General features: G+C 63.5%; 61 protein-coding genes and 1 tRNA gene (2 of these 62 running past the window's edge). 35 read left to right on the top strand and 27 right to left on the bottom strand.

The window, feature by feature from the left end:
* The 5 genes from NKJ75_RS20415 to NKJ75_RS20395 all read right to left on the bottom strand — a co-directional run.
* On the bottom strand, window positions 1-332 hold the start of the coding sequence (locus NKJ75_RS20415) for an amidohydrolase (protein WP_352500102.1). Its footprint begins 1,048 nt before the window's first position; 332 of the gene's 1,380 nt are visible here — the first part of the coding sequence; it begins with the start codon at window positions 330-332; its stop codon lies off the left edge, out of view.
* 1 nt (window position 333) lies between these two features.
* Window positions 334-993 carry a glutathione S-transferase family protein gene (locus tag NKJ75_RS20410; RefSeq protein ID WP_352500101.1) on the bottom strand — a complete coding sequence of 220 codons (660 nt, stop codon included), beginning with the start codon at window positions 991-993 and terminating at the stop codon, window positions 334-336.
* Window positions 990-1,835, bottom strand: coding sequence for an aromatic ring-hydroxylating dioxygenase subunit alpha (locus NKJ75_RS20405; RefSeq protein ID WP_352500100.1), 846 nt, complete (start codon window positions 1,833-1,835; stop codon window positions 990-992). Before NKJ75_RS20405 ends, NKJ75_RS20410 begins: the two co-directional genes overlap by 4 nt.
* Window positions 1,832-2,485: a Rieske 2Fe-2S domain-containing protein gene (locus NKJ75_RS20400; RefSeq protein WP_023744949.1), complete on the bottom strand. Its 654-nt coding sequence runs from the start codon at window positions 2,483-2,485 to the stop codon at window positions 1,832-1,834. The genes NKJ75_RS20405 and NKJ75_RS20400 overlap by 4 nt, the downstream gene beginning before the upstream one ends.
* Before the next feature lie 157 nt (window positions 2,486-2,642).
* Complete coding sequence (locus NKJ75_RS20395; RefSeq protein ID WP_023689148.1) at window positions 2,643-2,909, bottom strand: acylphosphatase; 267 nt, start codon at window positions 2,907-2,909, stop codon at window positions 2,643-2,645.
* Between the two features lie 331 nt (window positions 2,910-3,240).
* Here NKJ75_RS20395 and NKJ75_RS20390 point away from each other — a divergent pair, with 331 nt between their 5' ends.
* Complete coding sequence (locus NKJ75_RS20390; RefSeq protein ID WP_023806263.1) at window positions 3,241-4,428, top strand: helix-turn-helix domain-containing protein; 1,188 nt, start codon at window positions 3,241-3,243, stop codon at window positions 4,426-4,428.
* 37 nt (window positions 4,429-4,465) lie between these two features.
* On the opposite strand, the gene NKJ75_RS20385 is transcribed toward NKJ75_RS20390, so the two are convergent.
* From NKJ75_RS20385 to NKJ75_RS20375, 3 genes are all read right to left on the bottom strand, one after another.
* Window positions 4,466-4,542: transfer RNA gene (locus NKJ75_RS20385), tRNA-Arg, on the bottom strand.
* A gap of 162 nt (window positions 4,543-4,704) precedes the next feature.
* Window positions 4,705-5,607 carry a DUF1003 domain-containing protein gene (locus NKJ75_RS20380; RefSeq protein ID WP_023703727.1) on the bottom strand — a complete coding sequence of 301 codons (903 nt, stop codon included), beginning with the start codon at window positions 5,605-5,607 and terminating at the stop codon, window positions 4,705-4,707.
* Between the two features lie 429 nt (window positions 5,608-6,036).
* Window positions 6,037-7,005 carry a D-alanyl-D-alanine carboxypeptidase family protein gene (locus tag NKJ75_RS20375; protein WP_023689149.1) on the bottom strand — a complete coding sequence of 323 codons (969 nt, stop codon included), beginning with the start codon at window positions 7,003-7,005 and terminating at the stop codon, window positions 6,037-6,039.
* 236 nt (window positions 7,006-7,241) lie between these two features.
* Between NKJ75_RS20375 and NKJ75_RS20370 the strand changes: the two genes are divergently transcribed.
* The 4 genes from NKJ75_RS20370 to NKJ75_RS20355 all read left to right on the top strand — a co-directional run bounded on the left by NKJ75_RS20370 (window position 7,242) and on the right by NKJ75_RS20355 (window position 11,728).
* Complete coding sequence (locus tag NKJ75_RS20370; protein WP_352500099.1) at window positions 7,242-9,053, top strand: methyl-accepting chemotaxis protein; 1,812 nt, start codon at window positions 7,242-7,244, stop codon at window positions 9,051-9,053.
* A 236-nt stretch (window positions 9,054-9,289) separates the two neighbouring features.
* Window positions 9,290-10,381, top strand: a complete 1,092-nt coding sequence (locus NKJ75_RS20365) for a hypothetical protein (RefSeq protein WP_352500098.1) — start codon at window positions 9,290-9,292, stop codon at window positions 10,379-10,381.
* A gap of 269 nt (window positions 10,382-10,650) precedes the next feature.
* Window positions 10,651-11,271 carry a nucleoside triphosphate hydrolase gene (locus tag NKJ75_RS20360; protein ID WP_023832531.1) on the top strand — a complete coding sequence of 207 codons (621 nt, stop codon included), beginning with the start codon at window positions 10,651-10,653 and terminating at the stop codon, window positions 11,269-11,271.
* A gap of 85 nt (window positions 11,272-11,356) precedes the next feature.
* Window positions 11,357-11,728 carry a hypothetical protein gene (locus NKJ75_RS20355; protein ID WP_023671223.1) on the top strand — a complete coding sequence of 124 codons (372 nt, stop codon included), beginning with the start codon at window positions 11,357-11,359 and terminating at the stop codon, window positions 11,726-11,728.
* A gap of 25 nt (window positions 11,729-11,753) precedes the next feature.
* Here the strand turns inward: NKJ75_RS20355 and NKJ75_RS20350 are convergent, their stop codons facing one another.
* From NKJ75_RS20350 to NKJ75_RS20340, 3 genes are all read right to left on the bottom strand, one after another.
* Window positions 11,754-12,458: a glutathione S-transferase family protein gene (locus tag NKJ75_RS20350; protein ID WP_023671224.1), complete on the bottom strand. Its 705-nt coding sequence runs from the start codon at window positions 12,456-12,458 to the stop codon at window positions 11,754-11,756.
* Between the two features lie 152 nt (window positions 12,459-12,610).
* The gene (locus NKJ75_RS20345) at window positions 12,611-13,819 is read right to left on the bottom strand and encodes a beta-ketoacyl-[acyl-carrier-protein] synthase family protein (RefSeq protein WP_023671225.1); all 1,209 of its coding nucleotides are present in this window, start codon (window positions 13,817-13,819) and stop codon (window positions 12,611-12,613) included.
* A gap of 5 nt (window positions 13,820-13,824) precedes the next feature.
* Window positions 13,825-14,079: an acyl carrier protein gene (locus NKJ75_RS20340; RefSeq protein WP_023671226.1), complete on the bottom strand. Its 255-nt coding sequence runs from the start codon at window positions 14,077-14,079 to the stop codon at window positions 13,825-13,827.
* A gap of 235 nt (window positions 14,080-14,314) precedes the next feature.
* On the opposite strand from NKJ75_RS20340, the gene NKJ75_RS20335 reads away from it, so the two are divergent.
* The 5 genes from NKJ75_RS20335 to NKJ75_RS20315 are packed head-to-tail and all read left to right on the top strand — an operon-like array spanning window position 14,315 to window position 16,671.
* Window positions 14,315-15,136 carry an urease accessory protein UreD gene (locus NKJ75_RS20335; protein ID WP_352500097.1) on the top strand — a complete coding sequence of 274 codons (822 nt, stop codon included), beginning with the start codon at window positions 14,315-14,317 and terminating at the stop codon, window positions 15,134-15,136.
* Window positions 15,137-15,166: 30 nt separating this feature from the next.
* On the top strand, window positions 15,167-15,469 hold the full coding sequence (locus NKJ75_RS20330) for an urease subunit gamma (protein WP_023671228.1): 303 nt from the start codon (window positions 15,167-15,169) through the stop codon (window positions 15,467-15,469).
* Between the two features lie 10 nt (window positions 15,470-15,479).
* Window positions 15,480-15,734, top strand: a complete 255-nt coding sequence (locus tag NKJ75_RS20325; protein ID WP_023671229.1) for a DUF1272 domain-containing protein — start codon at window positions 15,480-15,482, stop codon at window positions 15,732-15,734.
* Between the two features lie 29 nt (window positions 15,735-15,763).
* Entirely contained in the window at window positions 15,764-16,357 is a 594-nt protein-coding gene (locus NKJ75_RS20320; protein ID WP_023689154.1) for a HupE/UreJ family protein, read from the top strand.
* Window positions 16,358-16,365: 8 nt separating this feature from the next.
* Entirely contained in the window at window positions 16,366-16,671 is a 306-nt protein-coding gene (locus NKJ75_RS20315; RefSeq protein ID WP_023671231.1) for an urease subunit beta, read from the top strand.
* Window positions 16,672-16,697: 26 nt separating this feature from the next.
* On the opposite strand, the gene NKJ75_RS20310 is transcribed toward NKJ75_RS20315, so the two are convergent.
* Both NKJ75_RS20310 and NKJ75_RS20305 read right to left on the bottom strand, forming a co-directional pair.
* The gene (locus NKJ75_RS20310) at window positions 16,698-17,195 is read right to left on the bottom strand and encodes a hypothetical protein (RefSeq protein WP_023703724.1); all 498 of its coding nucleotides are present in this window, start codon (window positions 17,193-17,195) and stop codon (window positions 16,698-16,700) included.
* 123 nt (window positions 17,196-17,318) lie between these two features.
* Window positions 17,319-17,681, bottom strand: coding sequence for a hypothetical protein (locus NKJ75_RS20305; protein WP_023671233.1), 363 nt, complete (start codon window positions 17,679-17,681; stop codon window positions 17,319-17,321).
* Between the two features lie 179 nt (window positions 17,682-17,860).
* On the opposite strand from NKJ75_RS20305, the gene ureC reads away from it, so the two are divergent.
* From ureC to NKJ75_RS20265, 8 genes are all read left to right on the top strand, one after another.
* On the top strand, window positions 17,861-19,573 hold the full coding sequence (ureC, locus tag NKJ75_RS20300; protein ID WP_031200480.1) for an urease subunit alpha: 1,713 nt from the start codon (window positions 17,861-17,863) through the stop codon (window positions 19,571-19,573).
* A gap of 91 nt (window positions 19,574-19,664) precedes the next feature.
* Entirely contained in the window at window positions 19,665-20,258 is a 594-nt protein-coding gene (locus NKJ75_RS20295) for a hypothetical protein (protein ID WP_023703722.1), read from the top strand.
* Between the two features lie 42 nt (window positions 20,259-20,300).
* Window positions 20,301-20,906, top strand: a complete 606-nt coding sequence (locus tag NKJ75_RS20290) for a glutathione S-transferase family protein (RefSeq protein WP_352443573.1) — start codon at window positions 20,301-20,303, stop codon at window positions 20,904-20,906.
* Entirely contained in the window at window positions 20,903-21,505 is a 603-nt protein-coding gene (ureE, locus tag NKJ75_RS20285; RefSeq protein ID WP_352500096.1) for an urease accessory protein UreE, read from the top strand. Before NKJ75_RS20290 ends, ureE begins: the two co-directional genes overlap by 4 nt.
* Window positions 21,498-22,169, top strand: a complete 672-nt coding sequence (locus NKJ75_RS20280) for an urease accessory protein UreF (protein WP_023742265.1) — start codon at window positions 21,498-21,500, stop codon at window positions 22,167-22,169. Before ureE ends, NKJ75_RS20280 begins: the two co-directional genes overlap by 8 nt.
* Entirely contained in the window at window positions 22,166-22,624 is a 459-nt protein-coding gene (locus NKJ75_RS20275) for a DUF3995 domain-containing protein (protein WP_023689160.1), read from the top strand. The genes NKJ75_RS20280 and NKJ75_RS20275 overlap by 4 nt, the downstream gene beginning before the upstream one ends.
* Complete coding sequence (gene ureG / locus NKJ75_RS20270; RefSeq protein WP_023689161.1) at window positions 22,621-23,253, top strand: urease accessory protein UreG; 633 nt, start codon at window positions 22,621-22,623, stop codon at window positions 23,251-23,253. Before NKJ75_RS20275 ends, ureG begins: the two co-directional genes overlap by 4 nt.
* Before the next feature lie 66 nt (window positions 23,254-23,319).
* Window positions 23,320-24,087 carry a class II aldolase and adducin N-terminal domain-containing protein gene (locus NKJ75_RS20265; protein WP_023689162.1) on the top strand — a complete coding sequence of 256 codons (768 nt, stop codon included), beginning with the start codon at window positions 23,320-23,322 and terminating at the stop codon, window positions 24,085-24,087.
* 81 nt (window positions 24,088-24,168) lie between these two features.
* Here the strand turns inward: NKJ75_RS20265 and NKJ75_RS20260 are convergent, their stop codons facing one another.
* Window positions 24,169-24,801, bottom strand: coding sequence for an HAD family hydrolase (locus tag NKJ75_RS20260; RefSeq protein WP_023671242.1), 633 nt, complete (start codon window positions 24,799-24,801; stop codon window positions 24,169-24,171).
* A 220-nt stretch (window positions 24,802-25,021) separates the two neighbouring features.
* Between NKJ75_RS20260 and NKJ75_RS20255 the strand changes: the two genes are divergently transcribed.
* The gene (locus NKJ75_RS20255) at window positions 25,022-25,981 is read left to right on the top strand and encodes a sugar-binding transcriptional regulator (protein ID WP_023689163.1); all 960 of its coding nucleotides are present in this window, start codon (window positions 25,022-25,024) and stop codon (window positions 25,979-25,981) included.
* Between the two features lie 37 nt (window positions 25,982-26,018).
* Here the strand turns inward: NKJ75_RS20255 and NKJ75_RS20250 are convergent, their stop codons facing one another.
* Window positions 26,019-26,204 carry a hypothetical protein gene (locus NKJ75_RS20250; RefSeq protein WP_023745868.1) on the bottom strand — a complete coding sequence of 62 codons (186 nt, stop codon included), beginning with the start codon at window positions 26,202-26,204 and terminating at the stop codon, window positions 26,019-26,021.
* 110 nt (window positions 26,205-26,314) lie between these two features.
* Between NKJ75_RS20250 and NKJ75_RS20245 the strand changes: the two genes are divergently transcribed.
* The 10 genes from NKJ75_RS20245 (at window position 26,315) to NKJ75_RS20200 (ending at window position 36,781) form a co-directional block, all read left to right on the top strand.
* Window positions 26,315-27,223: a LysR substrate-binding domain-containing protein gene (locus tag NKJ75_RS20245; RefSeq protein ID WP_023671245.1), complete on the top strand. Its 909-nt coding sequence runs from the start codon at window positions 26,315-26,317 to the stop codon at window positions 27,221-27,223.
* A gap of 172 nt (window positions 27,224-27,395) precedes the next feature.
* Window positions 27,396-27,677: a hypothetical protein gene (locus NKJ75_RS20240; protein ID WP_023745867.1), complete on the top strand. Its 282-nt coding sequence runs from the start codon at window positions 27,396-27,398 to the stop codon at window positions 27,675-27,677.
* A gap of 223 nt (window positions 27,678-27,900) precedes the next feature.
* A complete protein-coding gene (locus NKJ75_RS20235) occupies window positions 27,901-29,211 on the top strand; it encodes an ABC transporter substrate-binding protein (RefSeq protein ID WP_023745866.1) in 1,311 nt (436 codons plus the stop codon).
* A gap of 122 nt (window positions 29,212-29,333) precedes the next feature.
* Window positions 29,334-30,206: a carbohydrate ABC transporter permease gene (locus tag NKJ75_RS20230; RefSeq protein WP_023671249.1), complete on the top strand. Its 873-nt coding sequence runs from the start codon at window positions 29,334-29,336 to the stop codon at window positions 30,204-30,206.
* 11 nt (window positions 30,207-30,217) lie between these two features.
* The gene (locus tag NKJ75_RS20225) at window positions 30,218-31,042 is read left to right on the top strand and encodes a carbohydrate ABC transporter permease (protein ID WP_023671250.1); all 825 of its coding nucleotides are present in this window, start codon (window positions 30,218-30,220) and stop codon (window positions 31,040-31,042) included.
* 50 nt (window positions 31,043-31,092) lie between these two features.
* Window positions 31,093-32,097 carry an ABC transporter ATP-binding protein gene (locus tag NKJ75_RS20220; RefSeq protein WP_023689168.1) on the top strand — a complete coding sequence of 335 codons (1,005 nt, stop codon included), beginning with the start codon at window positions 31,093-31,095 and terminating at the stop codon, window positions 32,095-32,097.
* Window positions 32,094-32,864, top strand: a complete 771-nt coding sequence (locus tag NKJ75_RS20215; RefSeq protein WP_023745865.1) for an L-iditol 2-dehydrogenase — start codon at window positions 32,094-32,096, stop codon at window positions 32,862-32,864. The genes NKJ75_RS20220 and NKJ75_RS20215 overlap by 4 nt, the downstream gene beginning before the upstream one ends.
* 46 nt (window positions 32,865-32,910) lie before the next feature.
* Window positions 32,911-34,389 carry a mannitol dehydrogenase family protein gene (locus tag NKJ75_RS20210; protein WP_023689169.1) on the top strand — a complete coding sequence of 493 codons (1,479 nt, stop codon included), beginning with the start codon at window positions 32,911-32,913 and terminating at the stop codon, window positions 34,387-34,389.
* An 11-nt stretch (window positions 34,390-34,400) separates the two neighbouring features.
* Complete coding sequence (locus NKJ75_RS20205) at window positions 34,401-35,060, top strand: HAD family hydrolase (RefSeq protein WP_352500095.1); 660 nt, start codon at window positions 34,401-34,403, stop codon at window positions 35,058-35,060.
* Between the two features lie 134 nt (window positions 35,061-35,194).
* Window positions 35,195-36,781 (top strand): FGGY-family carbohydrate kinase, encoded by a 1,587-nt coding sequence (locus tag NKJ75_RS20200; RefSeq protein ID WP_352500094.1) that lies wholly within the window; start codon window positions 35,195-35,197, stop codon window positions 36,779-36,781.
* A gap of 54 nt (window positions 36,782-36,835) precedes the next feature.
* Here the strand turns inward: NKJ75_RS20200 and NKJ75_RS20195 are convergent, their stop codons facing one another.
* From NKJ75_RS20195 to NKJ75_RS20165, 7 genes are all read right to left on the bottom strand, one after another.
* Window positions 36,836-37,930 (bottom strand): ABC transporter ATP-binding protein, encoded by a 1,095-nt coding sequence (locus NKJ75_RS20195; RefSeq protein ID WP_352500093.1) that lies wholly within the window; start codon window positions 37,928-37,930, stop codon window positions 36,836-36,838.
* 2 nt (window positions 37,931-37,932) lie between these two features.
* Window positions 37,933-38,979 (bottom strand): NAD(P)-dependent alcohol dehydrogenase, encoded by a 1,047-nt coding sequence (locus NKJ75_RS20190; protein WP_352500092.1) that lies wholly within the window; start codon window positions 38,977-38,979, stop codon window positions 37,933-37,935.
* Between the two features lie 15 nt (window positions 38,980-38,994).
* Window positions 38,995-39,807 carry a carbohydrate ABC transporter permease gene (locus NKJ75_RS20185; RefSeq protein WP_023671259.1) on the bottom strand — a complete coding sequence of 271 codons (813 nt, stop codon included), beginning with the start codon at window positions 39,805-39,807 and terminating at the stop codon, window positions 38,995-38,997.
* A gap of 11 nt (window positions 39,808-39,818) precedes the next feature.
* Window positions 39,819-40,685 (bottom strand): carbohydrate ABC transporter permease, encoded by an 867-nt coding sequence (locus tag NKJ75_RS20180; RefSeq protein WP_023683583.1) that lies wholly within the window; start codon window positions 40,683-40,685, stop codon window positions 39,819-39,821.
* Window positions 40,686-40,783: 98 nt separating this feature from the next.
* Complete coding sequence (locus tag NKJ75_RS20175) at window positions 40,784-42,055, bottom strand: ABC transporter substrate-binding protein (RefSeq protein WP_023693095.1); 1,272 nt, start codon at window positions 42,053-42,055, stop codon at window positions 40,784-40,786.
* A 229-nt stretch (window positions 42,056-42,284) separates the two neighbouring features.
* Complete coding sequence (locus NKJ75_RS20170; RefSeq protein ID WP_023671262.1) at window positions 42,285-43,202, bottom strand: AraC family transcriptional regulator; 918 nt, start codon at window positions 43,200-43,202, stop codon at window positions 42,285-42,287.
* Window positions 43,203-43,296: 94 nt separating this feature from the next.
* On the bottom strand, window positions 43,297-44,106 hold the full coding sequence (locus tag NKJ75_RS20165) for a helix-turn-helix transcriptional regulator (RefSeq protein WP_023725984.1): 810 nt from the start codon (window positions 44,104-44,106) through the stop codon (window positions 43,297-43,299).
* Between the two features lie 113 nt (window positions 44,107-44,219).
* Here NKJ75_RS20165 and NKJ75_RS20160 point away from each other — a divergent pair, with 113 nt between their 5' ends.
* From NKJ75_RS20160 to NKJ75_RS20135, 6 genes are all read left to right on the top strand, one after another.
* On the top strand, window positions 44,220-45,356 hold the full coding sequence (locus tag NKJ75_RS20160; protein ID WP_023823950.1) for an ABC transporter ATP-binding protein: 1,137 nt from the start codon (window positions 44,220-44,222) through the stop codon (window positions 45,354-45,356).
* Entirely contained in the window at window positions 45,337-46,500 is a 1,164-nt protein-coding gene (locus tag NKJ75_RS20155) for an ABC transporter substrate-binding protein (protein ID WP_023683578.1), read from the top strand. The genes NKJ75_RS20160 and NKJ75_RS20155 overlap by 20 nt, the downstream gene beginning before the upstream one ends.
* Before the next feature lie 61 nt (window positions 46,501-46,561).
* On the top strand, window positions 46,562-47,425 hold the full coding sequence (locus NKJ75_RS20150) for an ABC transporter permease (protein WP_352500091.1): 864 nt from the start codon (window positions 46,562-46,564) through the stop codon (window positions 47,423-47,425).
* Window positions 47,425-48,237: an ABC transporter permease gene (locus tag NKJ75_RS20145; protein WP_352500090.1), complete on the top strand. Its 813-nt coding sequence runs from the start codon at window positions 47,425-47,427 to the stop codon at window positions 48,235-48,237. Before NKJ75_RS20150 ends, NKJ75_RS20145 begins: the two co-directional genes overlap by 1 nt.
* A gap of 28 nt (window positions 48,238-48,265) precedes the next feature.
* Window positions 48,266-49,027, top strand: a complete 762-nt coding sequence (locus NKJ75_RS20140; protein WP_352500089.1) for an SDR family NAD(P)-dependent oxidoreductase — start codon at window positions 48,266-48,268, stop codon at window positions 49,025-49,027.
* A 187-nt stretch (window positions 49,028-49,214) separates the two neighbouring features.
* On the top strand, window positions 49,215-50,618 hold the full coding sequence (locus NKJ75_RS20135) for an MATE family efflux transporter (protein WP_352500088.1): 1,404 nt from the start codon (window positions 49,215-49,217) through the stop codon (window positions 50,616-50,618).
* A 52-nt stretch (window positions 50,619-50,670) separates the two neighbouring features.
* Here NKJ75_RS20135 and NKJ75_RS20130 read toward each other — a convergent pair whose 3' ends face one another.
* The 5 genes from NKJ75_RS20130 to NKJ75_RS20110 all read right to left on the bottom strand — a co-directional run.
* On the bottom strand, window positions 50,671-51,474 hold the full coding sequence (locus NKJ75_RS20130) for an ABC transporter permease (RefSeq protein WP_352500087.1): 804 nt from the start codon (window positions 51,472-51,474) through the stop codon (window positions 50,671-50,673).
* Window positions 51,471-52,325: an ABC transporter permease gene (locus tag NKJ75_RS20125; protein ID WP_023711357.1), complete on the bottom strand. Its 855-nt coding sequence runs from the start codon at window positions 52,323-52,325 to the stop codon at window positions 51,471-51,473. Before NKJ75_RS20125 ends, NKJ75_RS20130 begins: the two co-directional genes overlap by 4 nt.
* Window positions 52,322-53,359 carry an ABC transporter ATP-binding protein gene (locus tag NKJ75_RS20120; RefSeq protein WP_023671274.1) on the bottom strand — a complete coding sequence of 346 codons (1,038 nt, stop codon included), beginning with the start codon at window positions 53,357-53,359 and terminating at the stop codon, window positions 52,322-52,324. The genes NKJ75_RS20125 and NKJ75_RS20120 overlap by 4 nt, the downstream gene beginning before the upstream one ends.
* Before the next feature lie 77 nt (window positions 53,360-53,436).
* Complete coding sequence (locus NKJ75_RS20115; RefSeq protein WP_023671275.1) at window positions 53,437-54,525, bottom strand: ABC transporter substrate-binding protein; 1,089 nt, start codon at window positions 54,523-54,525, stop codon at window positions 53,437-53,439.
* Window positions 54,526-54,593: 68 nt separating this feature from the next.
* On the bottom strand, window positions 54,594-54,708 hold the 3' end of the coding sequence (locus tag NKJ75_RS20110; RefSeq protein WP_023671276.1) for an amino acid ABC transporter permease. It continues 533 nt past the right edge of the window; 115 of the gene's 648 nt are visible here — the last part of the coding sequence; its start codon lies beyond the right edge, outside the window; its stop codon occupies window positions 54,594-54,596.

The raw sequence follows: 54,708 nt of genomic DNA, 5'->3' as shown, positions 1-54,708 counted from the left end.
TGGTAGAAACAATCCTCGTTGAGCCGGGAGAAGATCGGATAGATCCGGTCGAGCCATTCGATGACCGACAGCTTCGTCCAGTCGAGGTCGGCACGGTTGCGCACAAAGCACTGAAAGAAGTGATGGTGCGTGTTGACGAGGCCGGGATAGACGAACCAGCCGTCGGCGTCCTGCACGACAGTACCGGCCGGCAACTCGCTTCTGTGCAGGCCTTGCCCGATTGCCTCGATCTGCGGGCCATTCGTCAGCACATCGACATTGCGCCGGACGCTCGGACCCCTGCCCTCGTCGGTGATGACCGCTGCGCAATTCTTCAGGAGATAGCCGGTCACCTCACGCCTCGTCCGGTATGGGTCGCGGTTCGGGCTTCAACTCGTGCAGCCGGTGGATACCGGGCATCTCGATGAAATTGTCGAGGCTGCGGAGCGCTCGCGACCAGAGCCGGATCGTGGGATACGGATCGAGGGAAACGCCACCGTCGGGCGCGAGCGCGACATAGGGAAAGCAAGCAATGTCGGCAATCGTCGGCCGGTCGGATGCGAGAAACCGATCGCCACGCATTTTTTGTTCGGAGAGGCCGGCTTCCAGCTCACGCAGTGCCGCTATGCCATTGGCCTGAAGCGCACCGATGTCACCGGGACGCAGCAGCATCTCATGCAGGCGCGCGCCGCCGAGGTTGGCGGTCAGCCTGTGCGAGAAGGAAAGCCATTGCTGGATGCGCGCCGTCTCCTCGGGGGCGCCGCTGCCGAGCCAGGCCGGTGCTGCCTTCGCGGCGAGATAGCCAAGCATGGCGGAAGACTCGGTCAGGATCAGGTCGCCGTCTTCAAGGATCGGGATGGAGCCTCCCGGATTAAGCGCCATAAGCTCGGGGCCACGATGCTCGGCGCCGGGATGGAAGTCGACCGGGCGGATTTCGAGCTTCACACCTGACAGCGTCGCCATCAGGCGCACCTTGTAGCAACTTGGGGAGAGGATGTAGTCGTAAAGCTTCACTGTGCCACCAATTGCGCGCCGTAGGTATAATTGTGGCGCTTCAGCCAGCGGCGATAGGCGATCGAGGTCAAGTCGGCGCGCGTCGGGATTTCCATACCGGGATCGAGCGGCAGAAGACGCGGGATCTGGTTTTCGAGGATCGAGCGGTCCTGCAGGAAAATCGTCTGCTGGAAATGGATGAGGTCGGTCTGTGGCGTCTCGTCATCGAAAAGCGCCATCCACGGCCAGACGTCGCAGAGATCCTCGGCAAGCGGTTGGACGAATAGCGTAATGACATCCCATTCGCCCGGGCGCGGCGGGCAGGTCTTGTAGAGGACTGAGCAGGTCGGGGCCGGCACGCGGTACATGTATTCCGTCGTGATACCTCCACTCGCGGATTTCGCCGCCTGCGGCTGGTAGAACTTCACCTGGGTCGCCCAGACCTCGTCCTCTTCCTCGCGGATCTCGACCTTGTAGTTTTCGACCTCGGTATGTGGCTCCGAGCCGAGGATGTCGGTATGGACGAAGGGGAAGTGCGCGATGTCGAGGAAGTTCTCGACGGCGCGGAGCGGCGAGCAGCGCACCCGCACCACGCCGACATCGACGAAGCGGCGCCCGGGTTGGTCTGCCTCGGGAATCGGAAAGACCGGTTTCTTCGGTTCGCCGAGCGACGACCAGATATGGCCATAGCGCACCGAAACCGGCAGCACGCGCCCGTTTTCGCCTGTCACTTTCGCCGCGCCATTGGCGTCGAGCGCAACCTTGATCGGCTCGTCCATCAGGGTGGTCTCGCGCCCATAGCGGTCGAGCCGGCTGAAAAGCCCGACCGGATACCATTCATCGCGCATCGCATCGTCGATCATGGCACAGCCCCTTTCGCCTCGATCCCTTCGGCCATGCGCCGAAGGCTCTCGGCGGCTCGCGAGGCGGCGATGCGCTCGGACGCATCGCAATCGGCTGGAACAAGGACGTGGATCAGCGTCTCGCCGGCTTCCTGCGGGATAGGCAGCAGGCGAATTGCCGGCGCGCCGGGCGCCTGCCAGACGTATCCTTCAACGGTGGCCTTCGTACCGGCAGCGACCGAGAGCGCCGAATGTCCGGCACGGGCCGTCAATGAACGGAGCGGGACGTAACCCTCAAAAAGGGGTGGCTTGCCGTCAGGCTCTCCATCAGCGACCCAGATGATCCCGCCGGCCTCTTCGACCAACCGGGTCGTGACGCGAATCGTCTCCGGCGGCGTGAGGCTGGGATGGGCAGGAATGCGCAGACACTGACCGGCCTGCGAATAGGTCCAGCCGTGATAGATGCAGGAGAGCGCCTCGCCGCGCACGAAGCCATGGGAGAGGCGCATACCGCGATGCGGACAGCGATCGGCCGATGCCGCCAAGCGCCCCGATTGGCTTCGCCAGAGGGCAATGGGACCGGCGGGCGTCCGCGCCGGCATTACCTGTCCTGTTGGCAGATCCTGGGTAAGGGCGACCGGCACCCAGGTGTCCGTCTTGTCGGACAGCATGACCTTACTTTCCGTACTGATACTACTGTTTCCCGACCAGAGAGATGCCGGCGCAAGGAGTTGGCGAACCGCTCGATGCGGCTGACGTATGCATAATTATTTCGCAATTGCAATATTGATTAAATTAAGTGCAAACGGAGGGTAACCACACGCAAAGCTATATGTTTTTTTGCTCGACAGGCGCGCGGTCGATCGTCTCGACCCAGACTTCAATGGGCCCAAGCGAACATCCCATCTCCATCATGTCGATCAGTTCCGCCGCACCGGCAATATCGAGTTCGATGCGATCGGTGCTTGCATGAGCGATGTGGTGCGCGAGACCGAGCTTGGCCGCATGGCGCATGATCCAGGGCAGGAAGGACGCGGGTTCGAGGTGGCCGCGAATGGTCATCCGCTCATGCAAGCGGTGTTGACTTTGCTTCATCACGAACGCGCGCCTTGGTGTCACGGTCAGCAGCATAGCGTCTGACTGAACGGGCGGAAGTGGTAATCGACGCGCCAATAACACCGAATATCGACTGATCGCCCGTGCCTAGACCCGGGCACTCATGCATGTCGCCCAGAAGTGCCGCGGTTGTGGGACAACGACATGCATTAAACAAAGACTTTAAAGCGCGTCGCATGAATCCGTTTCAGCGCGACGCGCTTTAGGGTTATCTGAGCTATTGTAATGCATCGTGCCCTTCCCGAGAGATGGGTGACAGTTCATTCCGGAGACATGGGTTACACTTTCGGCCCTTTGCAAGGAGAGCAAGGTGCCTTGGAAGGAGTGTAACGTCATGGAAGAGCGGCTGAAGTTCATTGCCCGGCTGCTGGACGGCGAGAAGATATCGGTGCTTTGCCGTGAGTTCGATATCTCGCGCAAGACCGGCTACAAGATCCTCACACGCTACAATGACAGTGGCCTTGAGGGGCTGACGGATCGATCACGCCGACCCTACCGCCACGCCAATCAGCTTCCGTTTCAAATCGAGAAGCTGATTGTGCGCCTCAAGCAAGACAAGCCGACCTGGGGTGCGCCAAAGATACGCGAACGGTTGGCCCGGCTGTATCCTGACGTTCACCGGCCTGCGATCTCGACGGTGCATGCGGTTCTCGACCGCCATGGCCTGGTCGAGCGCCGCAAGCGAAGGCGCAACAGGGCGATGGGAACACCACTTTCAAACGGCTATCGGCCCAACGATCTGTGGTGTGCCGACTACAAAGGCGAGTTCATGCTCGCCGATCGGCGCTATTGCTATCCGCTGACGATCACCGACTTCGCCAGCCGCTATCTCATCGCCTGCGAGGCGTTGTCGACTACCAAGGAAGCCTATGCCTTCACGGTGTTCGAGAGCGTTTTCAAAGAGTTCGGCCTGCCCAGCGCCATCAGGACCGACAATGGCGTTCCCTTTGCCAGCCCAAACGCGCTGTTCAATCTCAGCAAACTGTCGGTCTGGTGGCTGCGCCTGGGCATCGACATCGAGCGCATCCAGCCGGGCTGTCCGCAGCAGAACAGGCGCCATGAGCGCATGCACCTGACTCTCAAGAAGGAAACCACCAAACCGGCTGGCGCCAATTTCCTGCAGCAGCAGGCCAGGTTCGATGACTTCATCGATGAGTTCAACTCAGAACGCCCACATCAGGCGCTCGACATGGCCTGTCCAGCCGAGCGCTACACCCCGTCACCGCGCATCTATGCCGGCCTGCCGGATCTCGATTATCCGTTTCACGACAAGGCCGTCACCGTCACCACCTGCGGCCGCATCTGCTACAATCGCAAGAAGATCAACCTCAGCCTCGTCTTTGCCGGCCAGACCGTCGGCATCAAACAGGTCGAGGACCATATCTGGCTGGCTTCCTTCATGGATTATGATTTGGGCTACTTCGATGATGAGACATGCAGGCTCGAACCACTCCAAAACCCCTTCGGGCCAAAAGTGTTACCCATGTCTCCGATATAAACCGTAACCTATGTGTCCGGAATGGACCTCGGTAAGTTGGCGCACCCGACAGGATTCGAACCTGTGACCTCTGCCTTCGGAGGGCAGCGCTCTATCCAGCTGAGCTACGGGTGCCTTCAAGGAACCTGAAAACGAACCAGCCGATAGGCCGGCCAGCCACGGCTTCTTAGCGGAAGCCGCGCCGGGCTTCAACGGGCAATTGGCGTGGCGATATTTTCGAAGCCACCTTGCGCGGCCTGGCAAGTTCGCGTCCGCCCTGCAGCCTCAGCCGGGGACTCACCCCGCCACCTCCACCTTCGCCACCCGCCTGCGCACCCTGCGTGGCGCCCGCTTCGCCTTCTTCGCCCCCGTCAGCTCGTGCATCGCGTCCAGCTGCATCTGCTGCATTTCGGCCAGCCGCGTCCATTGGCGCGAGATCAGGTAGTCGAGCTTTTCGTGCAGGTGGCGCACTTCCAGCTCGGCTTTCAGGTTCACCCGGTAGTCGTTGAAGGAGCGCAGGCGGTCCTTGGCCTCCGTCCGTCTCTGGCTCATCATGATGATCGGCGCCTGGATGGCGGCGATACAGGAGAGCAGCAGGTTGAGCAGGATGAAGGGGTAGGGGTCGAAGGCGCTGCTCACGCCCGCGATCAAATTGATGCCGATCCACACCGCAAGCACGCTGCCGAACGAGATCAGGAACCACCAGCTGCCGCCGAAAGCCGCCATGTTGTCGGAGACGCGGTCGGCGAACGAGCGGTGCTCCTCGAACTCCTCTTCCGAGTTTTCCGAAATCGTGTCCTGCCTGGCGATCGATTCGACCACCTGGCGGTCGAGCTCGGAGAATTCGCCATGCTCCTGCTGCAGCAGCTCCTCCATGTAGCGCATGCGGTAACGGCCGAGCTCCTCCCGGCTGATGCGGGCGCCGCGCGGCAGGTCGGGATGATCGGAGCGGATGCGGTCGGCCAGGCTCGGCCTGAGGTCGTCGATGCGCACCAGGTCACGCTTGCGAAACTTTCTACCTGATATCGCCGACGGTTTTCGCTTCGGCTTCAGGCGGCCATGGGGTTCGGAGTCCGGCACATCGGGCGCTTCCAGCGCCTCGTCGGCAACCAGTTCGGCGTCGTGGGCGGGCGGCGCCTCGAAATACTCGCCGCCGCTGTCGTTTTCATTGTCGGCCTGTTCGGATGGTTTTGGGCTCATGATGCCGGCTCCTGCTGTCGCGCCCACGATACGCCAAGGCGAGGCGGCATAGCCACTGTGGCGGTGAAGATTGGGGGCTTGTGCATGCTTGTGATGAATGCCTGCTGCAATTGCCTGTGGCAGCGCAGCCCCCCGGGGCCTCGCTCGCCTGCTGCTCGGCAACCAGACCGCCGAAGTGCTGTTGCCGACGGAGGTCGCGCCTGCTGCAGAGTTAAGATGAGGCAGCGATCCTTCACGACCCCCCTCTGTCCTGCCGGACATCTCCCCCTCAAGGGGGGAGATCAGATGTCGCCATGGCTTCGCCAAACACGAAAAAGAGGCGAGACGCCGAAGCTGCTAATCTCCCCACTTGAGGGGGAGATGGCCGGCAGGCCAGAGGGGGGTGCTGTCCCGCCGGCGTTTCAGAGTTCCTCCACCCAACGACGGGTTCTATTGCGGCGGTAAACCAGGCAACTGCGACCCCTGCGCCGGCAAACCAGGCGGCGGCAGGCCGGGCGACGCGGCCGGCTGATCTCCCGCAAACATCAGCCGCGTCTTCGTATCGGCCATGGCGGGCGACAGACTGCGCTGGATCAGCGCTTCGACATGGTCGTTGCGCTGCCTAGCGCTGTCGGCGCCCATCACCACCACGATCAGATGCCGGCCGTCGGCATTGTAGGACGTGACGATATTGTAACCGGATGCCCTGATATAGCCGGTCTTGATGCCGTCGACGCCGCGCACCCGGCCGAGCATGTCGTTGTGGCCGCGCACCAGCCGGCCGCGGAACATGAAGTCGCTTTCGGAGAAATAGTGGAACTGCTGCGGGAAGCGGGCGCGCAGCGCCATCCCCAGCGTCGCCATGTCGCGCGCCGATGTGTGCTGGCCATCGTCGGGCAGGCCGGAGGCATTGCGGAAGACGGTGCTGCTCATGCCGATCTGGCGCGCCTTGGACGTCATCATGGCGGCGAACTGGTCCTCCGAGCCGCCGAGATATTCGCCCACCGCCACCGCCACGTCATTGGCCGACTTGACCACGATCGCCCGGATCGCCGAATCGACATCGATGCTCTCGCCGCGCTTGAAGCGCAATTTGGTCGGCGGCTGCCGGGCGGCATTGTCGGAGACCGGAATCTGCGTTTCCTTCGAGACGCGGCCGGACTCCAGCGCCTCGAACAGCAGGTACAGCGTCATCATCTTGGTCAGCGACGCCGGATAGCGTTGCGCCCTCGAACTGACTTCGAACAGCGTCTTGCCACTGCCGGCATCGACGACGATGGCCGCATATTTCTCCTGCGGCGCCGGCACCGCGAGCACGCTGTCGGGCGGTGCGGTGGTGCTGCAGCCGGCCACGAAGACAAGCAGCAGGAGGGCTGCGAGAAATTTCTGGGCGGGGGAGGGGAAATGGAAATTTGGCAAGTCAAGTCCGGCGTTGCTGAGAGGGCCGGAACCTAGCCTAACCCATTGTGTTCGTCCATTTGGTTAACGGCGGAGCTGCCAATCTCCCCCTTGCGGGGGAGATTAGCTGTGACTTCGGTCTTCGCTACTCACCAACTCCGTAATCCCCCGCCCCGAAATCGCCTGCTTCCTGTCCTGTTTTGCCTGCGGGGTCGCGGTGCTGCTATAGAGGCGGCAATTGCTTGGGGGATTTGACAATGACCGGTGACATCGGCGCGGCTGCGCCATCTCTTATCAGGGCTTCGCTCAGCCGCACCGGCAAATGGGCCGGCAGCGTCGCTTTCATCGGCGGCGCCGCATCCGACATCCTCAATCCGCTGGCGCCGTTCGCCGCCTATATCGCGCTGGTCGCTTCGGTTGCCGCCGCCATCATCGCCATTGCCATCGTTCTGCGGCTGGTGCTGGCCGCCAAGGCGCTGCCGGCGCTGATCTTTGCCACCAGCGCTGCCGCCGTCGCCGGCGGCGTCTATGGCCTGCAGCAGCAGACCAATTCGCAGAACGGTGTGATCGCCGGCCTGGTGCCGGCCATCGCCCAGTTGCAGCAGCAGATGGGCATCGTCTCGGCCAGGGTGGCCAGGATCGAGCAAACGGTAACCGAGACGAAGCTGGCGGTCGACCAGGTCAAGCAATCGACTGACGCGGTGGCGAAGAAGACCGAGGAAATTGCGTCGACCCAGCAGCAGCAGGCTGAGCAGGGCGCGCAGACGCAAAAGTCGGTAGAGGCGGTCAAGCAGACGACCGAAACGCTCGCTGCCGGCCAGCAGAAACAGGCCGAGCAGGCGGATAAGCTTCAGGCGACCACCGAGCAGATCGCCGCCTCGATCGACACCATCGCCAAGGGCTTTGCCGCATTGGCCGCGCAGGGCGGGGCGATCGCCGAGCCGAAGCGGCCGGATGAATTCTACCACAATGCCCGCGTCTACGAGCTTTCCGGCGACATGCTGAATGCGCGGCGCTCCTATCTCGCTTTTGCCGGTTTCGACGTCGACGCCGTCGATCCCTACACACGCTTTGCCACCCTGCTGCGCGTGCAGGACGGCAAGGCCGGCGCCCGCGAAGTGTTCGGCCAGCTGGCCGACAAGGCCAAGGCGCTGTCGATCAAGCTGGTCCATATCCTGCAGTTCGACGATGCCCAGCGTCTCGACAAGCTCAACGCCTTCATCGCGGCCAATCCGGATTTCGCACCGGCCTATTATCTGCTCGCGCAGGAGTTTTCCGAGGATCGCCTCGGCGTCCAGTCGCTGTCCGACAAGCGCAGCGAGGCCGAGGCGCTGACCAGGTTCGTCTCCTATGAAAAGGAAGGTGGGCTGCTCAAATATTTCGTCGACCAGACGCAGCTCGCCGACTGGCTCGACCGCAGCCGTACCCGCCTGACGGCGCTTGGCGACGTGCTCGACCCAGCACGCTTTGCCCCGACGCTGACGCCGATGCGCTCCAATGCCGGCTGGACGATCTCCATCTCGCTGCCCGAGGCCGCGACCGGCATTTCCTGGCGCATGGGTGTGTCAGGTCCGTTCACCGACACCGGGCTGATGGCGATGAACGACCAGCGCACCGGCAAGCCGATGCCCAATCCGAGCTTCGAATTGCCCGACAGCACCACGGCCACCACCATCGGGGTCAAGTATCTCGATCTCAGGGGCCGCGAGACCGGGCCGTTCGACATAAGTTTCGATCCGGACGCAGCGCTGCAACAGGGCAACAAACAGATCCTCGACCAGTTCTGGACGTCGTGGATCGCCTTCGACGCCAGCGGCAATCACGGCCTGGTCTATTTCTCCCAGATGCTGTCGTTCCGCTGTGGCATCAAGGAGGTGCGCTACAGCCTGAACGGCACGGCGCTCGACAGGGAGATCAAGCTGCCGCCTTGCGACAAGAAGGACCCGTACGCCATTCCTTATGACTACCAGCCTTACTTCAAGGTCGCCGACAACGTGACATCGATGGCGGTGCAGGTCACCTACACCGACGGCACCAAGTCGCCGGTGCGCGAGTATAAGCGGCAGTAGGCGCCCACCCTCCCCCATGTGGGGAGGGTCGATCCGCGTAGCGGATCGGGGTGGGGGTCCTCGTAGGGCGCTACCCCCACCCCGTCGATCGATCTCCGCTTCGCTCCGATCGCTCGCCGACCCTCCCCAAAAGGGGGAGGGTAAAAATCGCCCTGATGCAAAATGCCGGTCGCTGTGCTTGCGCATCCCTCGCGGAGCGGGTTTGTTCGCTGCCATCAGAATCAGCAGGTGCGCGGATGGATACGGTCACGATCAAGGCAAAGGGCATTTCGGTCACGCTCGATCTCACTGTCGGCCATATCGCCGACATAACGGTCGACAGCGATGGCCGCCAGCTGAAGCCGCTGCACCGCGCGCCCTGGATCGATGCCGGCGAGACGCTGCCGCCGGATCTGCCTCAAGGCACGGTGCGGCTGTCGGGCGATTTCCTATGCGCACCGTTTTCGGCCAGCGACATCGAGGCCGCACCGCTGCATGGCTGGCCGGCCAACAGCCCCTGGGATGTCACCGTCAGCGAAGCGACATCCGACGGCTGGCGGGCCGTCTTCCGGTTGCGCCGCACGGTGATGGGCGCGACGGTCGACAAGATCTTCACGCTCCGCAACAGTCATCCCTTCCTCTATCAGGAGCATGTCTTTTCCGGCGGTTCCGGCGCTGTCTCCGCCGCCCACCATCCGATGGCGGCGATGCGCGATGGCGGCCGGCTGGCCTTTTCGCCGAAGCGCTTTGCCGGGACACTGGACGCACCGCTGGAGCCCGATCCGGCCCGCGGCCGCTTCAAGCTTTCCTATCCCGCCCGCTCGACCGATCTGACGCGCTTTCCAGCCACTGGCGGCGGCACGCTCGATCTCACCGACTACCGCATGGAGGATGAGCGCGAGGATTTCATCACCCTGGTCGAAGCCGATCATGGCGGTCCGGGCTGGACGGCGCTGGCGCGCCGGGCCGAACAGGATCTGGTGCTGGTGCTGAAGAACCCGGCGGAGCTGCCGGTCACCATGCTGTGGTTCAGCAATGGCGGCCGCGACTACGCGCCGTGGAGCAGCCGCCATCGCGGCGTGCTCGGCATCGAGGACGGCCGCGCCGCCATCGGCCATGCCGCATCGATCGGCGACAATTGGCTGAAGCGCGAAGGGGTCGCGACCGCTTTTACCCTCGGCGGCGAAGTCTCCTTCCGCCATGTCATCGGCGCGCTGCCGCAGGCAAACGGCGAGCCGCCGCGCGATATCGGGACAGCCTCAGGTCACATGCGTCTCACCGGAGCCGATGGTTCGACCCGCGATGTCAGGTTCGACAGCGATTTCCTGCGGATCGGCCAGCCCGGCTGATTTTCGAACGCTGGCCCTGCCCCTCACCTGCCTGCCGGCATCCTCGACACACGGCACATGGAGCTTGTCCGCCGCACCGCCGCGCCAACCAATCTGCTTGGCGCTGCGGCGGACGCATAGGGGGAGAAGTGTTACCCATCTATCGGCTGGACACCGGCAGGGCGACGAGGGGCGGCGCTGACGTGGCGGATGTCGTGAGATTGCCCAAATCGCGGTTTGAAATTTCCTCAAACTGCCGACAAGATGCAAAGCATAGCTGGAAGCGCCCAATGTCCGAAATCGCCCATCTCGCCGCCACCATCTTCAAGCGCGCCGGCAAGGCGAAACGCTTCATCGTCGCCATTGCCGGCCCGCCCGGCGCCGGCAAGTCGACGCTCTCGGCCGGCCTGCATGATCTGCTGCCGGATGGCGCGGCTGAAGTCGTGCCGATGGACGGCTTCCACTATGACGACATCGTGCTCGACCAGCGCGGCCTGCGGTCAAGAAAGGGCGCGCCGGAGACTTTCGACTTCGCCGGCTTCGAGACGCTGTTGAAGCGCATCCGTTCGGGCGAGCCAGACATCGCCATTCCGGTGTTCGACCGCAGCATGGAATTGTCGCGCGCCGCCGCCTCCATCGTTGCCGCCGAAACCAAGTTCATCCTGGTCGAAGGCAATTACCTCCTGCTCGACGAGGAGCCGTGGTCGCGGCTGGCGCCGCTGTTCGACTTCACCATCTTTGTCGATGTGCCGCGTGCCGAACTCGAGCGCCGCCTTCTGGTGCGCTGGCACGAGCATGGCCGCTCCGACGAAGACGCCCGCGCCTGGATCGCTTCCAACGACATGCCCAACATCGATCGCGTGCTCGGCCGTCGCAGGTCCGCCGACCTGGTTGTTGGCGATCCCGCATAGTTCGCTGGACTTCGGAACGGGAACCTTAAGACTTTCAGGCCGTTATCCCTCATCGGCAATCGTGCCGCCGTGAGGGAACCGTCAGATGGCAACCAAGGCAAAAACACCCGCCAAGAGCAAGACCGCTCAACCCAAAGCCAGGCAGGCAAAGGCCACGCAGGCCAAGGCAGGCGCCGGCCCGGCGATCGCCGAGCGGTCCAAGGACGCAAAGCCGGCTTTCGGCAAAGCGGCGCCAAAGAAGGTAGAACCGGTCGCGACGGCGAAGGTGGCGGCGAAAACCGCCAAACCCAAGAAGCCGGCAAGCCGCGGCTCGATGGCCGGCGGGGCCATGCGCACGGTCAAGGCGACCGCCAATGTCGCCGCTGGTGCGGTGGCGGCGACAGCCAGGGGCGCCGCGTCGCTCGCTGCGTCCGTCATCGGCAAGGGCGGCTCGAAAAGCAAGGCCAAGGCGAAATAGACCTGGTTGCTTCGGCCGGCCGAGGTCAATTCCTGGCGGGAATGGTCAGGCCGCGTTGCACCGCGGGCCGCGCCAGCCCGCGCTCCAGCCATGCCGCGACGGTGGGGAAGTCGTCGAAGCCGACGAGTTCGCGCGCCTCGTAGAAGCCGATCAGATTGCGCACCCAGCCCAGCATCGAAATGTCGGCGATGGTATAGTCGTCGTCCATGATCCAGGTTCGACCCTTCAGCCGCGTCTCCAGCACCCCGATCAGCCGCCGCGATTCATTGCGGTAGCGATCCAGCGGCCGCTTGTCGGCGATCTCGCGTCCGGCGAATTTGTTGAAAAACCCGACCTGTCCGAAAATCGGCCCGATCGCCGCCATCTGGAAGAACACCCATTGGATGGTCTCGTAGCGCCGCGCCGGATCGGCAGGGATCAGCTTGCCGGTCTTGTCGGTGAGGTAGAGCAGGATGGCGCCGGATTCGAACAGGCCGAATGGCCTGCCGCCCGGCCCGTCGGGGTCGATGATCGCGGGTATCTTGCCGTTCGGGTTCAGCGACAGGAATTCCGGCGTCCAGCTCTGGTCCTTGCCGATATCCACCAGATGCGCCTCGTAGGGGAGGCCGAGTTCTTCCAGCGCGATCGAGACTTTCACCCCATTCGGCGTCGTCGCGGAATAGAGCTGCAGGCGGTCGGGGTGGCTGGCCGGCCAGCGCTTGGTGATCGGAAAGGCGGACAGGTCGGTCATCGAAAGCTCCGGTCGGGAATTTGGCGCGGTATCGCGCCGTCTGGCGAGTTGCGAAGGATTATCCTCGGCTTCTTTGCCGATCAACCGGTCGAAGGTGCACACACCGTCTTCGCAGTCATTCAGGGCCAGTCGCTCAGGCCAGTCGCTTGCCGTCAGACCGCCTTGAACGCCACCACGGCATTGGTGCCGCCGAAGGCAAAACCGTTGCTGATCGCCGCGCGCACCTTGCGCTCGCGCGCCACATTCGGCGTGATGTCGAGATCGCAGTCGGGGTCGGCCTGCCGGAAATTGGCCGTCGGCGGCACGATGCCTTCGCGGATCGCCATCACGCAGGCGATCATTTCCAGGCCGCCCGAGGCGCCGAGGCAATGGGCATGCATCGACTTGGTCGACGACACCGACAGCTTATAGGCATGGTCGCCGAAGACGCGCTTGATTGCCGCCGTCTCGATCTGGTCGTTGGCCTTGGTGCCGGTGCCGTGGGCGTTGAGATAGTCGACGTCCTCGGGATTGAGCCCGGCGTCCGCCAGGCAGGCGCGCATCGCCGCCGTCGGTCCCTCGACAGTCGGCGCGACGATATCGGAAGCGTCGGCGGAAAGGCCGGCTCCGGCAAATTCGGCCAGAATGGTCGCGCCGCGCGCCATGGCGTGTTCATACGTTTCCAGCACCGCCATTCCAGCACCTTCGCCGAGCGACAGGCCTTGGCGATCGGCCGAGAACGGCCGGCAGGTATCGGGCGCCAGCACCCGCAGGGCCTCCCAGCCCTTCAGGATGCCCCAAAGCAGCGGCGCGTCGGTGCCGCCGGCGACCATGACATCGGCGCGGCCGAGCCGGATCTGGTCGACCGCCGAGGCAAAGGCGTGATTGGACGAGGAGCAGGCCGAAGTGACGCCGAACACCGGCCCGCGCAGGCCGAGATTCATGCTGACATGGCCGGATGCCGCACTCGGCATCACTTTCGGCACGGTGAAGATGCCGGCCCGGTTCTTGCCGTCGACCAGGATGGCGCGATAGTTCTCCTCGATCGCCTCCCAGCCGCAGACGCCGACGCCGACAACCGCGCCCATCCGGTAGGTGGTTGCTTCAGTCGATGTCAGGCCGGCATGCTGCATGGCTTCGCGCGCGGCAATCGTCGCCAAAAGGCTGAAGCGGTCCATCGACACGGTCTGCTTGTGGCTGATGCCATGGTCGGGCAGCGTCTTGATTTCGCAGCCGACCTTGACCTTCAAATCATGCAAACCGGGATTGCTGATTTGACCGATGGCCGATCGGCCGGCCCGCATTTCGTTCCAGATTGCAGGCGCATTGGCGCCGAGCCCGCATATGCCGCCGATGCCGGTAATGACGACGCGCTTTTGCATTCAGCTCAGGCTTTTTTCGCAATCAGCGCGCGAACAGCCTCAACCATATCGCCGACATTCTTGAGATTGCTCCAGGCATCGACCGTGTTCATCTCGATCTCGATGCCGTACTGCTCCTCGAGATCGAAGATGATCTCGGTCAGTTCCAGGGAATGGATGCCAAGCGCGGTCAATTCCGTATTGGTGGTGATCTCTTCGCCACCGGGCTCCGCATGTGCCCTGATCTTGGCGATGATTTCCGTTGCCAGCTCGTCAGCCATTCGATTCCTTCCCCAATTTTATAACGTCGCGGTGCCGATTGGTTGGCGCCCCTGTTGCCTGGACTGAAATCGCCGTCGCCTTCAAAAACCCGCCAGGCGCAGCATGACCGTTCCAAAGAGGCTCCCTCTATAGAAACGGAAACGCTGTCAAGCAACAAGCTATATCAACAAGCACCATATCGACAAAGCGCCGGGAGTGCTTAACGTTAGCGCCGTGGATACGTTGCAGCATGTCTTGATCCCAGCTCTTCCGGCCCAGCGCGCGGCCGGGGCGGCCCGGCTTGCGTGCGGCGTCAGGGATGGACGCACCCGGCTTTTGCGCCTCTATCAGGACGGCTCGGCCAAAATCCGCATGCCGGCCGTTGCGGCCGATCCGCTCGAAGCCGTGCTCATCAACACCGCCGGCGGTCTGACCGGCGGCGATCGGCTCGGCTGGGAAATCGATGTCGGGCCAGGTGCCTCCGCCTCGATAACCACCCAGGCCTGCGAAAAGATCTATCGTGCCGCTAGCGACCGCGCCGAAGTTCGGGTGAAGCTCAGCGTCGGCGCGGGCGGGCGTATCGCCTGGCTGCCCCAGGAAACCATCGTCTTCGACCGCTCGGCCTTTGCCCGCACGCTCGAGGTCGAGCTTGCCGCAGGCGCCGAGGCATTGCTGCTTGAAGCCACCATATTCGGCCGCCTCGCCATGGGCGAAGAGGCCGCGCACGGCCATTTCCACGACCGTTGGCGTGTCCGCCAGGATGGTGCGCTCGTTCATGCCGAGGATTTCCGCATCGGGCCGGCTATCGCGGCGGCACTTGGCCGCCCGGCGGTCGCCGGCGGCGCCATTGCCGCTGCGACGCTGCTGATGGTCTCGCCGCAGGCCGAAGCCTTGCTCGATCCGGCCCGCGACATCGTCGGCGCCGACGGCGATGCCAGCGCCTGGAGCGTCAAAAAATCTGGCAAGCTTCTTGCGAGGCTGTTTGCCGGGGACGGCTATCAGCTGCGCAAGCGGCTGGTTCCGCTCGTCGAACTGCTCAACGGGCGGGCGGGTCTGCCCAAATTATGGTCACTCTGAGCCAAATACAGGCCAAATCCAGGAAAGCGCATGAACCTGACGCCGCGTGAAAAGGACAAGCTGCTCATCGCCATGGCGGCGATCGTGGCGCGCAAGCGGCTGGAACGCGGCGTCAAGCTCAATCACCCCGAAGCGATCGCGCTGATCACCGATTTCGTCGTCGAGGGCGCCCGCGACGGCCGCCCGGTCGCCGAACTGATGGAGGCCGGCGCCCATGTCATCACCCGCGCGCAGGTGATGGAAGGCATCGCCGAGATGATCCACGACGTGCAGGTCGAGGCGACCTTTCCCGACGGCACCAAGCTGGTGACCGTTCACGAACCGATCAGGTGAGGAGAAAACGATGCTGGAGCTGCGACCGAATTGCGAATGCTGCGACAAGGACCTGCCGCCGGAAGCGGCGGACGCGCTGATCTGCACCTTTGAATGCACCTTCTGCGCTGACTGCGCTGAACATGTGCTGGGCGGCGTCTGCCCGAACTGCGGCGGCAATTTTTCCGCACGCCCGATCCGCCCAGTGGAGAAACTGGTGAAATATCCGGCCTCGACCCAACGCGTGCTCAAGGCCGAGGGCTGCGGCCCGCGCAAGGCTGCGTGATTGTTTTCGTGACTTCGAAGGGAAGACCGATGATCTCTGCTTCAACCAAACGCACCACGCTTGCAGCGATCCTGCTGCTGGCGGCGGCGATGCCCGCCTATGCCCATGTCGGCATCGGCACGACCTCGTCCTTCGCGGCGGGCTTCGCGCATCCGCTGTCCGGCCTCGACCATATGACCGTCATGGTAGCCGTCGGCCTGTGGGCGGCGCTCAAGGGCGGCAAGGCAATCTGGGCCTGGCCGCTGGCCTTTGTCGGCGTCATGCTGGTCGGCGGCGCGCTCGGCATGCTCCACGTGCCGGTGCCTTTCGTCGAACCGGGCATCCTTGCCTCCGTCGTCGCGCTTGGCTTGCTGGTGGCGTTGGCGGTCGATCTGCCGGTCTCGGCCGGAGTCGCCATCATCGGCCTGTTCGCGCTGTTCCATGGCCATGCCCACGGCACCGAAGTGCCGGAAAATGCCGGTGGACTTGACTATATGGCCGGCTTTGCCGTTGCCACCGCACTTCTCCATGCCATGGGCATCGCTGCCGGCCTTGGCCTCGGCATGCGCTTTCGCGGGCTTGCCCGCGCCGCTGGCGCCGCTTGTGCTGCAGTCGCCGTCGGCCTGGTCTTCGGCGTTTTGTGAGGCTAACGATGATTCCCGGCGAAATCATCACGGCAAGCGGCGACATCGAGCTCAACAAGGGGCTGCCGACGGTGACGCTGAAGGTCGCCAACAGCGGCGACCGGCCGATCCAGGTCGGCAGCCACTACCATTTCTTCGAGACCAATGAGGGGTTGAAATTCGACCGCGACAAAGCGCGCGGCATGCGTCTGGACATTGCCGCCGGCACCGCGATGCGCTTCGAACCGGGACAAGAGCGGGACGTCACGCTGGTGCCGTTCGGAGGAAAACGCGAGGTCTACGGTTTTCAGCAGAAGATCATGGGCAGGCTGTGAGATCGACGGGGTCGAGCGCCCTGAGGTCAGTTCGACGGCCTGGCCGCCGCGTAGATGACGATTCTTGCCGAGCCGTCGAATTCCACCGCAAGGACGTCTTCCGTAAGCACGCGCCGCGAATCGATGGCGTTGAACAGCAAGGCGTTGGCGTCGATCTCCTTGCGCAGTTCCGCAATGTCGTCCTGATGCTGTTCGACCTTGCTCTCGACGGCCGGCGGCGGGCCGCCTTCGCTGCGTGCCGCGTCGGTGAGGAAGACGATATCTACTGTATCGAGCTTGGACGTCTTGCGCACGGCGCCGATGTTCTCACGCGTCCGCTCGATCGCGGTGATGATCTTGTTGGTCTGTGGTTCCGTCCGCGCCTCCTCCTGCCGGACATCGGAGCCGACGATCCTGTTGACGGTGTCGGCCCGGTTGACGGCGCCAGCGCTTTCAAGACCTTGCGCGGGTTGCGGGCCGAAAGCTGCGAGAAATGCGCAGGCAGCAAGGCTCTGGAGCCATCTGGTGTCGGCAAAGACAGGCATCGCTCGCTCCTGGTGGACTTTTCTGTGCAACGCCGTTCGGCGCCAAAGGGACGAAACGCCTCCTGTCGGGCGAAGGTTCCCTGTGGGCTGGCGGGCCGGGTGCCGGCCCGCCAAGCGCTTCTTTCAGCTTGCCTTCTTGGTGACAAGGGTCAGCGCGCCATCGGTGGTCATGCTGGCGGCGACCACCTGTGCCGAGGTGAGCCCCTTGGCTTCGAGCGCCGACTTGATCTGCGGAGTCGCGTCGATCGAAGAGCGCAGTTTCTGCAGCCCGGCATCGCCACGCTGGGCGATCACCTGATTGACCTGCGTCTGGGTGGCCTTGGGCAATTCGCTGATATCGACGATGTTGACCTTCTGGATCGCCGGCGCCGCCGGCTGAGCGCTGGGCGCCGCCGGCTTCGGTTGCGGCGTGGGCTGCTGCTGGGCGCCGGCTACAGTTGCGGAGGCCAGCGTGGCGGCGGCTGCAAGAACGATGATTTTGCGCATGTATTTTCCTCCATCGATTTGGCCAAGGGTTTGGCAAACGGGCGGTTTGGGGTGGCACGACCACCTCAACGGCCAAATGGGATCAGAAGGTGTCGCCGGGCGGGTCATTGCATGACCATTGGATGGCGACGATGTGGAGTTCGGCTGCGGCCGGCCTCTCGTTTGGGGAGCATTGACTGATGGCTAGAATTACCCGCGCCGCCTACGCGCAGATGTATGGCCCGACGGTCGGCGACAGAGTGCGCCTGGCCGACACCGAGCTGTTTATCGAGGTCGAAAAGGACCTCACCGTCCATGGCGAGGAGGTGAAATTCGGCGGCGGCAAGGTCATCCGCGACGGCATGGGCCAGAGCCAGGTGTCGCGCGCCGGCGGCGCGGTCGACACGGTCATCACCAACGCGCTGGTGGTCGATGCCACGGCCGGCATCTTCAAGGCCGACATCGGTCTCAGGGACGGCCGCATCGCGGCGATCGGCAAGGCCGGCAATCCCGACACGCAGGACGGCGTCACCATCGTCATCGGCCCCGGTACAGAGATCATCGCGGGCGAGGGCAAGATCCTGACCGCCGGCGGCTTCGACGCGCACATCCACTTCATCTGCCCGCAGCAGATCGACGAAGCGCTGATGTCGGGCATCACCACCATGCTCGGCGGCGGCACCGGCCCGGCGCATGGCACGCTGGCCACCACCTGCACGCCTGGACCCTGGCACATGGCGCGCATGATCCAGTCCTTCGACGCTTTCCCGATGAACATCGGCCTGTCCGGCAAGGGCAACGCCTCGCTGCCGGCAGCGCTGGAGGAAATGGTGCTGGGCGGCGCCTGCTCGCTGAAGCTGCACGAGGACTGGGGCACGACGCCGGCGGCCATCGACTGCTGCCTGTCGGTTGCCGACGATTACGACGTGCAGGTGATGATCCACACCGATACGCTGAACGAATCCGGCTTTGTCGAGAACACCGTCGCCGCCATCAAGGGCCGCACCATCCACGCCTTCCACACCGAGGGTGCCGGCGGCGGCCATGCGCCCGATATCATCAAGGTCTGCGGCTTGCCCAACGTCATTCCGTCTTCGACCAACCCGACCCGGCCCTACACCGTCAACACGCTGGCCGAGCATCTCGACATGCTGATGGTCTGCCACCATCTGTCGCCGTCGATCCCTGAAGACATCGCCTTTGCCGAAAGCCGTATCCGCAAGGAGACCATCGCGGCGGAAGACATTCTGCACGATATCGGCGCCTTCTCGATCATCTCGTCGGACTCGCAGGCCATGGGCCGTGTCGGCGAGGTGGCGATCCGCACCTGGCAGACCGCCGACAAGATGAAGCGCCAGCGCGGGTCATTGCCGCAGGAGACCGGCAACAACGACAATTTCCGCGTCCGCCGCTACATCGCCAAATACACCATCAACCCGGCCATCGCGCATGGCCTGTCCAGGGACATCGGTTCGATCGCGGTCGGCAAGCGCGCCGATCTGGTGCTGTGGAACCCAGCCTTCTTCGGCGCCAAACCGGACATGGTGCTGATCGGCGGCATGATAGCCGCAGCCCCGATGGGCGACCCAAACGCCTCTATCCCGACACCGCAGCCGATGCACTACCGCCCGATGTTCGGCGCCTATGGCAAGGCCAGGACCAACTCGTCGGTGACGTTCGTTTCCAAGGCGGCTCTGGACTCAGGCCTGCATGGCCGGCTCGGCGTCGACAAGCAGTTCGTGGCCGTGGAAAACACCCGTGGCGGCATCGGCAAGCATTCGATGGTGCTCAACGACGCTACGCCGCATGTCGAAGTCGACCCGGAGACTTACGAGGTGCGCGCCGATGGCGAGCTACTGACCTGCGAGCCGGCAAGCGTGCTACCGATGGCGCAGCGGTATTTCCTGTTTTGAGGCGAGGGGCGATTTGATCGACCCGGCAAATTCCGTTGCGACCCGGTCGGTCCCACCGCAATATGCGGCTCAAAGAACCGCGTAGCAGGTCATGGTCACCGAAATAGCCTCCGCCCACGACATCTTCCCGCATATCCGCATCGTCATGGGCATGGTGATCGGACTTGGCGTCGCTCGCCTGCTGTCGGGGGTGGCGCGAATCGTCCAGCATCCCGGCCAGTACAGGCTCTATCCCGTGCACCTCGGCTGGGTCGCCTCCATGCTGTTGCTGCTGGTGCATTTCTGGTGGTGGGAGTTCGGCCTCTACACCATAGAGGTCTGGACTTTCGGCAAGTACCTGTTCCTGATCTTCTACGCCATCACGCTGTTCCTGCTGTGCGCGCTGCTGTTTCCGGATTCGATGCTCGACTACACCAGCTACGAGGATTTCTTCTATTCGCGCCGTGGCTGGTTCTTCGGCCTGCTGGCGGCCACCTATCTGCTCGATGTCGTCGACACGCTGCTGAAAGGTCCCGAGCATTTCGCCCGCTACGGCAATGAATATCTGTTCCGAACGCCGGTTTTCGTGGCGCTGTGCATAGCCGCCATACTGGTGCGCGACCGCCGTTTTCACATTGCCTTCGTCGTCGGCACACTGATCTACCAGGGGTCGTTCATCCTGCGGCTCTTCGACACCATCGTCTGAACAGTGGCTATGGTTTAGGGTCGCAGGAAAGAGGGTTCGACCATGTACAAGGCTATCGGATCGCGTGGATCCCGCGTCAGCCGCGTTCTGTGGATGCTCGAGGAACTCGGGCAGCCCTATGAATTCGTCGAGGTCAAATTGCGTTCGCCCGAAGCCTATGCGCTCAACCCGTCGGGCAAGGTGCCGATCCTGATCGATGGCGAACTGACGGTGACCGATTCGGCGGCAATCTGCGTCTATCTCGCCGACAAGCACGCCGACAAAGGCATGGGCGCCAATCCAGGTGTGGCCGGACGCGCCGAGATGGATTCCTGGATGCATTTTGCCCAGAGCGAATTCGAAGCGCCGCTGTGGAACAAGCTGCGCCACCGCTTCCTGTTGCCGAAGGGCGTGCGGGTCGATGTCGGCCCCGCCACCGCCTACGATTTCGCCTCGGAGGCCAAGGCGCTCGACGGCCGGCTGGGGGATCGGGAGTTTGCGCTGGGCGACCGGTTTTCCGCCGTCGACGTGCTGTTGGGCGACATGGGCGGCTGGGCCCGCGCCGGAAAATTCCCGATCGAGTCCGAGCGCGTCAACGCGTATTTTGACCGCGTCCTGGCGCGGCCTGCCCGTGCGAGAGCCCAGGCTAACGGTGGAGCCATGCGATGAAACTCAACCTGAACACCGACTTCACCAAGTTCCCCCGGGCCGTCTCGGTGGTGCCTGCCGGCACTGCCGGAACTACGCCGCCATCCGGCCGTGCCGTCCTGCCCCATGACGAGCGCCATCTGCGCCGCCGTGCCATCGAGCTTGCCGACGGCAGCAAGGTGCTGGTCGACCTGCCGAAACCTGTGACCTTGAACGATGGCGACCGGCTGGAGTTGGAGGATGGCGGCCAGGTCGAGATCACCGCGGCTCCCGAAGAGGTCTACGACATCCGCGCCCGCCACGCCGTGCATCTGACCGAACTCGCCTGGCATATCGGCAACCGCCATCTGGCGGCAGCGATCGAGCCCGGCCGCATCCTGATTTTGCGCGACCATGTCATCAAGGCTATGCTGGAAGGGCTGGGCGCCACGGTGCGCGAAGTCTCCGAACCGTTCGAGCCGGTGCGCGGCGCCTATTCCGCCCAAGGTGCGCATGGTCACGATCATGGCCATGCGCATGCGCACGCCGAAGCGCATTCCCATGATGGACGTTCCCACGCACACAGCGAGTCGCATTCGCACAGCCATTCCCATGACGGGCATCATCACGATCATGACTGACCAGCCATCCGGCATCGCTTTGCTGCGGCTCATGGCGTGGCTGTCGCCGGCCTTTCCGGTCGGCGGCTTTGCCTACAGCCATGGTCTCGAACGCGCCGGGCAAGACGGGCTGGTTGCCGATACCGCCAGCCTCGCCTTCTGGCTGGAGACGCTGGTCGAGATGGGCTCGGGCTGGAACGACGCCGTGCTCTTCACGGAAGCCTGGCGCCGCGCCCGCGACGGCGGCGATCTCCATGAAATTGCCGATCTCGCCGAAGCGCTGGCCGGCTCGCGTGAGCGTCACACCGAAACCATGCTGCAAGGCGCCGCCTTCCTGAAAGCGGCAGCGGCTTGGGCGAATCCGGTGTTGGGCCGCCTGCCGGCCGAATGCGCCTACTGTGTCGCCGTCGGCGCCGTTGCCGGCGGCAACGGCATCGCGCTTCAGGACGCGATGTCGGCCTTCCTGCAGGCCTTCTTCTCCAACCTCGTCCAGGCGGCGATCCGACTCGGAATCGTCGGCCAGACGGACGCTATGGCCTTGCTCGCCGGCTTCGAGCCGTTGGCGCTGTCGACGGCCGCGTGCGCCGCCGGCTCGACATTGGACGATCTCGGCGGCTGCGCCTTCATCTCCGACATCATGGCGATGAAGCACGAGACGCAGTATTCCAGGCTGTTCCGCTCATGATCGTCCTCGCCTTCGCCCTCTCGGCCGTCCTGCTGCTGATCACCGCGCTGCATGTCTATTGGGGCCTTGGCGGCATCTGGCCGGGCAGGGACGGCGTCTCCTGCGCCCACGCCGTCGTCGGCTTTCGCGGCATCGACGAGATGCCGACGCCGTTTGCCTGTTTCGCCGTTGCCGCGTGCCTGTGCCTCGCAACCCTGTGGCCGCTGGCGCTGACCGGGGTCTTCGCCACCCCCTTTCCAAGGGAAGGCCTTGCCGCCACAGCGCTGCTCATAGGGCTGGTCTTCCTCGGCCGCGGCATTGCCGGCTTCACGCCGTGGTGGCGCCGTCTGGCGCCGGAACAGCCTTTTGCGCGGCTCGATGTCAGCTTCTATTCGCCGCTCTGCCTGTTGATCGGGCTCAGCTTCGCCATCCTCGCCATCACGGAGTTTTTCGGCATGACGGATTTTTCGCTATGACTCAGGCCAACGGTCCCCTGCGCATCGGCATCGGCGGTCCCGTCGGCTCCGGCAAGACGACGCTAACCGAAAAGCTCTGCAAGGCGCTGCGCGACGATTTCTCCATCGCCGTCGTCACCAACGACATCTACACCAAGGAAGACGCCATGATGCTGGCTCGCCTGCAGGCGCTGCCTGAGGACCGCATCGTCGGCGTGGAGACCGGCGGCTGCCCGCACACCGCCATCCGTGAGGACGCCTCGATCAATTTGCAGGCGATCGCCGAGCTGAACAGGAAATTCCCCGATCTCGACATCGTCTTCATCGAATCCGGCGGCGACAATCTTGCCGCCACCTTCTCGCCGGACCTTGCCGACCTGACCCTCTATGTCATCTCGGTTTGCCAGGGCGAGGAAATCCCCAGGAAGGGCGGGCCGGCGATCACCCGTTCCGATTTCCTGGTCATCAACAAGAGCGATCTGGCGCCCTATGTGAACGTCAACCTCGATGTCATGGAGAGCGACGCCGCCCGAATGCGGGGCAAGCGCCCGTTCGGCTTCACCGACCTGTCGCGCGGCAAGGGACTGCAGGAAGTCATCGACTTCATCGTCGAACATGGCGGGCTGCAGTCGGCCCGCTCGGCGGCCTGACCCAGTACTTACCGGTTGCTGGTCGGCATTGGGCGCGGCATTCTTGGGGAAATGGAGGATTTTTTGATGAGCATCGCCCGTTTGCAGAAAGAGCCGCTGACCAACCTGCCCTATTATGAGGAGCGCGTCGACCTCGCCGCCGCCTTCCGCTGGACGGCGCGGCTCAACATGCATGAAGCCGTGGCCAACCACTTCTCGCTGTCGGTCAACGAGGACGGCAGCAAATTCCTGATGAACCCCAACCAGGTGCATTTCTCGCGCATCAAGGCGAGCGACCTTTTGCTGATCGACGCCAACGATCCCGAGACGCTGACCGGCCCCGACGCGCCCGACCCGACTGCCTGGGGTCTGCACGGCGCCATTCACCGCAACGTGCCGCATGCGCGCTGCGCCATGCATGTGCATTCCATTCATGCCACTGTGCTTGCATCGCTGGCCGACTCGACTCTGCCGCCGATCGACCAGAACTCGGCCATGTTCTTCAACCGCCACGTCGTCGACGCCCATTATGGCGGGCTGGCCTTCGAGGAAGAGGGCGAGCGCTGCTCGCAACTGCTCACCGACCCTAAGGTCAAGGTGATGGTGATGGGCAATCACGGCGTCATGGTCATCGGCGACACCGTTGCCGACGCCTTCAACCGCATGTTCTATTTCGAACGCGCCGCCGAGACCTACATCAAGGCGCTGTGGACCGGCCGGCCGCTGCGCACGCTCTCCGACGCCATTGCCGAAAAGGCCGCCAGCGAAATGGACGACTATCCCGGCCAGGCGGAGCGTCACCTGGCCGAGCTGAAGGCGATCCTCGACGAGGAGGAGCCGGTGTACCGCAGCTGAATGAGTTCACCCTTCTCCCCGTTCACGGGGAGAAGGTCCCGGCAGGGGGATGAGGGGCAGCGCCGACGTTCATAGGCTCACTCAGAGTCCCAACTGAGCCCGCAACTCTTCCGCACTGTTGATCACGACAGCGCCCTTCGGTCCTGCCATCGGCGCTTCCGGCCAGAAGATCGTCCGCATCCCCGCGGCCAGGCCTGATGTGGCGCCGGTAACGCTGTCGTCGACGGCCACCGCGTCTGAAGGATCGACGCCGGCCAGCCACGCGGCGCGCAGGAATGGTTCGGGATGCGGCTTGCCTTCGCGCACGTCGTTTCGGCTGATCGTGCGCATGCCGGGATAGATCAGGCCGACGGCGCTCAGATTTGCATCGACGATCACCCGGTCGGAATTGGACACCACCGCCTGCTGCACGCCGAGCGCGCGCAACTCGTTGAACACTTCGATCGCGCCGGGGCGCGGCTTCAGCGTCTCGGCCATCGGCATGTAGTGATCGTATTTGCGCACGATCCAGTCGTCGAAGGGCAGGTCGAGGCCGAACTCGCTGCGCAGCATCTCGTAGACCGGTGCGGCGGCGACGCCCAGCACCCGCTCATGCAGGTCGGCCGGCGGCGTGATACCGACGCTGCGCAGCGCCGCCACCAAGGCCGCCTCGTGCAGCGGCTCGCTGTCGACCAGCGTGCCGTCCATATCCCAGAAAACCGCTTTCGGCGTCATGCGAGGCTCCTTTGCCGATCCCCTTAAAGCGTTTGTATCAGGAGATAAACTGCCGAGCCCGTCCGCTGGCGATTTTCGCTGGGTTGGTTGCCGCGCGGCGGCCGGATCGAAGCAGCAAGCAATTGTCTTCCCGATTGAACAATTGCGCGCCGACACATTCCCTGCAAGACTACGACGCTTCGCCCAAGGGCGCGCAAAGGGGCAGGGCTGGAGGCACATTTTGAATTCGCGGCAAGATGGCGGCAGCAGCAGGCTGGACGAGGCAGCGCGCGCCGGCTGGCTTTATTATGTTGCCGGCAACACCCAGGACCAGATCGCCGCCACGCTCGGCATTTCCCGGCAGACGGCGCAGCGGCTGGTGTCGCTGGCGGTGTCGGAGGGGCTGATCAAGGTTCGCGTCGATCACCCGATCGCCAATTGCCTTGATCTCGCAGCTAGACTGAAGTCACGCTTCGCGCTCGACCTCGTCGAAGTGGTGCCGAGCGATCCAACCTCATCCTCGACCACGATCGGCATTGCCGAGGCGGCCGCGGCCGAGATCGAGCGGCGGCTGCGGTCACCGACGCCCATCGTCTTGGCCATCGGCACCGGCCGCACGCTGAAGGCGGCGATCGAGCAATTGCCGCCGATGGAATGCTCGCAGCACAAGGTTGTGTCCTTGACCGGCAACATCTCGCCCGACGGTTCGGCCGCCTTCTACAACGTCATCTTCACCATGGCCGACCGGGTCAAGGCGCGCTCGTTCCCGATGCCGCTGCCGGTCATCGCCTCGTCGCCGGAAGAGCGCGAGATGCTGCTTGCCCAGCCGATGATCCAACCGACGCTGGCGCTGGCCGCGGAAGCCGACGTGACCTTTGTCGGCATCGGCGATCTCGGCCCGAAGGCGCCGCTCTACGAGGACGGTTTTATCTCGGAAAGCGAGTTGAAGGCGTTGCAAAAGGCTGGCGGCGTCGCCGAGATCGTCGGCTGGGTGTTCGATCGGGAAGGCCGCATGATCGAGGGCATCACCAACGACCGGGTATCGTCGGCAGCCTTGCCGTCACGCGAAAAGTCGCTGGTCATTGCGCTCGCCATGGGCGAGCGCAAATTGCCGGGCATCCTGGCCGCGGTGAACCGCCGGCTGGTCAATGGCCTCATCACCGACGAGCGGACCGCCACGGCCCTGCTCGACGGTGCCTGATTACCAATTAAGCAGCCCATCGATAAAATCCAACACGTTATTTGCAGCGCCCGGACGGGTCGTTGCCGTCGAGGAAGCCCATGTCGCGCTGCAAATGCGGCGACAGCTCCCGGACGTCGATGTAGCCGCGCCGGCGGTGCACAAGCAGGGAGAATTCATGCGCCAGCAGGGAAAACCAGCTCTGCGCCGGGGTGGAATGGAGTTTTTGCTGTACCGTGGTCATGATCTTCAGCCTCCGCTATGCTTGAACTTGATTGATCGTTGACACCAGATATCGGCCTGATTGGCTCTTGCCGCCAATCAAACGTCGATCACGACCCATAAGGAGGGCTTATGCCCGATCTCAAGGCACCACAGCTCGCCCAGTTGCCGCCGCTGCAGGCCATCAGGGTCTTCGAAGCCGTCGCGCGGCATCTCTCCTTCACCAAGGCCGCGCAGGAACTCGGCATGACGCAGGCCGCGGCCAGCTATCAGATCAAGCTTCTGGAAGAGCGCATCGGTTCGCCGCTGTTCCTGCGCCAGCCGCGCCAGATCGTGCTGACCGAACCCGGCCAGCGCCTGGCGCCCGCCGTCAGCGAGGCGTTCAGCCTGCTCTCAAGCGCCTACTCCGCCGCGCGTGGGGGCGCCGATGGTGTGCTGTGCGTCTCGACGCTGCTGACCTTTGCCTCGAACTGGCTGGCGCAGCATCTCGGCTCCTTCCAGGTCGCGCATCCGTCGCTGGCGGTGCGCGTCGATACCTCGAACAGGGTGATCGATTTTGCCCGCGAGGACATGGACATCGCTATCCGCTCCGGCAGCGGCAAGTGGCCTGGAGTGGAGACCCATCTTTTGTTCAAGGCCGATTTCACCCCGGTGCTGAGCCCGGCACTCGCTGCCACCATAGGTGGCGTCCACGAACCCGCCGACCTGTTCAAGCTGCCCATTCTCGATCCCGGCGACATCTGGTGGCGGGAATGGTTCGCCCTTGCCGGCGTCCCGGCGGACGAACTTGCCAGGCGCACCGGCACCAGCATGGGCGCGCAGGCCTATGAGGCGAACGCGGCCATCGCCGGCCATGGTGTTGCGATCCTGACCACCGCATTGTTCAAGACCGAGCTCGCCGCCGGCCGCCTGATCCAGCCCTTCGACCTGGTCGGCGACGACGGCCACGCCTATTGGCTGGTCTACCCGACGGCGCGTCGCAACGTGCCGAAGATAAAAGCCTTCCGGGACTGGATCCTGGCCGAGATCGCCTGCGCCTGAGGGCGAGCGATTCGCGGATTGATTTCCGAGATGCAAAGCGAGCCATGGATCCGCGACGAATGCTCGCTTCCGCGGACAAACAGCTGCGATCGGGCCACTCGGTTAACCAAGCTTGACAAAAACGCTGTCGATATCACTCGCCCGGCATAGGCTTGTGCTTGTGACGACCCAATTGAGCAGGATCAATCGTCTGCAGATTGAAACAGGGTCGATCAGCCGGCTGATGAAAGTCTATCGCGTCGAAGAAATCGAAAACAACACCGTGCGCACGACGCACGTGATCGAAGCATTTACGCCGTTTCAAGCTGCCGTGAAGGTAATCGGCCGGGAAGTTAGGCTGCGCAAGGACGAGCCCAGCTGGATCCAGGTGACGGAAGTGCTGACCAGAGCCAAGCAAACACGCGACGGCAGGGTTTTCGAATATTCCGTGGGAAGCTACCCGTCCCACGGCTGACGGGCTGGGCCCATGATTGGGTTGCGATGGGTCGGCATCAACCCGCTCTCACATCCCGTGCAAACAGCTTCCCAAATCCATTCAATATCCTCTACGCGCGCAATGTCGCACCTGCCCCGTGTGCTGCGCTGCAGCATCGAATCCGGCTTGACATAATTAACACCAAGTGAGTAATTGCCCATTACCAAGGCAAATGCTCATCTTGGTTCATGGGAGGAATTTGATGAAACTGCGCACGCTCACTTTGGGCTTGTTGTCGGCCAGCGCTTTCGCTTTTGCCGCACACGCCGAATCCATCACCATCGCCACGGTCAACAATGGCGACATGGTCCGCATGCAGAAGCTGACGGACGACTTCACCAAGGCGAACCCCGACATCCAGCTGAACTGGGTCACGCTCGAAGAGAACGTGCTGCGCGAGCGCGTCACCACCGACATCGCAACCAAGGGCGGTCAGTACGACGTCATGACCATCGGCACCTACGAAGTTCCGATCTGGGCCAAGCAGAACTGGCTGTTGCCGCTCGACAAGCTCGGCGACGACTATGACGCCAAGGACATCATCCCGGCCATCGCCGGCGGCCTGTCGGTCGACGGCAAGCTCTATGCAGCGCCCTTCTACGGCGAAAGCTCCTTCGTCATGTACCGCAAGGACCTGATCGAGAAGGCGGGGCTGAAGATGCCCGACGCCCCGACCTGGGACTTCATCAAGCAGGCGGCCGACAAGATGACCGACCGCGCCAATGGCGTGAACGGCGTATGCCTGCGCGGCAAGGCCGGCTGGGGCGAGAACACGGCGTTCCTGACGGCCATGTCCAACTCGTTTGGCGCCCGCTGGTTCGACGAGAACTGGAAGCCGCAGTTCGACCAGCCGGAATGGAAGAACACACTGCAGTTCTATGTCGACCTGATGAAGGCCGACGGTCCGGAAGGCGCTTCGTCCAACGGCTTCAACGAGAATCTGGCTCTGTTCCAGCAGGGCAAGTGCGGCATGTGGATCGACGCCACCGTGGCGGCGTCCTTCGTCTCGGATCCGAAGGCCTCGAAGGTGGCCGACAAGGTCGGTTATGCTTTGGCGCCGGACAATGGCCTCGGCAAGCGCGCCAACTGGCTCTGGGCATGGTCGCTGGCGATCCCCGCAGGCACGCAGAAGGCGGAATCCGCCCAGAAGTTCGTCTCATGGGCGACCAGCAAGCACTATGCGGAACTGGTCGCTTCCAAGGAAGGCTGGGCCAACGTTCCTCCGGGAACGCGTTCCTCGCTCTACGCCAATCCCGAGTACCAGAAGGCGGCCCCGTTCGCCAAGATGACGCTGGACTCGATCAATGCCGCCGATCCGGCGCATCCGACGGTCAAGCCGGTGCCCTATGTCGGTGTGCAGTTCGTCGCCATTCCTGAGTTCCAGGGCCTCGGCACAACCGTTGGCCAGCTGTTCTCGGCGGCGCTCGCCGGCCAGACCAGCGTAGACGACGCGCTCAAGCAGGCGCAGGACGCCGCCACGGCGACCATGACCGAAGGCGGTTATATCAAGTAAGGCTCCTCCCGGTGCCGAACGCCGGTCGCCTCCTGACCGGCGATGGCCGCCCGAGTCCCAGTTCGGGCGGCCGCTTTTTCCCCGCTGTGAAAATTCAGTCCGACTAGTGAAGGGTGACCGTCATGGCTACTCAGCAGACCCGTTCGCTTGCCCGCTTTATGTTGGCGCCATCCGTGGTGCTGCTGTTCGTCTGGATGATCGTGCCGCTGGCACTCACGATCTGGTTCTCCTTCCAGCAGTACAATCCGCTCAATCCGATCCGCGACGGGTTTGTCTGGTTCTCGAATTACTCGCTGTTCTATTCCAACCCGGCATTCCTGCAGTCGATCCTCAACACGCTGGTCCTGGTGGGCAGCGTGCTGCTGATCACCGTCATCGGAGGCATCATGCTGGCGCTGTTGATCGATCAGCCGATGTGGGGACAGGGGATCGTCCGCATCCTCGTCATCTCTCCGTTCTTCGTCATGCCGCCGGTGGCTGCACTTGTCTGGAAGAACATGATCATGCACCCGCAATACGGCGTCTTTGCCGACATTGCGCGCTTCTTCGGGGCTCAACCGATCGACTGGTTCGGGCAGCATCCGATGCTGGCCATCATCATCATCGTCGCCTGGCAATGGCTTCCCTTCGCCACGCTGATCCTGCTGACCGCATTGCAGTCGCTCGACGGCGAGCAGAAGGAAGCCGCCGAGATGGACGGCGCCGGCTTCGTCAGCCGCTTCATCTATCTGACGCTGCCGCACATGTCGCGCGCCATCACCGTCGTCATCCTGATCCAGACCATCTTCCTGCTGTCGGTCTATGCCGAGATCCTGGTCACCACCAATGGCGGACCCGGCTATGCCTCCACCAACCTGCCCTTCCTCGTCTACCAGAAGGCATTGCTGGAGTTCAAAATCGGCCAGGCATCGGCCGGCGGTGTCATCGCCGTCATTCTCGCCAACATCGTCGCCTTCTTCGCCATGCGCGCGGTTGGCAAGAACCTGGACAAGTAAGGGAGGATACGATGGCACGTGCAGTCACCACCCAACACAAGGTCATTGCGACAGGCGCCGCCTGGATCGTCGCGCTGCTGATCTTCTTCCCGATCCTCTACACGATCATCACCTCGTTCAAGTCGGAGCAGGAGGCCATCCAGGGCTTCGCGCTGATCCCGTCGGGGACGTTCGAGAGCTATACCGAGGTCCAGGCGCAGAGCGGCTACTTCAAGTTCTTCTTCAACTCGGTGCTGCTCTCGGTCGGCTCGACCATCCTGGCCCTGATAGTCGCGGTTCCGGCCGCCTGGTCGATGGCCTTCTCGCCGGGCAAGTGGACCAAGGACATCCTGATGTGGATGCTCTCGACCAAGATGATGCCGGCGGTTGCCGTGCTGTTCCCGATCTACCTCATCTTCCGCGATGCCGGACTGCTCGACAGCCGCATCGGCCTGATGATCATGCTGATGCTGATCAACCTGCCCATCGTGATCTGGATGCTCTACACCTACTTCCGCGAAATCCCCGGCGAGATCCTGGAAGCGGCACGCATGGACGGCGCCACCTTGTGGGGCGAGATCGTCTATGTGCTGACCCCCATGGCCGTGCCGGGCATCGCATCGACCATGCTGCTCAACATCATCCTGGCGTGGAACGAAGCCTTCTGGACCATCCGCCTGACCACCACCGAGGCGGCGCCGCTGACGGCCTTCATCAGTTCGTTCTCGAGCCCGCAAGGCCTGTTCTGGGCCAAGCTTTCGGCGGCCTCGACGCTGGCCATCGCCCCCATCCTGATCATGGGCTGGTTCAGCCAGAAGCAGCTGGTGCGCGGCCTGACATTCGGCGCGGTAAAATAACGGACGTTGCCTGAAGCAATCCGGCCAAATAACCCCTCGGGGAGGAAACCATGGGAAACATCACGCTCAAGAACGTCTCCAAGCATTTCGGATCGACGGTCATCATTCCAGGCCTCGACCTCGTCATCGAGAATGGCGAGTTCGTCGTCTTCGTCGGGCCGTCGGGTTGCGGCAAGTCCACGTTGCTGCGCCTCATTGCCGGGCTCGAGGACACCAGCGGGGGCACCATCAACATCGATGGCCGTGACGTCACCGGCGAGGCGCCGGCCAAGCGCAAGCTGGCCATGGTATTCCAGTCCTATGCGCTCTATCCGCATATGACGGTGGCCAAGAACATCGGCTTCCCGCTGAAGATGGCGGGCGAGGATGTGGCGACGATCGACAAGAAGGTGAAGGACGCAGCCCGGGTCCTCAACCTCACCAACTATCTCGAACGCCGGCCCGGCCAGCTCTCCGGCGGCCAGCGGCAACGCGTCGCCATCGGCCGCGCCATCGTGCGCCAGCCCTCGGCCTTCCTGTTCGACGAGCCGCTGTCCAACCTCGATGCCGCACTGCGCGGCACCATGCGGCTCGAAATCAGCGAGCTCCACCATCAGCTCAAGACGACGATGGTCTACGTCACCCACGACCAGATCGAAGCCATGACCATGGCCGACAAGATCGTCGTGCTCAACGCCGGCAACATCGAACAGGTCGGCTCGCCGATGGAACTCTACAAGTCGCCGAAGAACCTATTCGTGGCGGGCTTCATCGGTTCGCCGAAAATGAACCTGATCGAAGGTGCGCCGGCGGCCAAATACAACGCCAAGACCATCGGCATTCGTCCTGAGCATATGGGGATATCGACCACAGCGGGTGACTGGAAAGCCCTCGTCGGCGTCGCCGAGCATCTGGGCTCCGACACCTTCCTGCATGTCCAGGCCGACGGCGTCGGTCCGCTGACGGTACGCGCCGATGGCGAACTGGCCGTACGCCACGGCGACACCATCTATTTGACGCCGGACAAGGTCCGCATGCATCGCTTCGGCCCCGATGGAAAGGCGCTGACGCAGTGAGACTGAAAGGCAAATCGGCGCTGATCACCGGATCCGCGCGCGGCATCGGCAGGGCTTTTGCCGAAGCCTACACCCGCGAGGGCGCCACGGTGGCCATTGCCGATATCAATCTGGCGGCTGCCGAAAAGACGGTCGCCGAGATTGGCGCCAACGCCTATCCGGTCAGGCTCGACGTCAGCGACCTCGCTTCGATCCAGGCGGCGGTCAATGCGGTCGAAACAAAGACCGGCGGCCTCGACATACTGATCAACAACGCTGCTTTGTTCGACCTGGCGCCGATCGTCGAGATCACCAAAGCAAGCTACGACAAATTGTTCTCCGTCAACGTCGCCGGCACCTTGTTCATGCTGCAGGCAGCGGCGCGTTCGATGATCGCAAGGGGCAAGGGCGGCAAGATCATCAACATCGCCAGCCAGGCAGGACGCCGCGGCGAGCCGCTGGTCGCCGTCTATTGCGCCACCAAGGCCGCGGTGATTTCGCTGACCCAGTCCGCCGGGCTCGATCTGATCAAGCACCGCATCAACGTCAATGGCATCGCGCCCGGCGTCGTCGACAGCGATATGTGGGATGAGGTCGATGCGCTGTTCGCCAAATATGAGAACCGGCCGAAAGGCGAGAAGAGGCGGCTGGTCGGTGAGGGCGTGCCCTATGGCCGCATGGGCAAGCCGGAGGACCTGACCGGCATGGCGGTCTTCCTGGCCAGCGACGACGCCGAATACATCGTCGCCCAGACCTACAATGTCGATGGCGGCCAATGGATGAGTTGATGGGCCGGGATCACGAAGGCCGCAGCCCGGCCAAAAGGGTAGAAAAATGACCGTGAAACTCTCCTCCTCGATCCTCTCGGAACTCCCCGCCAAGGTCGCCGGTCCCAGATATGATCGCTCCAGGCTCAAACCCGGTATCGTCCATTTCGGCGTCGGCAATTTCCATCGGTCGCATCAGGCGGTCTACCTCGACGATCTCTTCAATGCAGGCATCGGCCATGACTGGGCGCTGGTCGGCGCCGGGGTCTTCGAGGGCGAAAAAATCGGTCGTTCCAAGCTGCAGGAGCAGGACTGGCTGACCACCGTGGTCGAGCAGGATTCCGACCATATGAGCGCCCGCGTCACCGGCGTCATGATCGATTTCCTGACGCCCGGCGATGCGGATGCGATCATCGACCAGCTCGCCGATCCGGCGATCAAGATCGTCTCGCTGACCATCACCGAAGGCGGGTATTTCATCGATCCGGCCTCGGGAAAGTTCAACCCGACCCATCCTGATATCGTTGCCGACGCGCAGGCAGGTACGACGCCGAAGACGGTGTTCGGCCTCATCCTGGCCGGGCTGATGCGCCGCCGGGCCGACGGCATCGTGCCGTTCACCGTCATGTCCTGCGACAACATCCCTCACAATGGCCATGTCACCTCGGATGGCGTCATCGGCCTCGCCCGGCTGATCGACGAGGATCTGGCAAACTGGGTCAGCGACAATGTCGCCTTTCCCAACGGCATGGTCGACCGCATCACCCCCGCCACCTCCGACCGCGAGCGCGGCATTCTCGCCACCGAGTTCGGCCTCGAGGACAACTGGCCGGTGTTCTGCGAGCCGTTCAAGCAATGGGTGCTGGAAGACCGTTTCACCGACGGCCGCCCGCCGCTGGAAAAGGTCGGTGTGCAATTCGTGAGGGATGTCGCGCCCTATGAGCTGATGAAGATCCGCATCCTCAATGGCGGTCATGCCACGATCGCTTATCCCGCAGGGTTGATGGACATCCATTTCGTCCATGAGGCGATGCAGGAGCCGCTGGTGCGCGGCTTCCTCGCCAAGCTCGAGCATGACGAGATCATCCCGACCGTGCCGCCGGTGCCGGACACCGTGCTGGAGGATTATTACCAGCTCATCGAGCACCGCTTTTCCAACCCGAAGATCGGCGACACCATCCGCCGGCTTTGCCTCGACGGTTCCAACCGGCAGCCGAAATTCATCATCCCGACCATCGCCGACCGGCTGAAAGCCGGGAAGAGCGTTGCGGGTCTCGCGCTGGAATCGGCGCTGTGGTGCCGCTATTGCTTCGGCACCACCGACAGCGGCGCCGACATCGAAGCCAACGATCCCAGCTGGGACCGGCTGCAGGCAACCGCCAAGGCGGCGAAGGATGCGCCCGGCGCCTGGCTTGCGATGGAGGACATCTATGGCGATGTCGGCCGCTCGGCGGCGTTCGCCGAGGCCTTTGCCCATGCGCTCAACGTCTTGTGGGCGAATGGCACGCGCGCGACGCTGACGCGCTACATCTCCGGCAAGCTCTGACGCCAGCCGCAATGACGCCCGAACTGGTCATCTTCGACTGTGACGGCGTGCTGGTCGACAGCGAGGCGCTGTCGGTTTCGGCTCTGCTCGGCATGATCTCTGCCGCCGGGGGCTCGGTCAGCGAGGATGCGGCCTACGAGCATTTCCTCGGCAAGAGCATGAAGAGCGTGCGCGAGATACTTCTTCGCGATTTCACCACCGACATCACCGACGTGCACCTGACCGATATGCGCGTCGAGCTGATGCGCAAATTCCGCGAGGAGCTGAAGCCGATTCCCGGCATCAGCGACATCCTGCCGAAGCTGGGCGTGCCCTGCTGCGTCGCTTCCTCCGGCACGCTCGACCGCATTCGCTATGCGCTCGACGTTACCGGCCTGCTCGGCCTGCTCGAGCCCCATCTGTTCAGCGCTGCCATGGTCGCGCGCGGCAAGCCGGCGCCGGATCTTTTTCTCCATGCCGCCGCTGCTATGCGCGCGCATCCCGGTAATTGCATCGTAATCGAGGACAGCCCTGCCGGCATCGCGGCGGCGCGTGCGGCCGGTATGCGCGTCTTTGCTTTCACCGGCGGTTCGCACGCCGGCAACCCGGCCTTGAAAGCGCGGCTTGCGTCGAGTGAACCGGACTTTATATTCGCGGACATGCTGCAATTGCCCGATCTGATTGCAGGCTAGAGCATGATGCCGAAAAGTGTGAAGCGGTTTTCGGACGACATCATGCTCTACTTCTTTGATTTAGAGACGGATTCAGATTTCAGGTCGAACAGACCTGAAATCATCCGGCTCTAGGGAGCGAGAGTAAAAGCATCTTGACGAAAAGCTTCGTTTGCGCGGTCGATGTCGGCACCGGGAGCGCCCGCGCGGGCATTCTCAATACGTCAGGCACCTTGCTCGGCCGCGCCGAGCATCCGATCGTCATGAACCAGCCGAAGGCCGATCACGCCGAGCACAATTCGCAGGATATCTGGTCGGCGGTCTGCATCGCGGTGCGTGCCGCGCGCGAAAAGGCCGGTGTGTCAGCCGGCGATATTGTCGGCATGTCGTTCGACGCCACCTGCTCGCTGGTGGTGCTGGACAGGAATGCCGGCCAGCTCAGCGTCTCGGTGACGGGCGAACGGCGCTGGGACACCATCGTCTGGCTCGACCATCGCGCCATCGCCGAGGCAGATGAATGCACCGATAGCGGCCACGCCGTACTCGACTATATCGGTGGCGTCATGTCGCCGGAAATGGCGACGCCGAAGCTGATGTGGCTGAAGCGCAATCTGCCGGGAACTTGGCATGAAGCCGGCTACCTGTTCGACCTCACCGATTTCCTGACCTGGAAGGCGACCGGGTCGCTGGCGCGCTCGCAATGCACGCTGACCGCCAAATGGACCTATCTGGCGCATGAGGAAACCGGCTGGCGCAGTGACTTCTTCGACAGGGTCGGGCTTGGCGATCTGTTCGAACACGGCAGCCTGCCGGAGAAGGCAAGTGCTGTCGGTGCCGACATCGGCACGCTCACCCCTGAAGCGGCGGCGGAGTTGGGCTTGAGCGAAAACTGTCGGGTCGGCGCCGGCGTCATCGATGCCTATGCCGGCGCGCTTGGCGTGCTCGGCGGCTTTGCTGGCGACGAGCAGAATATCGGCCGCCATCTGGCATTGATCGCCGGCACCTCGTCCTGCGTCATGGCGATGTCGCCCGACCCGCAGCCTTTCGCCGGCGTCTGGGGTCCATACTATGGTGCGGCACTGCCAAAGCTGTGGCTGTCGGAAGGCGGACAGTCGGCCACTGGTGCCTTGCTCGACCACATCATTCGCTGGCATGGCGCCGGCGGCGAGCCGGATGCGGCCATGCATGCCAAGATCGCCAGGCGCGTCGCTGAACTGCGCAGCACCGAAGGCGACAAGCTGGCGGCGAGGTTGCATGTACTGCCGGATTTCCACGGCAACCGCTCGCCGCTTGCCGACCCGCATGCCGTCGGCGTGGTCAGCGGGCTGACGCTGGATTCCTCCTTCGACAGTCTGTGCAAGCTGTATTGGCGCACCGCCGTCGGCATCGCACTCGGCGTGCGCCATGTGCTGGAGGCGCTGAACGAGAACGGCTATCTCATCGACACGCTGCACGTCACCGGCGGCCACACCAAGAACCCGTTGCTGATGGAGCTTTATGCCGACGCGACCGGCTGCGCGGTGATCGAGCCGCTGGCCGACGAAGCCGTTCTGCTCGGCACCGGCATGGTCGCCGCCACCGCGGCCGGTCTGTTCCCGGACCTGAATGCCGCTTGCGTCGCCATGCAGCAAGGCGGCAGGGCGCGCACCTCGAACCCGGCCGCTTCAGGCCGCTTCGACCGCGACTACAAGATTTTCCTCGAAATGCACCGCCAGCGGCAGGAGCTCGACGCCATCAGCTAGAGGAATTCCAGGAAAAGTGTGAAACGGTTTTCCGTCCGGAATTGCGTACCAAATCTAGGCCTCCTCTCGCCGGCGCAAGGATGCGCCGGTCGCCGCGTCGAACAGATGCACGCTCTCCTCCTCGAACGTATAGCGCACAGGCGCGCGCAACGCCGGGCATTCGCGGGCCGATATCAACGCGCCGACCTCCTTGCCGCCGCAGGCGAACGTCACCAGCGCGTCATTGCCATGGAACTCGATGAGGTCGGCGGTGCCTTGCAGAAGATTGATGCTCTGAGCGCCGGCGGTCTTCAGGTCCGGCGGTCGGATTCCAAGCACGGCGCGCTGGACGCCGCGCAGATCGAAGCCCGAGCCTTCTATGGAGAAGGTCGAGCCGCCGCCTGTCAGCGTCCAGCGTTCGTCCTTCCGCCCGACGGCCACGTCGATGAAATTCATGTTCGGCGTACCGATGAAGCCGGCGACGAACAGATTGCCCGGCTGGCGATAGATCTCCGCAGGCGAGCCGATCTGTTCGATAACGCCATCCCTGAGCAGCACGATCCGGTCGGCCAGCGTCATCGCTTCCAACTGATCGTGGGTGACATAGACGGTGGTGGTCTTCAGCGACTGATGCAGCCGGGCGATCTCGACCCGCATGTGGTTGCGCAGCTTGGCATCGAGATTGGACAGCGGCTCGTCGAACAGGAACACTTTCGGCGTCTTGATCATGGCGCGCGCAATCGCCACGCGCTGCTGCTGGCCGCCGGAAAGTTCGGTCGGCTTGCGGGCGAGGTAAGGTTCGAGGCCGAGCGTCTTTGCCACCGCCTCGACCCGCTTCCGGATCTCGGCCGGGGGCACTTTCTGTCGCTTGAGCCCAAAGGCGATGTTGTCGAAGATCGTCATATGCGGGTAGAGCGCATAGTTCTGGAAAACCATGGCAATGCCGCGCTCGCCGGGCTCGAGATCGTTGACCACTTTGCCGCCGATCGACACTTCCCCGCCGCTGATATCTTCCAGTCCGGCCAGCATCCTGAGCAAGGTCGACTTGCCGCAGCCGGACGGGCCGAGGAATACGACGAATTCGTGCTCCTCGATCGAGAGATTGAGGTCGCGGATGACGGTGGTGGCGCCGTAAGCCTTGTCGACATGGGAGCAAACGATCGCGGACATGGTCAGCCCTTCTCGCCGGTAAGAAGGATTTGCAGCTTGACGTCTTGCGGCTTGCCTTGCGCCGCCCGCTCGAAGGCCTCGATGCTGTCCGAGAAATCATAAGTGCCGGTGATCAGCGGCTTGAGGTCGACCTTCTCCGAGGCGATCAGCTGCAGCGCGCGGTCGAAGATGTTGGCGTAACGGAACACCGTCTCGATGCGCACTTCCTTGGAGATCGCCGCCGGAACGTTGAGGCTGACCGGTTCGACCGGCAGTCCGACCAGCACCACCGCGCCGCCCGGCCGCACGACATCGAACAGGTCGGCGAATGCCTTCGGGCTGCCGCTCGCCTCGAACACGATATCCGCGCCCCAATTGTCGGTCGCGGCGGAGACTGCGTCGACCAGCGATTGCTCACCTATATTGACCGGCACGATGCCGGGATATTGCGCGGCAATCTTGAGCTTGGGTGCGGAAAAATCGGAGATCAGCACCTTCGAGCAGCCGCCGGCCAGCGCCGCCAGCGCGATCATGATGCCGATCGGGCCGCAGCCGACGACCACGGCGACGTCGCCAGGCACGATGCGGGCGCGGCTCGCCGCGTGCATGCCGATGGCAAAGGGTTCGACCATCGCGCCTTCGGCGAAGGTGACATTGTCCGGCAGTCTGTAGGTGAAGGCGGCCGGGTGCACGGCATAGGGCGCCAGCACGCCATGCACAGGCGGCGTCGCCCAGAAGGAGACGTCAGGGTCGACATTGTAGATGCCGAGCCTGGTCGCGCGCGACGACAGGTTCGGCACGCCCGGCTCCATGCAGACGCGGTCGCCGACCTTCAGCGTGCCGACATTGGCGCCGATCTCGACGATCGTTCCCGCGGCTTCGTGGCCGAGCACCATCGGGGCCCGCACGACATAGCTGCCGATCGCGCCATGGGTGTAATAGTGCACGTCGCTGCCGCAGACGCCGACCGTGTGGATGGCGATCTTGACATCGCCCGGTCCGACGTCGAGCGGCAGCGCGATCTCGCGCAGCGACAGTTCGCCTTTTTTCTCAAGCACCAGTGCCCGCATAGGTAAGTCCTCGCATCAAGTCTTTTTTTGCCGGAAAACGGAATTCAGGAAGCCGCTGAGCACGCCGAGGAACAGCAGCGGCGGTAGCGACAACAGCACGACCGAGGCGTTGAGGATTCCCCACGGCACGTTCATGCCTTGCTGTGAAAGTTCGGAAGCGACGATCGGCAATGTCTTGGCGTTGGAACTGGACAGCATCAGCGCGATCAGGAATTCGTTCCACACCAGCACGAAGCTGAAGGCGACGGCGCCGATCAGCGAGCGCGCCGCTACCGGCAGCGCAATGCGCCAGAACACCGAGTAAGCGCCGTAACCGTCGACGAAAGCGGCTTCCTCGATTTCCTTCGGCACGGCCTGGAAGGCGGGAATGGCGAGCCACATGATCACCGAGATGGTGAGCAGCGAATAGGTGACGATCAGCGCCGGCAAGGTGTCGTAGAGCCCGATCTGCAGCCAGATCACCATCAGCGGAATGGCGACTGCCACCGGGGGCAGGAAGCGCAGCGACAACACGAAGAACTGGATGTCGCCAGCGAAGCGATTGGGATAGCGCGCCACCGCATAGGCTGCCGGAAGGCCGAGCATGACGCCGATCAGCACGGCGACGCCGCAGGAAATGACCGAGTTATAGAGACCGGTCATGACGCTGTCGCGGCCGATGATGTAGCTGATATTGTCGAAGGTCGGGGTAAACACCAGGCGCGGCACGCGGGTGATGATGTCGACATTGTTCTTCAGCGAATTGACCGCCGTCCAGGCGAGCGGAAACACCGCCATGAAGCCGGCGAAGGCCAGGATGATCTTGCCGATGAGGCGGCCCGGTCTCATGCGATACGGCCTCATGCCTGCACCCGCTTCCACAGCATGGTGAAGGTGATGACAGTCGCGATCATCATCAGCACCGCCATGGCCGAGGCATAGGACACCTTGCCGGATTCGATGAAGCCTTGCGAGAAGGCGTACATGTCGAGCGTCTCGGTCGCCACGCCCGGCCCGCCGCGCGTCATCACATAAATCAGGTCGAAGGAGCGCAGCGATTCGATCATCTTGACGAACATCAGGCTGATCAGCGGCGCCTTCAGCATAGGCAAGGTCACATAGGCATGGATCTGCCAGCGTTTGGCGTGGTCGAGCCGCGCCGCTTCGATCGGCTGCGGCGGCAAGGTCTCCAGAAGCTTCAGCACGATGACCGCGAAGAACAGTCCCCACTGCCAGACATCGACCGAGGCGACGGCAAACAGGGCCGTCGACGGCTTCGACAGCGGGTCGAAGATCAGCCCGCCGGTGATCAGCCTGTAGGGATAGGTGGCGATGCCGTAGAGCGGATGATAGGCAAACTTCCACACGAAGGCCGCCGAGACACGCGGCAACAGCACCGGGATGATGAACAGCAGGCAGTAGATGTTGCGCAGCCGCGGCGACGCTACTTCGAACATCAGCACGCCGAGCCCGATCGCCACCATCATCGTCGCCACCACGGTGACGATTTCCCACTTCACCGAAACCCAGACCGCGTTGAGGAAACGCCGGTCGGCGAACAGGTCGATGAAGTTCGACAGCCAGACCCAGGAATAGTCCGACGAGCTCAGCTCGCGGTTCTGCAGCGCAATGACGATGGCGTACAGCGTCGGCACCATCGACAGCACCAGAAGAATGGCGAGCGTCGGAACCAGAAACGTCACGGGCAGGGAAGAGCGTCGGCGCATTGCCTATCCTCGGGCTGTGCCTTTTTGGGGAGAACCCGCGGCGCACAGGTCCCGGCATCCGGTCGAATGCCGTGGACCGCGCGCCGCGGGCGGGAGGATTACTTCTTCTTCACCAGCTCGTTGGCGTAGGCCTCGAGTTCGTCGAGGCCGCCCTTGACGTCGGTGCGCGTGCCGGTGACCAGCTCTTCCAGGATGATGCCCCAGCGGTCGCCGAGATCCGGCCAGCGCGGATCCTGCCAGAAGTTCACCGCCGTCACCTTGCCGGTATCGGCAAGCGCCTGGCCGAGATCGGCGCCATAGATGTCGGCGAACTCCTTGCTGGACAGCACGCTGGTGCGGTTGAGCTCGCCGAACTGGTGCGCGTCGAGCCGGCGCTTCTCGTTCTCCTTGGACGTCGCCCAGGCGATGAACAGGCCGGCGCATTGCTTCGCGGCGTCATCGGCATTGGCCTTGGCGGCGATGGCGAGGCCGTGGCCGTAGCCGCCGCCGGTCAGTGGCGAGGGCGGCGGCAGGAAGCCGATCTTGCCGACCACTTGCGAGGTCTTCGGGTCGACCGCCATGCCCGACAGCGGCGTCGATTCGACCAAGATGGCAACCTGGCCCGACAGGAAGGCGCCGGTCGATTCATCCCAGCTGCCGGTCTGCGTGCCGGGCGCTGAATCCTTGAACAGTTTAAGATAGGTCTCGGTCGCTTTGACCGCGGCCTCGGAGTTGAAAGCCGGCTTGTCACCGTCGAACCATTTTCCGCCATAGGCCTTGAAGAACGGCATCCAGCGCCAGACATTGGCGCCCGAGCCACGCGCGCCGCGCAGCGCGATGCCGTACATGCCCTTGTCGGGATCAGTCAGCTTCGGCACGTCGGCGATCAACTCGTCCAGCGTCTTCGGCGGCTGGATGCCGGCGGCTTCCAGAATGTCCTTGCGGTAGACCATCAGGTCGCCGCCGCCGGTCAGCGGCGCGAACCACACCTTGCCGTCATAGGTGGCGACCTTCTGCCGGCCCGGGTCGAAATCGGCGTAGTCGTAGTCAGCCGGGTAATAGTCGGTGAGCGGCACGATCCATTTCGACGAGGCGAACAGCGCGACATTGGCTTCGTCGACATAGTAGACGTTGTAGTTGCCCACCGTGGACGCATCGGCGCGCGATTTCGCCCGGCGGTCGTTCTCGTTGAGATAGTCGATCTGGAAGCTGGCGCCGGCCAGTTTCTGGAACTCGTCCTTGGACGCCTCCAGCAGCGTCAGCCCGTCACGCGGTTGCGCCAGCACCTTGACCGGCGCCGAGCAGACCGGCGCCGCCAGCGCCATGGTCGAGAGGGTCGTGGTAAGCATGAAAGCTGCGCTTATGCTCGCAGCGAGCCGAATTGGTTTCATTGATTTTCTCCTCCAGGAACAGTCGCAGGAAGCGGAAGTCTTCGGTTGCGCGATCCTCGCCATCGCCCGAGCGACAAGCCACCCATCGCCAAAATGAGGAGTTGCTAAAGGCCGCGCTAGAAGCCCCGTTGCAGCAGACCTGTACTTTTATGCATTGTGCGCTGCAAAATCCGGCCCGCCTGCACGGCCTCTGTCACATGAGTACCGATGGAGTGAGGAAGGCCGGTTTTCAGGCGCGCATCGTCATCCGCTGCTTCGACAGCTTGCGGTAGGATGACGGCGTCATCCGGTGCTTGCGCAGGAAGGCGCGGTTGAAGTTGGAGATGTTCATGTAGCCGACCTGGAAGCAGATGTCGGTGATCGGAATATCGGTGTCCGCCAGCAGCTTGCAGGCTTGCCAGAGCCGGAGCTTGGCGATGTGGTCGCTGAAACTGTTGCCGGTGTTCTTCTGGAAGAAGCGCGAAAACGTGCTTTCGCTCATCCCGGCCAGCTCCGCCGCCTCCGGCAGCTTCAGATCCTCGGCGAAATGCTGGAAGAGATAGGTCAGCGTGCGCTGGATGATGTCCAGCGAGGTTGCGTCGAGCGCGGGTGAGAAATCCGGCGAGGACAAAAGCTCGTATTCGTCTGTCCTGGCCAGCAGATCGACCAGTTCGAGGAAGAGGCAAAACCGGGCGAGCCCGTGCACGGTGCCCATCCGTTCCATCAGCGCAGCGCCGTCGAGCGCGGCGCGGCCATGGAAGACGATGCCGCGCAGCGATCGCTCCAGGAACGGTTCCAGTTCGCGCAGCTCCGGCAGCAGTCCCGCCGAGCCGCGCAGCCGCTGCGGATCGAATTGCAGCACGATGTCGCGTCCTTCGATCAGCTCGCCGGGTTGCACCGATGTCACCCAGTCATGCGGCAGCCCGCCGCCGACGATGCTCAGGTAGCCCGGCCCGAATTCGCCGATGTGATCGCCGACCAGCGCGACCCCGGAAGACTTCCGCAGGAGATGGATCTCGTATTCCGGATGAAAATTCCAGACATTGCGCTCCCAGGGATAGTCGTCGAGCCGCCACAGGAAACTGTCGCTCGCCTCGGTGACGATGTGCTCGAAAGCCGGCACCGTGCGAGGGATCGCGGCCGTGTTCTTTCTGCGCCTGAATGCCATCGTCTGCTCTCCGGGGCGTATGAGGAAGCGACTGGTTTCGGGTAATCCGTAGCAGTCTGTCGCCCGCAAGTGAACGATGTCTGCCTCAGCGATTTCAACGCCGGCTCTCGATGATCTCAATGAAGCGGGCGAACAGCCCGGCCTGGGATTTGACGCCGAGTTTGCGATGGATGTTGCGGCGGTGAACCTTCACCGTTCCCGGTACGATGCGCATGGCTCTCGCGATCGACTCGGTGGAATGCCCCTGCAGCACCAGATCGACGACATGCTTTTCGCGCGGGGTCAGCGACAGGCTTTCCCAAATGTGGGCGCGGTCGAACTCGTTGACGGCGGCGATCGTCTCGCCCTGCTCCGCTTCGTCCTGCTCCTCGGCCGAAAGTGCGGGCCAGCGCAACCGGGCGAAGTTGATGACCGCCGGCGCCATGTCGCGCAGCAGCCTGGCATCGGCGGTGCCGAAGGGACCCGAGGCGTGCAATCGCATCAGCGACAGCACCAGCGCATCCTTGCCGGGCAGCGGCACGAAGAAGCCGACCTCCTCGGCCAGCCTTGTCTGGCTATAGTAGGTGCGAAAATACTCGCTGGCATAGAAGCGGTCGGGCGCCAGCTCGCGCATGCGCCAGAACCCCTCCTTGCGCTCCACCGCCGCGTGATGAAATGGGTCGAGCAGATAAGGTCCTTCCTGATAGAGCGTGACGAAGACATGGCTCTCGGCCGGCGAGAAGGTTTCGAACAGCAGCGGCGGTCGCGATGCGCCGCGATAGCCGAAGATAACGCAGTGGTCGAAGCTGACATGCTGGCTCAGCCAATCGACCATTGCCTGGCCGAACATTTCGCCGCTGGTCTCTCGCGTTGCCGCGACAAGGGCTGCGAGCCGGCTGTATTCGTCGCTGCGGGACGCACTCAACCTATACCCCCTCAAACGAGAAAATAGATCAGATATACCACCTGCGAGGTATATACTAGCCGCCATCGGCTCTGGTAGCGTCCTGAAATAGCCCTGTTGCTGGAGCCAGCACTTTGACCGCAGTGCCCGACATCGAGTTTCGCGGCGTCACCAAGCGCTATGGCGCCGTGACCGCTGTCAGCGGCATCGATCTGGCTGTGCCGCCCTCCGCCTTTGTCGCCCTTCTCGGACCGTCCGGCTGCGGCAAGACCACATGCCTGCGCATGATCGGCGGCTTCGAGCAGCCGAGCGAAGGCCAGGTGTTCATCCGCGGCCAAGACATGGCCGGCACACCGCCCTATCGCCGCCCGGTCAACATGGTGTTCCAGCAATATGCGCTGTTTCCGCACCTCGATGTCGAAGCCAATGTATCCTACGGGCTGCGCCAGGCACGGCCACGCCTGTCGTCGCAGGAAATCGGCCGTCGCGCCGGCGAGGCGCTCGAAATGGTGCGGCTCGCCGGCTATGGCGGCCGCAAGATCCACGAACTGTCCGGCGGCCAGCAGCAGCGCGTCGCGCTGGCGCGCGCACTGGTCAACAAGCCGGCCGTGCTGTTGCTCGACGAGCCGCTGGCGGCCCTCGACAAGAAACTGCGCACCGACATGCAGATCGAGTTGCAGAACCTGCAGCGCGAGATCGGCATCACCTTCGTGCTGGTCACCCACGACCAGGAGGAGGCGCTGTCGATGAGCGACTTCGTCTGCGTCATGAACGGCGGCCGCATCGTACAGCTCGGGCAACCAAGCGAGATCTATGACGAGCCGGCCGACCTGTTCGTCGCCGACTTCGTCGGCAAGACCAATCTGTTGAGCGGCAAGGTTGCCGGGCATACAGGCGATCTTGTCAATGTGGCGCTGGCGGACGGAACCGTCATTGCCGCGCGCAAACGAACCGCCTTGCAGCAGGGCGAGACCGTTTCTGTCAGCCTGCGTCCTGAATCGCTAAGCCTCGGCGCCACCAAAGGCAGCCCTTTCAAGGGCATCGTACGCAACCGGATCTTCTTGGGCTCAACGGCGGAATACGCCATCGAGGTGCAGGGCATCGGAACGCTGCTGGCCAAGGCCGACCATGTGATCGGCCATGGCAACCTCTTCAAGCCGGGTGAACCCGTCGCCATCGGCTTTGCCTCCGGGACGCCGCTGGCGTTTCCGGAGACCAAGAACAACGGGACCAACCAGAGGGTAGCAAAAAATGTCGAAATCATATCGTGACGGACTGCCGATTAGCCCTGAGAACTTCGTCGACCAGCTGATGCGCCTGAAGCGCGGCTCGATCGGCCGCCGCGACTTCCTCGGCCTCACCGGCCTTGGCATCGCAACCGCGGTGATGGCGCGCGAGCTCGGCATCATGCCGACGCCGGCCTTCGCCGCCGAAAACCTCGGCGACCGCATGTCGATCGCCACCTGGCCGAACTATCACGACCCGCAGACCTTCGAGAATTTCAAGAAGGACACCGGCGTCGCCGTCGAGGTCAACGTGTTCGGCTCCAATGAGGAGATGCTGGCCAAGCTGCAGGCCGGCGCCTCGGGCTGGAGCCTGTTCGTGCCGACCAACTACACGATCTCGACCTACAAGAAGCTCGGCATCATCGATCCGCTCGATATGGCCAAGCTGCCGAATTTCGACGGCTCCCAGGAGGACCCGCGCTTCACCTCGGAAGGCACGATCGACGGCACGACCTACGCGGTGCCGAAGAACTGGGGCACCACGGGCTTTGCCGTCAACACCAAGAAGCTGGCCAAGCCGATGACGAGCTGGAAGGAATTCTGGGACGTCGCCATGGCTGAGGGCGATGGCCGCACCATGGTGCATGACTACCAGCTGACCACCATCGGCAACGCGCTGAAATATTACGGCTATTCCTTCAACTCGCTGAAGCAGGACGAACTCGCCAAGGCCGAGGAACTGCTGCTCAAGGTCAAGCCGCATCTGTTCGCGGTCTCTTCGGACTACCAGCCGGGCATGCGGGCGGGCGACGCCTGGATGACCATGTGCTGGACGAATGATGGCGCACAGCTGCATCGCGATATTCCAGAGATCGCCTATGTCTTGGGCAAGGAGGGCGGCGAAATCTGGACCGATTTCTACGCCATCCCGAAGGACGCGCCGAACAAGCCGGCCGGCTATGCCTTGCTCAATTATCTGATGACCCCGGAGGTTGCTGTGAAGGAGCATCTCGCCAATGGCGCGCCCTCGACCGACGCGCGGGTCAACAAACTGCTGCCCAAGGAAGTGCTCGACAATCCGATCCTTTACCCGGCGGCCGACCTGTTGACACCGCTGGAGTTTGGTGCGGCGGCGACGCTGACCGACCCCGGCCGCGCCGAACTGATGGCGCGCTTCAAGTCGGCTTGAGGCTGGCCTGACGCAAACGGAAAACCGGCGGGCCTAGGTCCGCCGGCATCGGGGCGGTTTAATGCACGGCAACAGATTTCGGCACAATTTTCTGACAGCGCTGCTGCTCGCACCGGCCACGGCGTGGCTGGTGGTGTTCCTGGTGTTGCCGTTCATCGCCATTGCCGTATTCAGCGTCGGCGAGCGGGCGCCGGAGGGCGGCTATCAGGCCGCCTTCACGCTGGCGCAGTATGCCAATCTTCCGGCGCGGGCGACTGCTTTCTGGAACACGATGATGCTGGCGCCGGTGGGCGCGCTTGCCTGCCTGCTCGTCGCCTACCCGGTTGCCTACTATCTCGCCCTGAAGGCGCCGGAGCGCTGGCGGCTGATCCTGCTTGCGCTCGTCGTCATTCCGTTCTGGACCAGCCTTTTGATGCGCACCTACGCCTGGATGTACATTCTGGGCGGACGCGGCATTCCCGCACTGCTGGCCTTTGTCGGCATCGAGGATGTCAGGTTGATCAACACGCCGGGCGCCGTGCTGCTCGGCATCGTCTATGGCTATTTGCCCCTCATGATCCTGCCGATCTATGTCAGTCTCGAGCGGCTCGACCGAAGGCTGCTGGAAGCCTCCGCCGATCTCGGCGCGACCCCGCTCTCAACCTTTCTGGGGGTGACGCTGAAGCTGTCGCTGCCGGGCGTCATGACCGGCTTCTCGCTGGTCATGATCCTGCTGCTTGGCGAATACCTCATCCCGACGCTGCTTGGCGGCGGCAAGGTGTTCTTCATCGGCAACGCATTGGTCGACCTGTTCCTGCAGTCGCGCAACTGGCCGTTCGGATCGGCCATCGCCATCACGCTGGTGGCGGTTTCGGTGGTGGTGCTGATCGCGGCAAACCGCATTTCGACACGGGTGTCGGGCGCCCGCAGGGTGGATCTGATCTGATGCGCGCCTTCGTCACAGCCGTCTTCGCCTTCCTCTATCTGCCGATCGCGCTGGTCGTGCTGTTTTCCTTCAACGCCGGCCGCCATGCCAGCGAGTTCACCGGCTTTTCGGTGCAGTGGTACGGCACGGCGCTGTCGAACCCGTTCCTGGTCGAGGCGTTGAAGAACAGCCTGTTCATCGCTACCACCAGCGCCCTTCTGGCGGCGGTGTGCGGCACGGCGGCGGCACTCGGCCTGGCGCGGGTGGGGCTCAGAACCCGCGCCGTCTTCGACGCGCTGATGGGTGCCGCGATCGTCGTTCCCGGCGTCGTCATCGGCATCTCGACGCTTGTCGCGCTGGTCCAGCTGTTTGGCGTGCTCAACCCGTTCCTCGCCTCGATCTGGCCAAACGACCAGCCGCCGCGCCTGTCGCTCGGCTATGGATCGATCATCGCCGCCCACGGCCTGTTTTCGATGGCGTTGGTGACGATAATCGTCGGCACGCGTCTCGCCAGCCTCGACCGCAACCTGGTTGAGGCCTCGAGCGATCTCTACGCCACGCCGCTGACGACGTTTCGCGCGATCGTGCTGCCGCAGATCATGCCGGCGGTGATCGCCGGCTTCCTGCTCGCCTTCACCTTCTCCTTCGACGATTTCATCGTCGCCTTCTTCGTCGCCGGCGCGCAGACGACGCTGCCGATCTATGTCTTCGCCTCGATCCGGCGCGGCGTGACGCCGGAAATCAACGCCATCGGCACCATCGTGCTCGTCGCCTCGGTTCTTCTGGTGGTGCTTGCCCAATGGCAGCTGCGCCAGCGCCAGCCGTCAAACTGAACAAGCCATCCAGCTGAAAGACAAATTCATGATCCTTAGAGACCGCATCGCCGTGGTGACGGGCGCCGGTTCCGGCATCGGCCGCGCCGGCGCCATGATCATGGCCAGGGAAGGCGCGCTGGTGGTCATCGCCGACCGGGATCTGGCCAGCGGCGAGACCACGGCGGCGGACATCCGGGCAGTGGGCGGGCAGGCCGAGGCCATTGTCACCGACGTTTCTGACGACGCCGCGATCGGGCAGCTCGTCACAGGCACTCTCGGCAAGTATGGCCGCATCGACATTCTGCACAATCACGCCGGCATCCAGGTCGGCGGCACGCTGACCGAGGTCGAGGTCGATGGTATGGATGCGTCATGGCGCATCAATGTACGGGCGCAGTTTCTGGCCGCGCGGCTGGTCATGCCGGCAATGGTCGCGCAAGGCGGCGGCGTCATCCTCAACACGGCTTCGAATTCGGGCGTCTTCTACGACCGCGAGATGATCGCCTATGCCACGTCCAAACATGCCGTGGTGGCGATGACCAGGCAGATTTCGCTCGACTATGCCCGGCACAATGTGCGCGTCAACGCGCTCTGCCCCGGCTGGGTCGACACCCCCTTCAACGAGCCGTTCATCGCCCAGATGGGCGGCCGCGAGGCGATCGAGACCTATGTCCGCACCAAGATCCCGATGGGGCGCTGGGCGAGCGCCGAAGAGATCGCCGAAGCGATCCTGTTCCTGGTCTCCGACCGCTCATCCTTCATGACCGGCCAGGCGCTGGTGATCGACGGCGGCGAAAGCATCGGTTGACCCAAGGGCAGCCGGATAGGAGGGTTCCCGCCTCTGGCTCAATCGCCGGCTGCCCGTCCTCCCTTGCCTTCATGCCGCATTTCGTCCAATAGAACGACGCAAACGCTGCGAAACCGAAGGTTTTGCCGTTTGGAAGTGCGGCTTCCGGCCTCGTTGCCGACGCGCCGCAATCGGAAAGAGCAGGACAATGTCTGCGATCGAAGCCGGCGCTCGTGCGCCGGAAAATCTTTGGCGTCAGGAAATCAGGGCGACGCTGGCGCTGGCCTGGCCGATGGTGCTCACCAATCTCGGCCAGACCGCGATGACCGCCACCGACGTCATGATGATGGGGCGTCTGGGCGCGGACACGCTGGCCAGCGGCGCGCTCGGCGCCAACCTCTATTTCATGCCGCTGATCTTCGGCCTCGGCCTGATGCTGGCGACCTCGCCGATGATCGCCACCGAGCTTGGCCGCCGGCGCTATTCGGTGCGCGATTTGCGCCGTACCGTGCGGCAAGGGCTGTGGCTGGCGATCCTGATCTCGATCCCGATCTGGATCGTGCTGTGGCATGGCGAGGCCATTCTGCTGGCCATGGGCCAGGAGCCGGCGCTCGCCCACCAGGCCGGCATCTATCTGCGCTGGCTGGAATGGGCGGTGCTGCCGTTCTACGGCTATATCGTGCTGCGCTCGTTCATCTCGGCGCTGGAGCGGCCAGGCTGGGCGTTGGTCATCGTTTTCGTCGCCGTCGCCTGCAACGCCTTTTTCAACTGGGTGTTCATGTTCGGCAATCTCGGCGTCACCTCGATGGGCATTGCCGGTTCGGGGCTGGCGACCACGCTGTCGAGCACGCTGATGTTCTGCGGCCTGGCAGCCGTGGTGATGCTGGAGAAGAAGTTCCGCCGCTACCGCCTGTTCGGCCGCTTCTGGCGCTCCGACTGGCCGCGCTTCAAGGGTCTGGTGCGGCTCGGCATGCCGATCGCCGGCATCCTCGCCTTCGAGGTGACGATCTTCAACGCCGCAGCCCTGCTGATGGGCCTGATCGATGCGGATTCGCTCGCCGCGCACGCCATCGCCATCCAGATCGCCTCGATCTCCTTCATGGTGCCGCTCGGCCTCAACCAGGCTGTGACGGTGCGCGTCGGCCTGGCCCACGGCGCCGGCAATCCGGCCGGCGTTTCGCGCGCCGGCTGGACCGCCTTCGTCATCGGCGTCTCGTCCATGGCGCTGATGGCGCTGGTGATGGTGCTGTGGCCGCATCTGTTGATCAGCGCCTTCATCGACATGACCGATCCGGCCAATGCCAGGGTGATGGCGCTGGCCGTGTCGTTCTTGGCCTTTGCCGCGCTGTTCCAGATCTTCGACGGCGCGCAGGCCGTTGCCGCCGGCATGCTGCGCGGCCTGCACGACACCAAGGTGCCGATGATTTACGCGGCGATCGGCTATTGGGGCATCGGCCTGCCGCTCGGCGTGCTGCTCGCCTTCCATTTCGGCTTGCACGGCGTCGGCATCTGGATCGGCCTGGCGTCGGGGCTGGCCGTGGTGGCGGTGCTGCTCCTCGCGCGCTGGCTGCGGCGGGATAGGATCGCGCCGCCGCTCGTCTTCAGCCATTAAAAGCAAAACGGCCGCCGGGTTCGGCGGCCGTTCTCGTTTGGCGTGGCTGCGCTCAGCTCCCGTCCGACGACATCGCGCCGAGCAGCCTGCGTATATCGCCGAACCTGGCGATCGAGCCGAACACCAATGCGGCCACCGCGACGAAGAACACCGACACCGAAGCCATGGTCGGTGTGTAGCCGTAGCGCAGCGCGTTGAAGATCTTGATGGGCAGCGTCTCAGTGGTGAAGCCGATCGTCATGTAGGCGACGATGTATTCGTTGAGCGACAAGACGAAGGCGAAGGCGTAGCCCGAGACGAGGTAGGGCAGGATCAACGGCAGCAGCACGGTTTTCAGCACTGTGCGGTCATCGGCGCCCATGGTGGCGGCGGCCTCGACCAGCGAGCGGTCGATCGAGGCAAAGCCGAGCGACAGCGTCACCAGCGGCAGCGTCACGAAGAAGATGGCGTGGCTGATTATGGCGGTGAAGAACTGGCCGAACAGCCCGACCGTCGCCCAGAAGGAGAGGAAGCCGAGCGCGGTGATGACCGGCGGTAGGATGAAGGGGGCAAGCCCCAGCACCTGGAAAATGTTCGCCCATGGCGCGATGCGCCGCCACAGGAACCAGGCCAGCGGCAGCGCCACCGCCACGGCAATCGCGGCCGAACAGACGGCCAGCGTCACAGAATGGATCAGCGCCAGCCGCCATTCCGGGTCGGTGAAGATCTGGGCGTACCAGGCGAGCGAGAAGCCGACCGGGGGGAAGCTGAGCTCCTGCCGCGAATTCACCGACACGCCGGCGACGACGATCAGCGGCGCCGCCAGAAACAAAGCGACGATGGTGAAATAGACACGGCGCAGCAAGGTCGCGGTCATAGGGCGTTCTCCCTTCGCCCGACGAGCAGTGTCAATCCGACCAGCGCCAGCGAGATCAGCACCAGGAACACCGCCATTGCGGCCGCGAACGGCATGTTGGACTGGTAGATCGCCTGGTCGGTGATCAGCACCGACAGCGTCCAGTGCTGCGGCCGTCCCAGAATCTGCGGCAAAAGATACGAGCCGAGGGCGAATACGAAAACCATGATCAGCGTCGCCACGATGGTGTTTCTGAGCGCCGGCGCGACGACGTTGAAGAAGGCGCGGATCGGCGAGGCGCCGAGCGTGCGCGCTGCCTCGAGCAATGTCGGGTCGAGGCGCACGAGGGCGGGGTACAGCACCAGGATCGTATAGGGCAGCGCCTGGTAGACCATGCCGGTCAGCACCGCGCCAAAGGTCGGCAGCAGCGCCACCGGCTTGTCCATCAGCCCGATCGCCACGAACAAATTGGTGATGCCGGCGGTGCGCGAAAACAGCGTCGACCAGGCAAAGCCGATAATGACTTCCGACAGCGACAGCACCGACAGGAGGCCGACCAGCCACAGCGTCTGCACGCGGCGCGGCCGACGGGTCAAAAGGTAGGTGAAGGGGAAGGCGATGGCGACGCAGCAGACGGCGACCAGCACCGCCAGCATCAGCGAAAAGCCGAGCACGCCGCCGAAGAACACCGACAGGAAGCGGGCGTAATTGTCGAACACGAAATCCGGCGTGTAGAAACCGGACGGGTTGCGCTTGAAGAAGCTGACCGCGATCATCGTCGAGAACGGCACGACGAAGAAGACGACCAGCATCAGCGCCGGAAAGAACAGCGGCGTGTAGTCGGCTATCGACTTCGGGGCTTCGCGTCTCATGCGCCGAGCACCACGCAGCTTGCCGGCGGCAATGTTACGCCGACCTTGGCGCCGACCGGCACGTCATGCCGCTCGCGCGGCGTCGTCACCGCAATGATGCTGGTGCCGCCGACGTCGACGAAGGTCTCGATGGTGCCGCCGAGATCGCGCACGAAACTCACCTCGCCGGTGATGGCCGAGCCGCCGGGGCTGCCGAGATGCACATCCTCGGGGCGGACCGATACAGAAGCTTTGGTCTGACCCGCCGGCATGGCAAGACCTGGAATGGCTGTGCCCAGAATGGTGGTGCGCCCGGTGCTGTCGATCTCGGCCGGCAGCAGATTGGTGATGCCGATGAAGTCCGCGACGAAGGCGTCGGCCGGCTTGCGGTAGATCTCGATTGGCGGCGCCGCCTGCAGGATCCTGCCGTGGCCCATGACGACGACCAGGTCGGCCATGGTCATGGCTTCGCGCTGGTCGTGGGTGACGACGATGGTGGTGATGCCCAACCGCTGCTGCAACTGGCGCAGTTCCACCTGCATGGCCTCGCGCAGTTTGGCGTCGAGCGCCGACAGCGGCTCGTCGAGCAGGAACAGTTTCGGCGACAGCGCCAAGGCCCGCGCAATTGCCACGCGCTGGCGCTGACCGCCCGATAGTTTGGCCACCGGACGGTCGGCAAAGCCGGTCAGATGGATGAGGCCCAGCAACTCGTCGACGCGTTTCTTCTGCTCCTCCTTCGAGGCGCCGCGAATGCGCAGCGCATAGGCGATGTTGTCGCCGACGGAGAGATGCGGAAACAGCGCCAGCGACTGGAACACCATGCCGAGATTGCGCTTGTGCGTCGGCAAAGGCGTGATGTCCTCGCCGTCGAGCACGATGGCGCCGCTGGTCGGCTCCTCCAGTCCGGCAATCATGCGCAGCAGCGTGGTCTTGCCGCAGCCCGACGGGCCGAGCAGACACACGAACGTGCCATGCGGCACGTTGAGCTGGACATTGTCGACGGCGGCGAAGTTGCCGAATTTTTTGGTGACGGCGTTGATGTCTAGTCCGGACATGCTCATCCCTTGGAGGGTTTGCTAAGGGGCCGCCGGACTATGCCGGCGGCCGCTGTGGTTCAGACGGATCGAACGGCTCAGCCGACGATCAGCTCGGTCCACTTCTGGTTGATCCAGTCGGCCTTCGACGTATAGAGGTCGTAGCGCGGGATGATCGGATCGATATCCGACGACACGGCTGCGAACTCTTCCGGCTTGAGGTCGAGCACCTCTTTCTTCAGCGTCGGCGTGGTTCCGACCTTGCGCGACATCAGGCCCTGCATCGACGGCTGGCTCATATAGTCGATGAAGGCATGCGCCTCGTCGACCTTGGTCGAGGCGCGCGACAGCACCCAATTGCCGGAATCCTGGATGCCGCCTTCCTTCGGGAAGGTCGAGCGGACATGGAAGCCGTCGGCGACCGCGAGGCCGGTGACGTCGTGATAATACTGGCCCATCGGGATCTCGCCCGACTTCAGCGCCTGCTCGAACTGCGCCTCGTCGCGATACCACAGCCGGACATTCGGCTTGAGCTCGGCGAGCTTTTCGAACGCCTTGTTCAGTCCGTCCTCGGTGTCGAGCGCATTGGTGCCGCCCATGAAGGTCTTGGCTGTCACTTCGAGCAGGAACGAGTTCGAGGCAAGTGCCAGAAGGCCAAGCTTGTCCTCATTGGCCTTGTCCCACAGAGTCTCCCATGAGGTCGGCGCATCCTTGTAGACGTCGGTGTTGGAGACCAGCGTGATCCACCAGGCGACGGCGCCGATGCCGGCGACCCGGCCATCCGGATATTTGTTGACGAAGCGCGGCAAGAGGTCGTTGTAGTGCTTGAACTTCGACGTATCGAGCGGCGTCCACAATTCGGTCGACTGGCCCTTCAGCGTCGAGGTCTGCGACATCATCGAAAGGTCGGCCGGGGCTTGGCCGGCCTTGGACGCCTGTTCGAGCTGCACCAGCCAGGCTTCGCCGGTCGGCTCGGCGACCGACTCGACCGCAATGCCGGTCGCCTTGGTAAAGTCGGGGAAGACGTGCTCGTCGAAGGATTTCTTGAAATAGCCGCCATAGACGCCGACCTTCAGCGACTTGTCCTGCGCGCGCAGGATCGACGGCATGGCGAGCACGCCGGCTGTAGCGAGGCCCGCACCAAGCACGCCGCGCCGTGTCAGGGATTTTCCAATCAGTCTGTTCATCTGGTTTCTCCTCAGTTGATGCCGTTCTATTCCGGCAGGTTCCCTTCACGCACTGTCGCCGCCTGGCGTCAGTGGGCCGCCGCTCGTTGTTCGAGCGTACGGGCGTATTGCGTCAGTGGAAAGCACATGACGAAGAAGATCAGCGCCACCAGCCCGTAGACCTTGAACGGTTCGAAGGTGGCG

Origin of the sequence: Mesorhizobium sp. M0058 (assembly GCF_040323095.1) — a bacterium.
Lineage (GTDB): Bacteria > Pseudomonadota > Alphaproteobacteria > Rhizobiales > Rhizobiaceae > Mesorhizobium.
Note: the sequence above shows the minus strand (reverse complement) of the source record. Positions and strands in the feature narration are given on the sequence as shown.

Bases quoted from the DNA above. Each gene is read 5' to 3' on its own strand.
- NKJ75_RS20395 (WP_023689148.1), bottom strand. From the start codon at position 2,909: ATGAAGCAAAGTCAACACCGCTTGCATGAGCGGATGACCATTCGCGGC.
- NKJ75_RS20175 (WP_023693095.1), bottom strand. From the start codon at position 42,055: ATGAAACCAATTCGGCTCGCTGCGAGCATAAGCGCAGCTTTCATGCTT.
- NKJ75_RS20170 (WP_023671262.1), bottom strand. From the start codon at position 43,202: ATGGCATTCAGGCGCAGAAAGAACACGGCCGCGATCCCTCGCACGGTG.
- NKJ75_RS20345 (WP_023671225.1), bottom strand. From the start codon at position 13,819: ATGCAAAAGCGCGTCGTCATTACCGGCATCGGCGGCATATGCGGGCTC.
- NKJ75_RS20370 (WP_352500099.1), top strand. From the start codon at position 7,242: ATGACCGGTGACATCGGCGCGGCTGCGCCATCTCTTATCAGGGCTTCG.
- NKJ75_RS20225 (WP_023671250.1), top strand. From the start codon at position 30,218: ATGGCACGTGCAGTCACCACCCAACACAAGGTCATTGCGACAGGCGCC.
- NKJ75_RS20120 (WP_023671274.1), bottom strand. From the start codon at position 53,359: ATGTCCGGACTAGACATCAACGCCGTCACCAAAAAATTCGGCAACTTC.
- NKJ75_RS20400 (WP_023744949.1), bottom strand. From the start codon at position 2,485: ATGCTGTCCGACAAGACGGACACCTGGGTGCCGGTCGCCCTTACCCAG.
- NKJ75_RS20195 (WP_352500093.1), bottom strand. From the start codon at position 37,930: ATGTCCGCGATCGTTTGCTCCCATGTCGACAAGGCTTACGGCGCCACC.
- NKJ75_RS20405 (WP_352500100.1), bottom strand. From the start codon at position 1,835: ATGATCGACGATGCGATGCGCGATGAATGGTATCCGGTCGGGCTTTTC.
- NKJ75_RS20125 (WP_023711357.1), bottom strand. From the start codon at position 52,325: ATGAGACGCGAAGCCCCGAAGTCGATAGCCGACTACACGCCGCTGTTC.
- NKJ75_RS20275 (WP_023689160.1), top strand. From the start codon at position 22,166: ATGATCGTCCTCGCCTTCGCCCTCTCGGCCGTCCTGCTGCTGATCACC.
- NKJ75_RS20355 (WP_023671223.1), top strand. From the start codon at position 11,357: ATGGCAACCAAGGCAAAAACACCCGCCAAGAGCAAGACCGCTCAACCC.
- ureE (WP_352500096.1), top strand. From the start codon at position 20,903: ATGAAACTCAACCTGAACACCGACTTCACCAAGTTCCCCCGGGCCGTC.
- NKJ75_RS20190 (WP_352500092.1), bottom strand. From the start codon at position 38,979: ATGCGGGCACTGGTGCTTGAGAAAAAAGGCGAACTGTCGCTGCGCGAG.
- NKJ75_RS20325 (WP_023671229.1), top strand. From the start codon at position 15,480: ATGCTGGAGCTGCGACCGAATTGCGAATGCTGCGACAAGGACCTGCCG.
- NKJ75_RS20185 (WP_023671259.1), bottom strand. From the start codon at position 39,807: ATGAGACCGGGCCGCCTCATCGGCAAGATCATCCTGGCCTTCGCCGGC.
- NKJ75_RS20310 (WP_023703724.1), bottom strand. From the start codon at position 17,195: ATGCCTGTCTTTGCCGACACCAGATGGCTCCAGAGCCTTGCTGCCTGC.
- NKJ75_RS20265 (WP_023689162.1), top strand. From the start codon at position 23,320: ATGAGCATCGCCCGTTTGCAGAAAGAGCCGCTGACCAACCTGCCCTAT.
- NKJ75_RS20295 (WP_023703722.1), top strand. From the start codon at position 19,665: ATGGTCACCGAAATAGCCTCCGCCCACGACATCTTCCCGCATATCCGC.
- NKJ75_RS20230 (WP_023671249.1), top strand. From the start codon at position 29,334: ATGGCTACTCAGCAGACCCGTTCGCTTGCCCGCTTTATGTTGGCGCCA.
- NKJ75_RS20365 (WP_352500098.1), top strand. From the start codon at position 9,290: ATGGATACGGTCACGATCAAGGCAAAGGGCATTTCGGTCACGCTCGAT.
- NKJ75_RS20360 (WP_023832531.1), top strand. From the start codon at position 10,651: ATGTCCGAAATCGCCCATCTCGCCGCCACCATCTTCAAGCGCGCCGGC.
- NKJ75_RS20135 (WP_352500088.1), top strand. From the start codon at position 49,215: ATGTCTGCGATCGAAGCCGGCGCTCGTGCGCCGGAAAATCTTTGGCGT.
- NKJ75_RS20180 (WP_023683583.1), bottom strand. From the start codon at position 40,685: ATGCGCCGACGCTCTTCCCTGCCCGTGACGTTTCTGGTTCCGACGCTC.
- NKJ75_RS20245 (WP_023671245.1), top strand. From the start codon at position 26,315: ATGCCCGATCTCAAGGCACCACAGCTCGCCCAGTTGCCGCCGCTGCAG.
- NKJ75_RS20340 (WP_023671226.1), bottom strand. From the start codon at position 14,079: ATGGCTGACGAGCTGGCAACGGAAATCATCGCCAAGATCAGGGCACAT.
- NKJ75_RS20210 (WP_023689169.1), top strand. From the start codon at position 32,911: ATGACCGTGAAACTCTCCTCCTCGATCCTCTCGGAACTCCCCGCCAAG.
- NKJ75_RS20220 (WP_023689168.1), top strand. From the start codon at position 31,093: ATGGGAAACATCACGCTCAAGAACGTCTCCAAGCATTTCGGATCGACG.
- NKJ75_RS20305 (WP_023671233.1), bottom strand. From the start codon at position 17,681: ATGCGCAAAATCATCGTTCTTGCAGCCGCCGCCACGCTGGCCTCCGCA.
- NKJ75_RS20290 (WP_352443573.1), top strand. From the start codon at position 20,301: ATGTACAAGGCTATCGGATCGCGTGGATCCCGCGTCAGCCGCGTTCTG.
- NKJ75_RS20315 (WP_023671231.1), top strand. From the start codon at position 16,366: ATGATTCCCGGCGAAATCATCACGGCAAGCGGCGACATCGAGCTCAAC.
- ureC (WP_031200480.1), top strand. From the start codon at position 17,861: ATGGCTAGAATTACCCGCGCCGCCTACGCGCAGATGTATGGCCCGACG.
- NKJ75_RS20280 (WP_023742265.1), top strand. From the start codon at position 21,498: ATGACTGACCAGCCATCCGGCATCGCTTTGCTGCGGCTCATGGCGTGG.
- NKJ75_RS20150 (WP_352500091.1), top strand. From the start codon at position 46,562: ATGCACGGCAACAGATTTCGGCACAATTTTCTGACAGCGCTGCTGCTC.
- NKJ75_RS20380 (WP_023703727.1), bottom strand. From the start codon at position 5,607: ATGAGCCCAAAACCATCCGAACAGGCCGACAATGAAAACGACAGCGGC.
- NKJ75_RS20350 (WP_023671224.1), bottom strand. From the start codon at position 12,458: ATGACCGACCTGTCCGCCTTTCCGATCACCAAGCGCTGGCCGGCCAGC.
- NKJ75_RS20155 (WP_023683578.1), top strand. From the start codon at position 45,337: ATGTCGAAATCATATCGTGACGGACTGCCGATTAGCCCTGAGAACTTC.
- NKJ75_RS20320 (WP_023689154.1), top strand. From the start codon at position 15,764: ATGATCTCTGCTTCAACCAAACGCACCACGCTTGCAGCGATCCTGCTG.
- NKJ75_RS20235 (WP_023745866.1), top strand. From the start codon at position 27,901: ATGAAACTGCGCACGCTCACTTTGGGCTTGTTGTCGGCCAGCGCTTTC.
- NKJ75_RS20140 (WP_352500089.1), top strand. From the start codon at position 48,266: ATGATCCTTAGAGACCGCATCGCCGTGGTGACGGGCGCCGGTTCCGGC.
- NKJ75_RS20130 (WP_352500087.1), bottom strand. From the start codon at position 51,474: ATGACCGCGACCTTGCTGCGCCGTGTCTATTTCACCATCGTCGCTTTG.
- ureG (WP_023689161.1), top strand. From the start codon at position 22,621: ATGACTCAGGCCAACGGTCCCCTGCGCATCGGCATCGGCGGTCCCGTC.
- NKJ75_RS20145 (WP_352500090.1), top strand. From the start codon at position 47,425: ATGCGCGCCTTCGTCACAGCCGTCTTCGCCTTCCTCTATCTGCCGATC.
- NKJ75_RS20330 (WP_023671228.1), top strand. From the start codon at position 15,167: ATGAACCTGACGCCGCGTGAAAAGGACAAGCTGCTCATCGCCATGGCG.
- NKJ75_RS20250 (WP_023745868.1), bottom strand. From the start codon at position 26,204: ATGACCACGGTACAGCAAAAACTCCATTCCACCCCGGCGCAGAGCTGG.
- NKJ75_RS20260 (WP_023671242.1), bottom strand. From the start codon at position 24,801: ATGACGCCGAAAGCGGTTTTCTGGGATATGGACGGCACGCTGGTCGAC.
- NKJ75_RS20115 (WP_023671275.1), bottom strand. From the start codon at position 54,525: ATGAACAGACTGATTGGAAAATCCCTGACACGGCGCGGCGTGCTTGGT.
- NKJ75_RS20205 (WP_352500095.1), top strand. From the start codon at position 34,401: ATGACGCCCGAACTGGTCATCTTCGACTGTGACGGCGTGCTGGTCGAC.